Genomic DNA, 57,671 nt, shown 5'->3' with positions numbered 1-57,671 from the left:
TGAAAAAAACTGATAACCTGCAAATGGGAAATCTCCTGGGCACCGTGATCTTGGAAAGAACCGTCGATCTGGTTTTTATGATGATGGTGATTGCCTTGGCCTTTGTGGCCGAAAGCGGGACATTCCTTAATCTTATCGGAGAACTGGTTTCCCTAGAGGCACTCAAAAGCACCTTTCTGGGCGCCTTGCCGATGGTGATTGGCGCAGTGGTGGTCACAATATTAATTATCTATGGCCTGCTGAAAAAATACCGGGACAGTTCCATCATTCAAAAAGGGCAGCATTTCGTCAGGGACATTCTTACTGGGCTGAAAAGCGTGAGAAAAGTGGACAACCAGGTCGGATTCTGGGGCAGCTCTGTACTCATCTGGATCATATATTTCCTGATGATGTATCTTGTGGCAATTGCCATACCAAGCACTGCCAATTTGACTGCCACCTCGGTACTGATGGTCATGGTAATGGGAAGTATTGGCATGATTGCACCCGTACAAGGGGGCATTGGGACCTTCCACGCCCTGGTGGCCTTCATTTTGATGACCTATGGATTGACGGAGGAAGAAGGAAAAATCTTTGCCGTCATCGTACATAGCTCCCAGGTTTTGACCGTTATGGCAGTAGGCTTGGTGAGCATGGGGGTTTTGGTTAAATTAACAAATTCAAAGCAACCACAAACCGCCCCTTAGCGTAGTAATTTAGAGTTTAACAAAAAATATAAAGACACAAGTATGTTGTTAATTGTTATCGTAGTAGGTTTTGCCATTCTTGGCTATGTTGTGAGCAACAGGTTGAAGAGCAAGTTTAAAAAATACAGCCAGACTTCCCTTCAGGCCAACCTATCCGGAAAGGAAATCGCTGAACTTATGCTTGCCGACCACGGCATTTCTGACGTAAGAGTCAACTGTGTAGAGGGCCAGCTTTCTGACCACTACAACCCTGAAAACAGATCGGTAAACCTTAGCCCTGACGTTTATTATGGAAGAAACGCTGCCGCAACAGCGGTATCGGCCCACGAATGTGGCCATGCTGTGCAACATGCCACGGCTTATAGCTGGCTGCAGTTGAGATCCACTTTGGTGCCTATCCAAAACGTGAGTGGGAAAATCTTGAACTTTGTTCTTATTGCCGCCCTATTCGGGGGTATAGCCATCTTTGGCTTGCCTTATGAGGCCGTGGGCGTGGTCGTGGTAGGTGCCTATGGTATCATCACCCTGTTTTCTCTGGTAACATTGCCGGTGGAATTTGATGCCAGCAACCGAGCCCTAGTTTGGGTCAAGCAGCGAAACATCGTGACCACTTCCGAATACGCCATGTCAAAGGACGCCTTGAAATGGGCCGCCATGACCTACGTGGTCGCCGCAATGGCCTCTTTGGCCACCCTGGCCTATTATGCCTACATCTTCTTTGGCAACAGGGACTAAAAAATAATTTTAATTTGCTGAAAAGGGACAAGTCATTGTCCCTTTTCTTTTTTTAGTGTATATTCCGTCCTTGAAAAAATCCAACTAATTTTAGACGATGAATTTTGAATTAACAGAGGAGCAAATTGCTGTAAGAGACGCAGCCAGAGAATTTGCAAAGGCTGAACTTTTACCCGGAGTCATAGATAGGGATACTGAAGCAAAATTTCCTGCAGAGCAGGTAAAGCAAATGGGAGAACTTGGTTTTCTCGGCATGATGGTAGACCCGAAATATAATGGTGGAGGCATGGACACGGTGTCCTATGTGCTTGCCATGGAGGAAATTTCAAAAATTGATGCATCTGCTTCTGTGTGTATGTCTGTCAACAATTCCCTAGTCTGCTGGGGTCTGGAGAAATATGGAACTGAGGAGCAAAAGGAGAAATACTTAAAGCCATTGGCGGCTGGGGAAAAAATCGGAGCCTTCTGTCTTTCCGAACCTGAGGCAGGATCTGACGCCACCAGCCAAAGAACCACCGCGGAAAGATCAGGTGACCATTATATCCTAAACGGAACCAAAAACTGGATTACAAATGGCAACACTGCCAGCATTTACCTTGTAATCGCCCAAACTGACCCCAGCAAAGGGCACAAAGGCATTTCGGCTTTCATTGTAGAGCGCGATTCAGAAGGCTTTGTGGTTGGCAAAAAAGAAGACAAGCTGGGCATCAGAGGATCGGACACCCACTCCCTGATGTTTAATGACACCAAAGTACCTGCTGCCAACAGAATCGGAGAAGAGGGCTTCGGCTTTACCTTTGCCATGGAAACGCTAAATGGCGGGAGATTAGGCATTGCCGCACAGGCATTGGGCATAGCTTCCGGCGCATATGAGTTGGCACTGGCCTATAGCAAGGAAAGAAAGGCATTCGGAAAACCAATTTCCCAACATCAAGCTATTCAGTTTAAACTTGCAGACATGGCTACAGAAATTGAAGCAGCCAGATTACTCTGCCTCAAAGCAGCTTGGATGAAAGATCAAGGCATGGATTACAGCCAGGCCAGTGCCATGGCAAAACTTTACGCTTCGAAGGTGGCCATGGAAGTGACGGTGGAAGCCGTACAGGTGCACGGCGGCTACGGATACGTAAAAGAATACCACGTGGAAAGGTTGATGAGGGATGCCAAAATCACCCAGATTTATGAGGGAACTTCAGAAATTCAAAAAATAGTTATATCTCGATCCCTTTTAAGATAATTAATCTCAATCACAGAATTATGGCATAAATATTACTAAATATGCCATAATTCAATTTTTTTTGTTAATATTTCTAATATTATTACACGGTTTTAGAAAAAAGTCATACTTTTACAAAAAAACACCTAAGAGGCTTCGTCATGGAATATTACAATAAGGTCATCGAATCCGTTGGGGTCAGGTTTATCAAAGGAAATAATTTTAAAGTTGAAAGACCTGTAACCGTAACTGATTTTACAGATACAGAGAACACAGTCGTCCTTTTACACCAAGGCTCAGTGAGATTTGGTGAGGACCAAGAAGCGGTAAATGAAGGGGAAATCCTATTTATACCAGCAAGCAGGACTTCAAAGGTTTCCTTTGGTACCGTTACCAAAAAGAACGAAGTAAACAATGAAGGCTTCAACGAAAACAAAAAGAAGTTTCTTCAAACCATCAGTTTCAAAGAAATCAAAAACGCAGAAGATGACTGCATCACGATGCTTACATTTGAGGCGAAGGTTTTTGATGTTGTAAACTTCTTCCACTCTTTGGGTATTCCTCCTTTCGTGATCCGATTCAATGACCGGGTTGCCTCCATTATCGAAGATATTATCAAGGAATCAGAAGCCACTACCCCTGGTAAGGAAAGGGTTATTAAAATTCACACCGAGTTATTGGTGGTAGAGGTCGTAAGACACATTCTCAAAAACAGATTGTTTGTAGAGGAACTGTCTACCAACAGTACTTACTTCAAGGATCCTCGCCTGATCGACATGTTCAATTATATCAAGAAGAACATCGGCGGAGATCTATCCAACAAGGTATTGGCAAGAGTAGCCAACGTATCGGAAGATTATGTGGGTCAGTATTTCAAAATGCTTACCGGCATCAACCCTCAGGATTACATCGAATACCAAAGAATGGAAGCTGCGGTGGATCTATTGAGAACCACCAAGAAGAGTATCCGCGATATCGGAAAAGATGTGGGCTACAAGGACACCGCTTATTTCTGTAGAAGATTCAAGATGATGTACGGACTTCCAGCAGGTAAAATGAGAAGAAGAGAGTCCCTAATTAACGTTCAAGGATAAATTATAGACATTCGCATATTCCAAAACCTCAATCAACAGATTGGGGTTTTTTTCTACCCCATTGCCAAGCACTACCACATCAGCACCGGCCATCCAAGCTGCCTTGGCGGTTTCCACTGACCTTATCCCCCCTCCTACTATCAGCGGCAATTCCGTAGCTTTCTTCACGCTTTGGATCACTTCAGGGTTGACAGGTGAATTGGCGCCACTTCCCGCCTCAAGGTAGACGTATTGCATACCCAAATATTTACCGGCAAGAGCCGTGGCTACGGCCAGATCAGGCTTGTGGTTAGGCAAGGGGAGGGTTTGGCTTACGTAGTTGACACTCGTGATTTCTCCGTCATTGACCAGCATATAGGCTGTGGGCAACACCTCCAAGTTTGACTGGGCAATCAGCGGGGCAGCGGTCACCTGCTGGCCTATCAGAAACTCTGGGTTTCTGCCGGAAATAAGAGAAAGGAAAAGTATCCCGTCAGCTTTATCCGACACTTGTACGGCATTACCCGGAAAAAGCAATACCGGAATCTCAGCGGTGATGTCTTTAATTCCGCAAATGACCTCCTCCACCAAGTCCCGCATCAGCAGGCTACCCCCTACAAAGAAAAAGTCCACCTGATGATGGACTGCTGTTTGGATTAAGGAATATAATTTAGTCTTATCCCCCACTTTGTCCGGATCAAGCAAAAGGGCCACGCCCTTTTTGCTTTCCTCCCTGAGTCGGGCAAACTTATGATTAATGCTTTTTTGAGTCATTTTTGTGGATCCTTTCGGCAAGATCGGCCATAACTTTGGCTTTCACAAATTCAAATGCCGCCATCATGATTCTCTGACCTACAGGCGCCCAAAATGATGATTTTGGCGCTGGCGCAGGATGATAATAATAACGGTCTTCTGGAGCCGGAGTACGGGAAAGCATGCCTTCCTGCTCAAGTCTCTTGACGGCATCCTCAATCTTTTTGCTCTTGCGTCCCTGAATTGCCCTTACAATGCCAAAGGTAACCAGGCCACTGATCAATACGGTACCGCCTAGTTTGACCCAGGTTTGGGAGTCGGATTTGATCACTTCAAATTGCTTGTGGAGAGTTTGTTCCAACTCTTCCGCTTTTCTTTTTAGGTCGATATCACTCATCTGGATGCGTGGTGGTTTTGGTTTGAAATAAAAAAACAAATTTGTCGACAACTCTCTTAACCGAGAACTGCACTTTTTGGGAATCCTTGATAATAAACAGGATGACAAAAATCAGGATAAATATCCCCCCAACAGTAAGAAAACCCAAGGCTGTATTGGCAAATAGCGCTCCAAAATAGAATGCCAGTGATACGCTCAGAAAGAAAAGTATCAATAGCCCAACAAAACCCATGGCTGCCAACACGGCCACCCTGCTGATCAGGGTCGAAAACTCCTCTTTCAGTTCTTCCTTAACAATCTGAAACCTTACCTCAAAAATATTTTTGATAGTATTGGTGATCTCGGAGAAATTCAGCATTTGCGAAAATTTTATGGTTAAAAATAATAGTCCTTTTCAAATTGGAAATTGAATATACAGCAAAAACCTTGCACAAAAAACCTAAAAAGAGCTTATACTTCTTGGTTTTCCAGATAGTAGCTATATGTCATCACATGGTCCAAGGCTTTTTTAATAGCCGTATTGACCGGAAAATGCTCTGATAACCTTTCGTCAATGTCAGACAGCAGGGAATAATAATAAGAAGCAGACGGTGCAGGCAAACCTGAATTTATGGCCTCACTCAAAGCCTTAAATTCTTCGGGCTGTCCTTCTTTGATGATTTTACAGGTAATCATCTGTTTCATTCCATGCTTATCCCGACGCACTGAGGCCCCAAATAGCCTACAGATCATTCCCCTGTATTGATAATCGCCACAAGACCCAGAATTGGTAAGGAAATTGGTTTGCCTGAACAGCAGGCAAAAGTCCTCCTCACCCATATTCTCCAGCTTCTCCATAGCCTTATCAGCCAATCCTTTGCTATAAAGGTCAAAGGCCAAAGGCAAAAACTCCAGCACTGAAGCCGAAATTTTCGGGTTCATGCAACACTTCCCACAGCCAATCACACAGTTTACTCCACTTTGAGCCATAAATTTACCCGTATCTTCAGATAGCAGGTCAAATACACGGCTGACTTCCAGCGCCTTCTCCCTTAAATTCATATTGCGTCTTAAATTGCCCACGAAAGTAGCATTCGGCAGCTGCAATTCCTATAACTGGCAAACATTTTGAACTGTTTGCATTTATCGGGGTTTACTCGCGCCCGAACTTATGTTTTTTCAACTTATTGAATTAACTTTCGAGGCTTAAAACATTACTTTTAAGTTTAACCCACGATCAACCAAGTTTTTTAAAAAGTAAATCTGATTAAAATGAGTGAAGAAGAAGTAGAAAAAGTCCAGAAGACGGAAGAGGAAAAAATTCGAAAGGCTTTTGAGGAGCGGGATTGGAGCGAAATAAAGAGTGCTGACTCTTGGGCCATTTTCAAAGTAATGGCAGAATTTGTAGAAGGATTCGAAAAACTGGCCAAAATAGGCCCATGTGTTTCCGTATTTGGATCTGCACGTACCCCTAGAGACCACCATTATTATAAAGTAGCGGAGGAGATTTCAGCCAAGCTGGTAAGGCATGGCTACGGTGTGATCACGGGCGGTGGCCCCGGTATCATGGAAGCCGGCAACAAAGGCGCCCATTCGGAAAACGGAAAGTCAGTTGGCCTAAATATCCTGCTGCCATTTGAGCAATTCAACAATATTTACATTGATCAGGACAAGCTGATCACCTTTGACTATTTCTTTGTCAGAAAGGTCATGTTTGTGAAATATGCGCAAGGATTTGTCGTTTTACCAGGAGGATTCGGCACCATGGATGAGCTTTTCGAAGCCCTTACCTTGATACAAACCAAAAAAATCGGCAGATTCCCTATCGTATTGGTAGGCAAGGAATATTGGTCAGGTCTGGTGGATTGGTTAAAGACCACCATGCTGGAGCAGGAAGCCAACATCAATGAGGAAGACCTGGATCTTTTCTCCGTGGTAGACAACGCTACCGATGCCGTAAAGGTTATTGACGAATTCTATAGTAAATATTTATTGTCCCCGAACTTCTAATTTACCGTGAACAAGATTCACTTCTTCATTCTGTACGCACTTATAATCGGCTTGGCCGGTTGGTTTTATTATTCTACCACCACACAAGCACAGCCCGCAAGGGAAGTCGTCATTCGGAATGAAGCCACTGGTCAGGAACAGCGCATGGTTGTTCCTGATTTTACCAGGGTAAAACTTTTTGACACCCCCCAAAACCTGACTTTTGCCGGTGAGCCGGTCCCATTGGACCAACAGGACATTCTGGAAAGGTTGGAAAGGGAGATCTATGTAAACGCTTACTGGAATAGCAACACCATCCTGACCATGAAGCGTGCTGGAAAGTTTTTTCCTATCATAGAACCCATCCTTGAAAAACACCATATTCCCAACGACTTCAAATATGTGGCGCTGGTGGAATCAGGACTGATGAACGTGGTCTCACCTGCCGGAGCAAGGGGTTTCTGGCAATTCATGGAAAGCACAGGCAAAGAGCTGAAACTGGAAATAAGCAACGAAGTGGACGAAAGGTACCATTTGGAAAAATCCACTGAAGCCGCTTGTGAGTATTTGAAGAAAGCCTACGGAAGATTTGGCAATTGGACTAGCGTAGCAGCTAGCTACAACATGGGAATCACAGGTTTAACCAAAAGGAAAAACGAACAGTTGATGCCAAACTATTACAGCCTGTTGCTCAATGAAGAAACCAGCCGGTATGTTTTTAGGATCTTGGCCTTCAAAGAACTCTTTGAAAACCCTGATATATACGGGTATGAAATGGATGAAAACCATTTCTACAAAATGCCAAAGCTCAGAGAAGTTACAGTCGATGATTCCATTAATGATCTAGCCAAATGGGCGGTAGAGCAAAACAGCAGCTATAAAGACCTCAAAACCTACAACCCATGGCTGAGATCCAATAAGCTATCGGTGAAAAAAGGCCGTACATACACCATTAAGTTGCCGGCATAGCTTAAAACATTATCAGGAATTATATCTTTAATGTATATACACATTCCTGGTTATGACCAAAAAGAAAAAGCTAGCCTATATATTTCTTTCTATTACCTTATTTATCCTACTACTAGTATTGGTGATCCCAATCGGGATCAATATGTACCTAAATGCCAATGCGGAAAAGATCGTAGGCAACATGATCACTCGCACTAATGATTTTGGCGGTCATGAAGTGGATTTTGGACATATCAAATTCAATTACAATTTCAGGGGCACCTTTTTGGAACTTGGCGATGTCACTATCAAGCCGGGGGAGAGTATTCCTGAGGACAAAATCAAATTTGACCTCACTGCAGAAAATGCCTATCTGACCGGGTTTTCGTGGACAAGTTTTTTATTGAACAACTCAATCACACTGGACTCCGCCTATTTGGAGAATCTTTCGGTCACCTCCCTGACACCTCCCATGGAAGATCTGGAAATGACAGATGAGGAAGAAGATGATGAGGAGTTTGGTGATAACTATGACAAAATCAGCATTGAGAGAATCCGGTTTAACAGACTATCATATTACAACATTGACAGCGGCAATGACTCGGTTCGGATGAGCATCAAGGACCTAAGTCTGGCTGCCAATTTCTTCCAGCTTACCAAAGAGGACCTCAAAAGCGACAAGGCACTTTTCAGCGTTGATATGCTGGAAGGCTATATGGATGAAGCGGCCTACCATTTCAATGAATACCGGAATGTGGTGTACGCGAGAGATCTTTCTTTCAACTCCCAGGATCGCCATTTGCTCATTGCAGGGGTGGAACTGGACAACAAGCTGGAAAGGTACGAGTACATCAACCAATATGAACATGAAACCGACTGGATGGAACTTGAGCAGGGGGAAATTGATATTCAGGGGATGGAGTTTCATGAGTTTTTTGAAAAAGGAATCATTCATGCCGAGACCATTAAAGCTAAAGACCTGGTAATATCAATCTTTAGGGATAAGCGAAAACCGGAAGACCCTACTAACCGGCCCGAAATGGTTCATGATATAATCCGTGACATCCCCATACCCACTTTTATCCATAAACTTGAGTTGGAAAACGGCGAAATTTCTTATGACGAGCGCCCCGACAATCAGGCCCCTCGCGCTGGTTCGGTATTTTTCAAAGGGGTAAATGCCACCATTAGCAACATCACAAACATGGATGAAATGCTAGCCAAAAACAATGAAATGGACCTGCAAGCCGAAGGTTTGTTAATGGGAGAAGGAGCCATTGATCTGAACGTCACTTTTTTCCTTGAGGATGAAAATGGACGTTTCAATATGAATGGCATGATCGGCCAAATGCCATTGCCTTCAATAAATAAGATGCTGGGCCCTGGCACCAGAATAGCCATTGATGAAGGAACTTTAAACAGCCTCCAGTTTAATATCGTCGCCAATGATTATGAGGGCACCGGAGATGTGGAAATGCGCTACCAAAACCTCAAAATAAAAATCCTAGACAGCGACTATGAAAAAAACCAGAACATCTTCAGAAGGGCTGGGGCATTTCTCGCCAATACTTTTGTGGTACGAAATGACAATCCTGACAGCGGAGGTACCATGGTAAAGGGGGATGTTTACACCAAAAGAGACCAAACCAAGTTTATCTTCAACTATTGGTGGGAATTGCTACTCAGTGGGATGATGTCCACCATGTCGGGAGAAACGGAAGCAGAAATGCGCGAGGCTGAGCGGGAAGATTAGTCCCCAGAAAACTTATCCCCAGGGGAAATGGTTACTTCCAAGAATGATGGAACCATATTAAATCCATATTTTTGTAAAAATCGAGATTAAAGGTCACCTCCTTTCATGATAGAAGACAAAACCACTGCTGAAGAACTGATCGAGATTTACGGTGCCAGAGAGCACAATCTCAAAAATATAGACTTGACCATTCCACGCAACAGGCTGGTGGTGATCACCGGCTTAAGTGGAAGCGGAAAGAGCTCCTTGGCCTTTGACACTATTTATGCCGAAGGCCAACGTAGGTATATGGAGAGCTTTTCCGCCTATGCCCGGTCATTTTTGGGGGGCATGGAACGTCCTGATGTGGACAAAATAAACGGCCTTTCCCCTGTCATTTCCATAGAGCAAAAGACCACCTCCAAGAATCCCCGCTCCACAGTGGGCACTGTCACTGAGATCTATGATTTTATGCGATTGCTTTTTGCCAGATCTGGAGAGGCATTTTCCTACTTGAGTGGGCATAAAATGGTGCGTCAGACCGAGGATCAGATCCTAGAGCAGCTTTTTCAGAATTTTGGAGGAAAAAAACTCTACATACTAGCACCGGTGGTAAAAGGCCGAAAAGGACACTACCGCGAGCTATTCGAACAGGTTCGCAAAATGGGCTTTTCAAAAGTCCGCATTGATGGGGTGGTGATGGACATTGTGCCCAAAATGCAAGTGGACAGATACAAAATCCACGACATTGAAATTGTGGTGGACAGGATTGTGGCCGAGGAAGAGGACCGCTTTAGAATAGCACAATCCCTCAAAACAGCCCTGCAGCATGGTAAAGGCATCATCATGCTCCGCGATGAGGCAGGAGAGATACACCATTTCTCTAAACACCTTATGGACCCCACCACCGGTTTATCCTACGATGAGCCAGCTCCCAACACCTTCTCATTTAACAGCCCTTATGGTGCCTGTCCTACATGTAATGGCCTGGGTGTGATTGAAGAAATTACGCGGGAAAGTGTGATCCCCGATCTGGAACTCAGTATTACCAGAGGTGGAATCGCCCCCTTGGGGGAATACAGGGACATCTGGATTTTCAAGAAAATCAATGCCATTCTCAAAAGATACAAAGCAAGCATTTCCACCCCTTTGAAAAACCTGCCGGAAGATGTGATCGATATCCTTCTATACGGCGACAAAATGGAGGTGGAAGTGGATTCCATCAAACATCCGGGTACGCAGTGGACAACAACTTTTGAAGGGATAGTGAAATTCCTCCAAAAACAGCAGGAGGAAGGTTCTGACAAAATAAGGAGCTGGATCAGTGATTATACCACCACCACAATCTGCCCGGACTGTGAGGGGTATCGACTGAAAAAAGAGGCCTTGCATTTTAAAATAGCAGGCTGTCACATCGGTGAACTGGCCATGCTGAATGTCGCCGCATTAGGAAAATGGTTTGAGGACATCGAAAAAAGGATGACCGAAAAGCAGAAAGTCATCGGTAAAGAGGTGCTCAAGGAGATCAGAAAACGCATCGGCTTCTTGCTGGATATTGGTTTGGATTATTTGACGCTAAACAGGCCACTCAGAACCCTTTCCGGTGGAGAAGCCCAAAGGATCCGGCTGGCTACCCAGATAGGCACTCAGTTGGTTGGCGTCTTGTATATCTTGGATGAGCCCAGCATCGGCTTGCACCAAAGGGATAACGTAAAGCTGATTAAAGCCTTACAGGATCTCCGCGACCTTGGAAACACCGTATTAGTGGTGGAGCATGACAAGGATATGATGCTGGATTCTGACTATGTGCTCGACATTGGCCCTGGGGCAGGGCGCCATGGAGGGCATATAGTGGCACAGGGAAAACCTCAGGAGTTTTTGGCCCAAAACAGCGTTACGGCCCAATACCTCAATGGACAGCGGAGCATAGCCATTCCTGAAAAGAGGAGAAAAGGCAGCGGCAAAAAGCTCAAACTCACCAATGCCCATGGAAACAACCTCCAGAATGTCACTTTGGAGATTCCTTTAGCAAGCATGGTTTGTGTGACCGGGGTTTCGGGTAGCGGAAAGAGTACCCTGATCCATGAGACCCTCTACCCTATCCTCAACCAGCACTTTTACAAAAGCAAAAGGGAGCCACTTTCCTATGAAAAAGTCGATGGGCTAAAGCACTTGGATAAAGTGATTGAAGTGGACCAGTCGCCCATTGGAAGGACACCTAGATCCAATCCTGCCACTTATACTGGTGTTTTTACGGATATAAGGGCGCTATTTACAGATTTGCCGGAGGCCAAAATAAGGGGATATAAGCCGGGAAGGTTTTCCTTTAATGTGAAAGGCGGCCGATGCGAGGACTGTGAAGGAGCAGGGATGAAATTGATTGAAATGGACTTCCTCCCAGATGTGCACATACCATGTGAGACCTGCAAAGGTAAACGGTACAACAGGGAAACCCTGGAAGTAAGATTCAAGGGAAAATCTATCTCCGACGTACTGGATATGACGGTGGAGCAGGCGGTGGAGTTTTTCGAAAACCAGCCCAAAATCCTCCGGAAAATCAAAACCCTCCATGATGTAGGCTTGGACTACATCACCCTAGGCCAGCACGCCACCACATTGTCTGGGGGAGAGGCCCAAAGGGTAAAACTGGCCACTGAACTGTCGAAAAAGGATACTGGAAAGACGTTCTACATTCTGGATGAGCCAACCACTGGCTTGCACTTCCAGGATATTGAGCACCTGTTAGAAGTCTTAAACAGGCTGGTAGAGAAAGGGAATACCGTCCTGATCATCGAGCATAACCTGGATGTGATCAAGGTAGCCGACCATGTCATTGATTTAGGCCCTGAAGGTGGGGATAAGGGTGGAAATATTATCGCCCAGGGCACTCCGGAGAAAGTAGCCGAGAACCCCCAAAGTTATACCGGCAAGTTCTTAAAAATGGAATTGGAGCAAGCACAGAAAACAACCTGAATAAATATTGAATGCCTTATCAGAACATCCTTCCACTGGAATAAATATCGATAGGAGTCTGCAGAACTTATTTATATTTACCCATGAATATGAATAAGACCCGCCTCTATTGGATATTGCAGATTGTGGGTTGGTCAGGTTTTGCCCTGATCAACCTGATGTTTCTTTCCCTTGCCAGAGGTATCACGGGCATTCAGATTGGAGCATATTTTTCATTGGCGGCATTCTATTTTTTGTCTACCCACGCCTTCAGGTACGTGATAAAGACCTATGGCTGGTTTAATCTCCAAATCCCTAAATTAATTGTCCACGCCCTGTTGGGCTTGGTGGTGCTGAGCTTTCTAAACACAGGCGCCCAAGTGATCATTAACCTAGCTTTCGACACCTTGGATGTCAATGAGGATCTACGGCCTGTAGTCATTCTGGTCAACCTGTTCATCAGCTTTCTTTATTATTCCCTGTGGTCCATGATGTATTTCCTGTTCCACTTTTTGGACAATTATAACACCACATTGAAATACCAGGCAAAGATCAACGAAATCAAGCTCAACCATCTCAGAAGCCAACTGAACCCCCACTTTATCTTCAATGCCCTGAACAGCGTGAGGGCACTGGTGGATGAAGATCCCGTGAAAGCCAAATCGGCGATCACCCAGCTATCCAATATCCTCCGTTTTTCGCTCATCATGGATAACAAGAAGGTAATCAGCTTTGGGGATGAATTCAATACCGTCAAGGATTACCTCAATTTGGAAAAAATCAGGTTTGAGGAAAGGCTGAGTGTAAGTTATGAAGTGGAGCAGGAGGCATACAGGTTTAAGATTCCGCCTATGATGCTGCAGACCATTGTGGAAAACGCTATCAAGCACGGCATCAGTAATTTGGTGAAGGGTGGTATCGTTCAGCTCAAATGTTCCGTTGGGTTATCAGGGGACCTCTACATTCAGGTCAAAAACAGCGGGCAGTTGCGCAACCCCCAGAGTAGGCGAAAGGAGGGTGGCCATGGAATCAACAATACTGTTCAACGTTTGAAAATGATCTATGGAAGCAAGGCTTCCTTCAAGATATACAATTCGGGCAGCGATTTTGTAATTACAGAAATAAAAATTCCAAAACAATCCCTTACATTAGAGTAACCATAAAATCCAGATAAAATGCGTGCATTAGTAATAGATGACGAGAGACTAGCCAGAAAAGAACTTATCGGCCTATTGGCTGACAATGAAGATGTAGAAGTGGTGGGCGAGGCCCAAAATGTGGATGATGCGAAAGAAAAAATCGAAAAGCTCCAACCGGATGTGATTTTTTTGGACATACAGATGCCAGAAAAGACAGGCTTTGACCTTTTGGAGGAACTTGACCACGTGCCCCATGTGATTTTCACCACAGCTTACGATGAGTATGCCCTACAGGCTTTTCAGGTCAATGCATTGGATTATCTGTTGAAACCCATCCAGCCAGAAAGGCTGACCGAAGCCATCAAAAAGCTCAAAACCAAGATTTCTGAGGCTGCCAAAGAGGAAGCCAATGCTTCTCCAAGTACTCAGAATGACAAAAAACTCAGCTTGGAAGACCAAGTTTTTGTGAAAGACGGCGACAGATGCTGGTTTGTAAAACTGGAAAACGTTCGACTTTTCGAATCTGACGGCAATTATATCAAAGTTTATTTTGACACCAACAAGCCGATGATCCACAAATCGCTCAATGCGTTGGATGAAAGGCTGGATGAAAAATCCTTCTTCCGTGCAAGCCGAAAGCATATCATCAATTTGAGTTGGGTAGAAAGCATCGAGCCATGGTTCAATGGCGGCCTGGTGGTGACGCTGAAAGGCGGCGACAGAATTGAGGTGAGCCGTAGACAGGCTGCCCGATTTAAGGACATGATGAGCCTTTAAAGTCGCATAAAAATTTTCACAAACTTTCTACAATTTCAACAATAAGATTTCCTTTTGAAGGATAAAATTTTAATTTAGTGCTATATTTAATAATTAACTTATTAAATAAACGGTTTTTTACGAATTAATTTTATAAACATTGGTAATTAAGGTTTGATTGTTGCAGCAAAAATGCTGATCGAAAACAACAAAAATCTTTACATCCCTTTTAACACAATAAACCTATGAAAGAGGAAAGAATCTTAATAGTTGAAGATGATCCAAGTATCGCGGAAAATATCGAAGAGATATTGGAACTTTTAGATTACACCAATATTGACATTGCCAACTCCGCCAATCAGGCCATCAAGGTGATCAAAAAATATCGCCCGGATTTGATTTTCATGGACATCAAACTTAAAGGAGACAAAGACGGAATTGAGCTAGGTGAGATCATCAAACAGATGATCGACGTGCCAATAGTTTATGTAACCTCCTACAGTGATCCGACCATCATAGAAAGAGCGAAAAGAATCCATCCTGCCGGTTTCATTGTGAAGCCATTTAACACCAATGATATCCATGCCATGGTAGAAATTGTTCTTTACAACAAAAGAACAAGACCAGCCGGAAGCGACGGAGCAGCTGCCAAGCCATTTGAAAGCCCATATTTGGTAAACGACGCGGTTTACATCAAGGCTGATAATGCGTTTGAAAGGGTTGATTACAATGACATCTATTACGTAGAGGCCAACGGCAACATGGTGACTATTTTCACCAAAAACAGAAATTATACCATCAGAAAATCCATGAAGGACATGGAGGAAAAACTTCCTTCACACCTGTTCCTAAGGGTTCAGAAATCCTTCATTGTCCAGCTGGGACAGATAGAAAATTTCAGCACCAAGGAAATAAACCTCCGCAACGGTGCCACTGTGCAAGTGGGCAGGCAGTATTACAACAGCTTCCTCGCCAAATTGAACACCATCACAGAAAGTTAACGAAAAAAGGGTAGGCCATCAGCCTACCCTTTTCCAATTGTTAACAACTAAACCAAACACCTTTATTTTTTTATGAGATATACTTCATGGATTCCTGAAGTGGTCAGGTGATAGCTCTTCGAAAAACGGTCCTTGTAAGTTTCCTCCAACACGGATTTGTTTCCATATAGCACTGCCACCACATCACCTTCTTTATTGATAAAAGTCACACTTGGCAATTCTTCCTCCAACTCAAGCTCTAGATCTTCTACGATCAGCTCATCTCTCAGCTCCTTCTTGATGTAGCGAGGTCCCTCTTCAGTGGTCCCCAACTCAGCTACTCTCAGGTCTGCTCCCTGTGCGTTTGCACTCCACACGATCATCAATGCCATTACCACCCCTAGTAGAGCACAGATATTTTTCTGGTTAAAAATTGACTTTTTCATGGTTCTTAGATTTTGAATGTTTTCAATCAACACATTTACCATAAGCCAATAAACCTACCAAAACGAAAAAACGGCCCGTAGGCCGTTTAAAGGATGTTTGCCAAAAATAGCATGTTCAGTAGTGGACACTAAACTGTTTGAAATCAAACAGTTTTTCACCGACTAAAGCAACTCGTTAGCCAGGTTTGCCAACTCCGACCTCTCCCCTTTCTCTAGTTTAACGTGGGCATATAGCGGATGATCCTTGGCCCTGTCTATAAGATAGGACATGCCGTTACTCTGGCTGTCCAGATATGGGGTATCAATCTGGTACACATCACCGGTGAAGATAATCTTGGTATTCTCCCCTGCCCGGCTAATGATCGTTTTGATTTCATGGGGCGTGAGGTTTTGCGCCTCGTCCACTATGAAGAAAATATTCGATATTGACCGCCCTCGGATATACGCCAGGGGCTGAATAACCAGTTTCTCCTGATTGACCAGCTCGGTGATTTTCTGAAACTCTTTTTCGGATTCTTTGTATTGGTTTTGGATAAATTTCAGGTTGTCCCACAGCGGTTCCATATATGGATTCAGTTTGGACTTAATGTCCCCAGGGAGGTAGCCTATATCTTTGTTGCTTAGTGGCACTATTGGCCGGGCAATGTAGATTTGCTTGTATTCCCTGCGTTGCTCCAAAGCCCCTGCAAGAGCGAGCAAGGTCTTACCTGTGCCAGCCACACCCTGGATACTCACAAGCTTCACCTTGGGGTTTAAAATGGCATGCAGGGCAAAAGCCTGTTCCGCATTGCGCGGCTTGATGTTGTAGGCAGTCTTCTTATCTACCCGCTCCATGGTGCCCTCCTCTTTGTTGAAGTAAGCCAATACGGAGTTTTTGTTGCTTTTTAAAATATAATAGGCGTTTCCCTTCGCCATATTCTTACCCAGCACATCTTGGGCAGGCACATTATAGGCTTCGTAAAGCGAGTTGATCACATCCGGGTTTACATCCTCGAGCACGACCTTGTTGGTGTTTTCGATTTCGGTAATATTCTTAATCTTGCCCGTTTCATAATCCTCTGCATAAATCTCGAGAGATTTTGCCTTCAGGCGCAAGTTGATATCCTTAGTCACCAAGATTACCTTTCTGCCCTTTTCGGATTGCTTCAGGCTCAAAGCCGCATTGAGGATTTTGTGGTCGTTCTTTTCTTCCCCAAAAATCTCATTGGCGTTCAACTTATTGTGATTGTTCATCATCACCTTAAAATGCCCCTTGGTTTTACCATTCAACGGTGTCCAGTTGTGCAGCATGTTGTCTTGGGAAATGGTATCCAATAGCCGGATAAACTCCCGGGCTTCGAAGTTTTTACTGTCATTCCCCTTTTTAAACTGGTCCAGCTCCTCCAACACCGTAATAGGAATTACCACATCATGCTCTGCAAAGGTCATAATAGAATTATGCGCATAAAGGATAACCGAGGTGTCAAGAACGAAGATCTTACGGTCTGAATCTGATTTTTTGGCTCTGGGCATACGCGTGGTCTTTAGATTGTTAGTCCTAATAATTTAGAAAAATATTAGCGCGAATACCATTTTATGAGGTGTATAAATGGTTAAATAAATCGACAAACAGGCTAACCATCTGAACCACACCCATATAAAAATCAAAGCCTGCCAAAATTAATTAACAGGCTATCCTTGATTAGGCCTTAGCCTTTAATTCCGCGTCCAAATCCATGAGGAAGGAGTCCAAAGTCCCTTGCCTTACATGGGGCATCACGACGATTTTGTACCATTTAGGCTTAAATTCATAACTATCGGCCACCAGATGGTATTTATTGGCGATTTTCGGGGATATATATTTGGCTTTCATGGTGATGATATTTAGGAAAGGATCCCTGAAATATTCCACTCCCATATATTCCAGTTTTTTGCAGATCCGCTCCGTTCTGTCTAAAAGCGAGGCCATTTTATATTTCCACCCCTCAGAACCATGGATCTTGAGGATCATCCACATCGAAACCGCATTGGCCCCCGAGCGACTGCCGCTGAGGGTATAATCTTTTCCAGGGATGTACTGGGCCTCATTGGTACACACATAATGCATGAAACCTTTACGAATCAGGAACAGACCCGTACCGTAAGGAGTCTGAAGCATTTTGTGCCCATCTGCTGTGATGGAGTTGATGTAGGGGTTTTGAAAGGAAAACCTACTTTGATCATTTGTAAACGGATAAATAAAACCACCATATGCGGCATCTACGTGAATTTTGAAGAGCACATTCTCATTGGTGAAAAAATCCCCCAGTCTATCCACATCATCCACCGAGCCAAACATGGTCGTGGAAAGGTTGGCAATCACTATAAAATATTTGACTCCGTTTTTCCTAGCCTCCGCTATCTTGGTGTTGAGCGATTCATCCGTGATCTGGCGGGTGTTTTCATCCACTTGGAGGATGATGCTCTGCAGGCTAAGCAGGTTGCCGCCCTTTGGCATGCTGTAATGGGAGTCTTCAGAATACACCAAGGCGATTTCATGCAGTTTTGCACCGTAGGCCTCTTGAAAATAATTCCTGTAAATCCACATGGCCTCAATATTGGCCTCCGTCCCGCCGGTGGCTACGTAGCCGTCCTGCTCACCCGGATTGCCGTTGAAAATCTCCTCTGCCACTAGTTTGATCAGGTCACGCTCAATTTTTTGGGTGCCTTGAAAAACCTCCAAAACCGATTCCTCGGAAAGTGTATGGCAACCAATGTGGTTCGGGTTGCGGATCATGGCCGACATGAATGGGGCGTCCTTTAAGAAAGGTGCATCAGGGTAAAACTCGGTGGTATCCAGATAGGTGCCCGGGATTCCCAAAATCGGGTGGTCTCCGCGGTAATCCAGATTTTCATCCAGGGCTTTGAAGATATGTTCTTTTATTTCTTCGTGGGATAATTTTTTCCAAAACATATTAGCAAAATGAAAGGGTTAAGATTGGTTCCAAATTTTCCAGGCAGCTTCTGCCTGGAGTTGCAGCATTTCCAAACCATTCTTGGAGAGCCCTCCGCGGGCCTCCACACTTCTCATTAGGAATGTTTTTTCGGGATTATACACCAAATCGTACACCTTGTGCTTGGCGGTGACCGCATCCAGGGGGATGGGCGGCATCACCTCGGTATTGGGATGGGTACCCAAAGGGGTGGTGTTTATGATTAACCTATATTGTTCCAAAATTTCGGGCTTCCTGTTCAATTCATCATACGAATATCCGAGCAAATCGTTACCCGTATTCCTGCTGACAAATTTATAACTCATCCCCAGTTTTTTCAAGGCAAACTCCACAGCTTTGGAAGCCCCACCGGTACCCAAAATCAGAGCTGCGGGCCTTTCAACCCCAAGCCAGTTTACTAAAGATTGCTGGAAACCTAAATGGTCAGTATTGTGCCCGATAAGCCTACCATTCTTTTTGTGGATCACATTTACCGCTCCGATTGCGGAAGCCTCATCGCTTAACTCCTCCAGAAAGGTCATAACCTTTTCCTTATAAGGGATGGTCACATTTAATCCCTCCAGATTTGGACGGGAATGGATCAGAGGGGCAAATTCGGAAAGGCTTTCCAGCTCGAAAAGCTCATAGGTGGTTTCGGCAATTCCCTCTCGGATGAATTTTTCCTGAAAGTATTTTTTGGAAAAAGAATGTGACAAAGGATAACCTATTAACCCGAATTCCCTCATTTTTTGATCATTTTGGCTGCCTGCTCTAGACCGACAACGATAAAAATCCCAATTAAAAAAGCCACTACGGCTAATCCTACTTCAGGATTGTCACCGGTTTGCTCCAAATATTGCTGCGGCCAAATGTTTTTGGTATCCAAGGGCTTTTCCACCCCAGAACTGCTCATCCTGTAGCTTAATACCAACTTCCAAGGCCAGATTTTGTTAATCGACCCCAGCATAAAGCCGGAAAGAAGCGCCAGAGTCAGGGCGTGGTAGTGCTTAAGCAACCAGCTGACCAACCTGCTGAAGCTCAACAAACCGATCACGCAGCCCACGGCAAACAAGCCCAGCTTTATAACGTCCCGCTGGTTTACCGCCTCCAGTATGGCTTCGTATTGTCCTAGAATCAAAAGGATGAAACTTCCGGAGATTCCAGGCAGTATCATGGCACAAATGGCAATAGAACCTGCTATCAAAGTAAAGATCGCTGAATCCGGGCTGCTAATTGGAGGCAACGAGGTAATAAAATAGGCGATGATTATTCCTAAGATCAATGCGATGATCACCGCAATACTCCACCTATTGATTTCCTTTAGAATCCAGATTGCTGAAATCAAAATCAATCCCGTGAAGAAAGACCAGAGCGGAATGGGGTGATTGTCTATCAAATACGTGAGCAATTTGCTCAGCGTGAATATACTGGTGAAAATACCCAGAAAAAGGGCCAATAAAAACGGGCCATTCACATGACGCCACAGCGCCTTCAGGTCAAAACTGAATAGGAGTTTAGCGGCCGTGGCGTCCACGGATTTTATACTGTCGAGCAGTTCCTCATAAATTCCGGTAATTAGGGCAATCGACCCCCCAGATACGCCTGGTACAATATCGGCCCCACCCATGCCCATACCTTTCAAATAGGTCAGCAGGTATTTTTTAAAATAATTCATGAAAGATGCTAGGATTAAAAAAGCTGTGCAGGAATTGCACAGCTTAGTTTTTTTGATTAATTATTTTTCCAGAAAATGGTCAAAAGTGTCCCCTCTCAAGCCCAACCGGATAGTTTCCAGTGGAATGATCTCATTGGGTGCGATATTTCCCAAATTTACATTGGAACCTATAAGTTTGATAAACCAAACCTGTTGGGCTTTTTGTGGAGCTTCCCAAATGATCTTATCTTCAGGAATCTGGGTCAGGATTTCTTCCACTAGGCCTTGTCTTACTTCCCCGCTGTCGCGGAAAAGCCCGACATTCCCACCTTCACGTGCTTCACCGATTACTTTCCAGGCTCCCGCATCCAACTCCTTCCGCATCTGCTCAATCCATTTGTAAGGAGGAATGATCTTGGCAGCATCCTTGGATCCCACTTCTGAAAGGACCGTTACGTCTTGGGCCAGGGTTTTGATATACTCACATTTTTTTTTGTGATCCAAAACAATTGACCCATCAGAAACCTCTGCGAATGAAAGCTCATATTTTTCCAACACCTTTCGGTAATCGTCAAACTGGTCTCTGATCACAAAAGCTTCAAACAAAGTACCACCAAAATAAACGGGAATATTGGCCTGCTTGTACAGCCTTAGTTTTTCATCAAGTTGCTTGGTCACATATGAGGTAGCCCAACCAAGTTTTACAATATCTACAAAATCGCCTGCTGTCTCGATAAGATCGCTTACCTCACGCAAGCTTAGGCCTTTGTCCATGGCCATAGTAAATCCCGTGGTACGAGGCTTTTCAGTACGCACAGGAATGTTTTTTAGGACATAATTCATTCTACAAAATTTAAGGTAATAGTTTAATAGGCTATTATTCTTTTGCCGACCCGTCCTTATATTGAGCAATAATCTTGTAAATGGAGGTCTGATGCCTAATTTCGGGCATCAACTCATACAGGAGCTCATGTCGTTCAAAATTCAAAGTTAACGCATTTTCCAAAAATGAAAAGGCTTCTTTGTATTTACCCGTCTTAATGAAATAAACTACTAACCTATAATATAACTCGGCTTCCTCAGGCAGCTCCTCAATTCCCTCCTTTAATACATCCACAGCTTCCTCAAACCTGTTTTGATCAAAATAAATGATCGAAAGGTTTACATAGGCCTCCATGATGCCCGGTTCCAAATTAATAGCCTCCTCGTAGGCCTCGGAACTGGCGTGCAGGTTACCTAAATTGTACTCGGCATCTGCAAGACCTACCCAGTAATTCGCATTTTCAACACCAAGATTGATGGCTTTTTTGAAATAATGGATGGCTTCAAAGAACTTGTCCTTTTTGAGCATGCACATGCCCAACCCAAACCAGGCATCGTCGTATTCCGGATCCAGTTTGGCTGATTTTTTAAAATATTTGAATGCCTGGTCTATTTGGTCGAGCTTTTCATAAGCCGCGGCCAAATAACAGCAGTTTTCCGCATTGGCACCCTCACAATTGATGGTGTTTTGATAAGCCTCCAACGCCAGATCAAACTGTTTGGTGTTCATGTAGGCATTGCCCAAGTTGAAATAGGCAGAGGCAAAAGTGTCGTCTATCAAAAGGGCGTAATCATAGGCATGAATGGCCTCTTCAAATCTTCCCAGCCGGTTGTACACCACGCCCAAATTGTACCAGGCGCCCGCACTATAGGGATCCTGATCGATAAACTCTTTATAAAAATCGAGAATTTCGTCAAAGGAACCTTCTTCTTCGGTAATCATGGCCAGTTGGAACAGGGCGTCCTCATGGTTGATCCGAAGCTTTACGGCCTCTTTGTAGGCTTGGATGGCATTTTTCACCTGCCCATCGGCACGGTAAAAGTTCCCCAGGCTATAGTACACCTCAGCTTTATCATCTGCCAAGGGCAGGAAGTTTTCCAGCAATTGGATGGCCTCTTTTGGGCTGCCACTTAGAAGATACCCGTTGCTCAGGGCGAGCACGATCTCCTCATTGTTGGGTGAAATGTTGTTAATTTGTTCGAGTATTTCCATGCCCTCCTCCAATTCGTCATTGAAGATCAGGCTTTGAGCCTTTAACAGCTTGATTTCTATTGAAAACGGAAATTTCTCCAGAGCAAGGTCGCTGGCCTTTAAGGCCTTCTTGTATTTGCTCGCGTCAAAGTAATAGCGGATGATGTCTTCCAGCTGCTCCTCGTCGAAGAACAGATCTAGGTTAGCCTTGAGAGAATCTTCAAATTTCTGCACAAGCGCTTTTTCCTCATCCCTATTGTGATCAAAATCTCCAGTCATCGAAAGTAATTTAGAATATAGTCATTAAGATACCAATAAAATTGATACCCCCTAACAAGCCATGGTTAATTTTTACCTGGGCCTATTAATCCAAATCACAAAACCTCAGCCAAGTTGTTTTCGTTCACTTCGGGCCCACTCCAAGGTCTCCTTTAGGGGCGTATATCGAAAGTTGAGGAGCTTCCCGACTTTTACATTGTTAAAAACTATGGGAAACTGGGCTGCTCTGACCGCTTTTTTGCTGAAGCTGGGGGCATTTTGGGTGAACAGGCCTTTAATTTTGAAGAAGTAATCGGCAAACCTTATCAACCTGCTCGGAACCGGCCACTTGGGGGCTTTCCTATCCAACACCTCAGCGGTGGATTTAAAAAATTCAGCGTAAGAAATGCCTTCCTTGTTAAGAATAAACCTTTCTCCCCAGGCGTTCTTCTGAAACAGCTCTGCGGTAATCTCAGCCGCATCTCTTACATCTATATAGTTCACATTTCCCTTAGGAAAGAATTTCTTTTCCTGTAGCACATATTCATAAATGGCCGTGCTGCTTCTGTTATCATCGACTTTGCCCAAAAGAACGGATGGGTTTACCACTATAACATCAAGCCCCTCCTGGGCGCCTCGCCAGGCCTCAAGCTCTCCCAGGTATTTTGAAATGGCATATGGGGTATTTAGGTCAGAGGTGACCCATTTTTCCCGCTCGTCCATCAGCAACTTCTCGGGATTGCGCCCAATAGCGGCAACTGAACTCACATGAATCAACTTTTTGATCCCTTGGCCCAGCATCACATTGACCACATTGGCAGTACCCTCCACGTTGACTTTCAAAAGCTTCTCCTCGTCACCGTTGCGGAACGACACCATCCCGGCAGAATGGATGACCACATCCATGCCCTCAAATGCCTCTTCCATCGACTGGTAATCGTTGATATCGCCTTCATGCCAATGAATTTGTTCATTGATTTCAGCGAGTAGATCAAGTTTGCTTTCTGCACGCTTTAATCCATGGATTTCACCTAAAGGCAGAAACGTCTTGGCTAGGTAACTTCCAAACAGACCCGTGATGCCTGTAATCAATATTTTCATAGGGAGCTGTTCAGCAGCGGCAGGGCTCTGAGTTTGTGATAATATTTATGCATGGTGAGGTCCTCTAGCGCATCCAGGTACTTGATGTTATGGGCATCGGTTCCCAGCAGCATCACCTGCTTGGCATCTACGAGCCTTTCTGCAAATTTTTTGACGGCTTTTCCGTAATACCCTGTGTAGGATAGCAAATTGGCCTGAAAGAGAATACCACGATCCATTAGGGATTTGAGGAGCTTTTCGTCATTGTGAAGGTAAAGATATCTCTCTGGATGGGCAAAGATGGGGGTGTATCCTTGAAGCTCCAGGGCAAAAAAGCTTTCCAAAAGCATCTGAGGCTTGCTCATAAAGCCGGTTTCCACCAGCACGTATTGGCCACCCATGGTTAGGAGCTTTTCCCCGGCCTCCACTTTTTGCATGAAAATCTCATCCAAATAGTACTCGGCAGCGGCCTCGATCTCCACATCCACATCGTATGCTTTGAGCGCGGCCCGAAGGTCATCCAGACCGGTAAGAATGGTACCTGGAGAGTTTTTGTAAAACTCGGTCATGATATGGGGAGTAGTGATGATCTTCTTGATGCCCAGCTTCACCAGCCGGCCGATCATGGTAATCGATTCATCCATACTCTGGGAACCATCGTCGATTCCTGGGATCAGATGGGAATGCATATCCACCCCCAACCAGCTTAAATCAAGCGCTTCACGTTGTTTTGTTCCCGATCCTAATAATAAGTCTAATAATGACATCAAAGTCCTCCTCCACTATCTTTTACAAATTCCTTTAAACTTGGCAACAAGATATCCTTATCAGAAAGAATAGGGTTTTCCACCTGCCAATCTATTGCCAGATCAGCATCGTCCCAAATGACTCCCCCTTCTGATTCCTTGTTGTAATGATTGCTGCAGCGGTAACTAAAGACGGTGTCTTCCAAAGCAGCAAAGCCGTGGGCAAATCCGGCCGGCAAATAAAGCATATTATGCTGTTGATCATCCAGGACAACCGCATGATGCATGCCAAAAGTAGGTGAGTTTTTTCGCAAATCCACACATACTTCCCAAACTTTGCCTACGATCACCCGGGCCAACTTGGCCTGGGCGAAAGGCTCTTTCTGGAAATGCAGCCCCCTGATGGTGCCTTTCTTGGAAAAAGACTGGTTTTCCTGCACCCAGATTTCCGCGATTCCATTTTTCCGGAGCAGATCCTCGCGGAAAACCTCCAAAAAATACCCCCGCTCATCCGAAAAAGCCCTAGGGTAGATTTCATAAACTCCTTGTATGAAGACTTGTTTTATTTCCATGCTGAACAAAAATGCGAAAAAGAGCCTTAACTTTATGTACACAAAGCTAACATTCTACCGAAGATTTGCAACCAAGGGGAATGTAAGTGGTATTTTTATTGTTATCCTTACCATGTGGGCACAAGCCCAATTTAATAGACTGTAAATATAGTAAATGAGTAAATATTCTCGAAAATTAAAAAAACTCTATGATACCGCCCCCGTAGAGGAAACGGCGGTATTGGTAGGATTGATCCATCAAAACCAAAGCGAGCAGCAGGCCCAAGAATATCTGGACGAGCTGGCCTTCCTGACCGAAACGCTCGGTGCCCGTGCCGTTTATAGGTTTACCCAAAGAATGGAAAGGCCGGATGTACGCACTTTTGTGGGCTCCGGTAAGCTTGAGGAAATCCAGGCCTACGTCAAGCATTTTGAGGTGGACATGGTGATCTTTGATGACGATCTTTCGGCCTCCCAGATGAGAAACTTGGAAAATGAGCTGAAAGTGAAGGTTTACGACCGTTCACTTTTGATCTTGGATATCTTTCTGAAAAGAGCGCAAACGGCCCAGGCAAAGACCCAAGTGGAACTGGCCCGGTATCAATACCTTTTGCCAAGACTGACCCGGATGTGGACCCACTTGGAAAGGCAGCGAGGCGGTACGGCCACTAGGGGTGGTGCCGGTGAAAAGGAAATCGAAACAGATAAAAGGGATATCCGAAACCAGATCACCCTGCTCAAAGACAAGCTAAAGAAAATCGAAAAGCAGGGGGAAACCCAGCGTAAAGGACGGAAAGGTATAGTTAGGGTCGCCTTGGTAGGATATACCAACGTGGGTAAAAGCACCCTGATGCGCCTGATGACCAAGGCTGATGTATTGGCTGAGGATAAACTTTTCGCTACGGTGGATGCGACAGTAAGAAAGGTGGTTTTGGAAAACATTCCATTTTTGCTTTCCGATACGGTAGGTTTTATCAGAAAACTCCCCACCCACCTAATCGAATCCTTCAAATCCACATTGGATGAGATCCGGGAGGCCGACATTCTGGTGCATGTGGTGGACATTTCCCATCCCAACTTTGAGGATCATATCAATGTGGTAAACCAAACCTTGACTGAGATAGGCGTTTCCAACAAGCCTACCATTTTGGTGTTCAATAAAATCGACTTGGTGCCCAAAATGCCTTCCGAGGAAGAACTTCTTCATATGACGGAGCACGAAATCGAGGAAGCCAATTTCTTGGACTTCGATAAGCTTGAGGAGAGTTACACTAAGAAAATGGGGATCCCGCCGGTATTTATGGCCGCTGAAGACGGTACAAATATTGAAAAACTGAGATATAGCTTGGTGGATGAAGTTAAAAAGCATCACATAAAAATCTACCCTAACTACCTCGAAGACGAGACTATTGACCTTTCACAATTCAGGGACATGGAATAGAATTAACAAAACGGGAAGCCAATCGGTTTCCCATTTTTATTTAATATAATCCGCAGATTTCTTCGGTCTTCCGTTCCGCCAATCAAGAGAAATTGGCAAATGGCATTATCGCGAATAATTAAATTTTATATCATTTCATCCGGATTCGCCAGTCCTTCGGGTAATAATTGTTGACACGGTTCCCGATATTTTTTATCCAGCCCAGCGGGAGTGTTTCAAATGTAACCAGATGCCAGCCTTCTTCCGAAGTAGGCAGCTCAAAATCCTCCTTGCGCAGATAGCTGAGGGCTTGCTCCCTAGTCAGCTCCAATTTTGAAAAACCTTTCTTCTCAATTAGGCTAAGGGCAAATTCATGGGTAGGCAGAAACTGTTCGCCGCTGACTTTTCCCAACTCCACTCCGAAGTATTTCACATTCAGGCTTTTTGTCAATTGCTCAAAATGTGGGGCATACCAACTGTCCATTAGAAAAAGGCTTCCTTTGAGTTCGTAAAACTCAAATTCATTCTCCAATCCCAATAACTCCTTGACTTTCTCCTTTTGTCCGCTGCGCGAAAGAAAAGGGTGTTTGAAATCTTTCTGCTTTTTGACTGGCAAAACATAGGCATCATCCGGCCGCCTGAGGACGGTGATAAAAAAGCCTTCCCCCTGCACTTTGTGGGGATAGAATCTATATCCAAAATATGTCTGACCCTCAACCTCCACTTCAGTTTCCACTATCCCCCATTCTGGCTGAATAGAAATCCTTACCGGCTCAAAGGCAAATTCTTCGGTGAGGTATCGGAGGTTTTCCTCGTTTTCCTTTTCGTTGAAAGTACAGGTGCTGTAAAGAAGATAACCGCCTGCTGCCACCAGCGCACCTGTGGCATTAAGAATGCGTTCCTGCCTGGCTGCGCAGATTTCCACATGCTCAGGAGACCATTCGTTTCTTGCCTGCGCATCCTTGCGAAACATTCCCTCCCCAGAGCAGGGGGCGTCAATCACCAAAAGATCGAAAAAGCCCTCCAAGTCTTCAAAGTGGGAAGGGTCATTATTGGTAACCACCGTATTGCCCAGGCCCCACTTGATCACGTTTTCTTTGAGAATGTTAGCCCGGGACTTGATGACCTCATTGGCTACCAACAGGCCGTCGTTGCCCAAATAGCTGCTAAGCAAGGTCGATTTGCCCCCGGGTGCGGCACAGAGATCCAGGTAAATGCCTTTGGGGGCGTTTACGCTTTCCAAAATATGGGAAATGAACATGGAGGAAGACTCCTGAACATAATATGCCCCTGCGTGGAATAGCGGGTCAAGGGTAAATGAGGGCCTACTTTTGAGAAAGTATCCATGAGTGGCCCACGGAATTGGCAGACCGGGGGGATTATCCGCATTCCATTTGTAGGGGTTGGTCCTGATGGAGGTTTGGGGATCACCTTCCAAGGCCTGGAAAAACTCCTGGCTTTCCTCAGCCCCGAGTTGCTCTTGAATGGTACGCTTAAATGCTGAGGGAAGCTTATTGGAGGCTTCTGACATTATGGATTAGGCTGATTTTAACTTTAGTTCGCCTTTTCTCTTGACGATCTTTAGGGCAAAATATTCGTTGATGAAGCTCTTGCAGCGGTTTTCAGAGAATTCAGCCCTGCTTTCCGTATCGAATAGCAATGTCATCCTCAACATGGTCTTCACATAGGATTCATGCTGGCCAAGTTCTTTCATCCACATGACAAATTGAGCAGCCCAGTCGTCCTGATATTTCTCCAAATGGGAACGGCCATCGAACAACAATTCAAGCTGGTTGTCTCCAAACTTGTAGCGGTAAATACCGGCAAGCTGGTTGTAAATCACCTGAATGCGGTCTTTTGGAAATTCCGCCGTTTCCATAATCTGGCGGTAAGTATTGTCCATCAATCCTAATGGATTAAAAAGTCGGGTATAGGAAGCCTTCAGCTCCTTTACCATCACATCAAGCAGCTGGGGCTCCAAACTCGTTTGGGCCTGACGCAGAATGTAATTTTTATCTAAGGGGAATAATTTCTGGATCATTTTACGGACAAATTCGATGCAAATTAAACCTTTTATTACAAAAATGAAAAAGAACCTCCATCAATCCGGCTTTTGAAAGAATAATTAGCCTCCACTCCGGTTGAAAGAAAAGAGCATTGAAACTTTCGCTCCAATGCTCTTTTATCCAAAATAGTGCTAGAATTATCGGGCTGACTGCGGGCTGATGGTCTGCCCGAAGAAAATCGAGTTCATAAACAGTTTGTTGGTTCCAAACCAGAATGCTCTGAAGTTTGGATTATCAACAAATCCGACCACACGGCCCCTTCCCACGGAGGCTACCCTTACCCCACCAGTGTTCTTCATTTTTTCCAAGTTGGCAGGAAAAACATATCCAGAAGCTAAAGGCTCATCCGTGTAGACAACCGGGTTTGCATATGGGTTGTCAGAAAGCTCCATGAATTGGTTACTGCTTCTGAAGGTGTACATTTCAGGCTTGTAGTAACCATAGTTTACCGGGTGGGTAGTGTCCAATTTTACATTGAAAATAGCTCCACCTGTAACTTGAGCTCCCGTGGTGTTTCTCATATCTGCATAACTGAGTTGCTCCGCCGGCTTCTCTTCTTTTTCATCCTTGAAGGAAAATTTTGCCACATCCTGCTGGTTTAACCAAGTCAAAGCATTCCCTCTGGCGATCACGGTATTGCCAGCCGAAGCCCAGTCCTTAAGTTTTTCCGCGCCGTTTTTTCCCAAGCTACTGTAGTTTCCGTTGGCCATTACAATTACATTGTAGCGGTTAAGGTCAGTACGGTTAAAGTTTTTCATCGGCAGCAGCGTGATCGGCATTTCAAAACGCTGGTCGAGTAAGTGCCAGATCTCACCGGCCTCGTTGCTGTACACTCCGCCATCAACCAACAGTGCAATGGAAGGTTTTTCTAACACATCAATGCTTGGGGAACCTAAGTTAGCTCCTTGGGTATACCCAGAACCAATGGCGTAAAAATCCACGCCAGTTTCCTCGGCTATTTTCTGAATCGTCTGGTGCATATTGGGATCAGCTTCTGCCCCATGGCCTTGGCTGACCAAGATAGTCCCCCTTCTGAAGGATTTCCCCTCTTCAACATTAAACTCAGTATGACTCACGCGAAGCATGTAGCCTTTCTCCATTAATTTATAAGCTGCTTTTGGCGCATAATATTCACTCCACTCAAAAGCATAAGCATATGCCCCAGAATCTCCAATCACCTCACCTTTAGGCATCTCAAAATCCGCTTTAGTCACTTCCTCCACTTCAGCGAGATTCATAATCCTGCTGTTCAATTTCATGTAATCCAGGTTGAAGGCCATGGGCAGGGTCCAGGCGGAAACATCGTAGAACAAGCTGTCCTCAAATTCAGTCCTCTCCTCAAACATCCCCTTGATCAGCTTGTACTGAGGCTGGTTCAACGGTACCACAAAAGCTTTTTCGGCTTGAAATTCTTTTCCGTTTACAGTAATATCCTGCTTTAGTTTATAAAGATCAATTTCATGATGCAAAATCATGTCGGCAAGGTGGTGGGACCGGGACTTATCATCCAAATCGCCAAAAATGATGGCTTTGTTCGGGTCATTGCCAAATTCACTCGCTGCATCTTTGTAGAAGTCCCTCATATAGGTATTCATCTCCTGGCGCATTTCCTTGGCCGCCTCAAAAGAGGAAAGCGAGGTGGTAAACTGGTTGCGGATAGTGAACGGGAAGGATAGAGGTCCAAAAACGCTCTCCTGCAGGTGGCCTCTAGAGGAAGCCTGCTCAAATAAAATCCCTACTGCCCCTTGTACATCTGGGTAAGTAGAACCCTTGCCGTAATAAAAATCGTCAAAACTTTCCTGGGTATAATAAAGCGAGCCGATTTTATCCAAATGTTTGGCATGATACTGGGCGATTTTTTCGGTCAGTTCAAAATTCCTTTTTGGTGTAAGCGGGTGGTTTCTACTAGGTATTCCCGGCTGAAAGAAATAAGTGCTGTTGGTGCCCATCTCGTGGAAATCCAATACGATATTTGGCTTCCAATCCTGGATTTTTTCGATTCTCCCTCTGGATTCAGGGTGCTGAACCGGCATCCAGTCACGGTTAAGGTCAAACCAATAATGATTCGTTCTCCCTCTCGGCCAAGCTTCATCAAACTCCCTGGAATTGGGGTCGCCGTTCATGTTGTAACTTTTGTGGGAATTGACCCAAGAAGCAAACCTGTTAATACCATCCGGGTTAATAGCCGGGTCAAGCAGGATGATCATATCCTTGAGGTCTTCCTCAATTTCCTGAGCCGCGGCAAAGTGATACAAAGCCAATAAGGAGGCGTTGACCCCACTTGGCTCATTTCCGTGGACAGAATAGCCCATCCACATCACAATCGGCATGTTATCTATATCCACATTGCCCGATTGCCTAGAGTCACGAAGACGCTTTCGGTCGGCTTTGATATCGGGGATGCGGGAAAAGTTATCCGGATGGGTAATCGTCAGGACCAACAGCGGGCGCTGCTCATACGATCTAGCGTATTCTTCGAGTTGAACTCTTTCTGAAGCATCAGCGACAGCTTTCATGTACATCACCACTTGGTCGTGGCTCACATGCCAGTCTCCCACCTGAAAGCCCAAAACATCCTTGGGCGTGGGGATCTCTTCTTTGTAAGTGAAATTTCCTTGTAAATAATAATCCAAATCCACCTGTGCATTTGCTTGAACAAACACTAGGCAGAACAATAGACTGAAAATTTTTCTCATTATAAAATTTTTAGGTTTTTTTATTCCCGTAATTTTCCTAATATTATAATCCTTTCGATTTAATAAATAGGAACGGGACTTCAAGCTGCTAAATTATAATCCTTGAAAGAAGAATTTTATTTTGGATGGCTATAATACTTGATTACTAACTTTTAACTGCTTTGAAATGGAAACATTTTTTCACTCCTTGTCTGCAGTAGTGGTTCTTGGAATTCTGTATGTGCTATTTTGGATAATCACCATCGTGCATGCTGCCCGGGCAAATTATAGAGATGAGATATCGCGAGTGGTTTGGATTGTCATCATCGTGATCTTTCAGGTGGTGGGACCTATTTTGTATTGGGTGTTGAGCAAAGAAAACAAAATATCTGAAAACTAATGTTTAGAATCGGACCGGATGGTTTTCCGTTTTTATGGGGCATACTTGGGGTGTTGTATCTTGTATTCTGGATAATGACACTTGTGGACGCGGTACGCTCAAATTTCCGCGACCCTACCATGAAAATTATCTGGATTCTGATAATTCTCCTGGCACAGGTCTTCGGGCCAATTCTATATTGGCTGCTTTCCCCAAAGCAGAAAGTTTAGCAAACTTATTCCTTATATTGATAAAATAGCTGGCCCAAGGCATCACCGATATCATTGTACCTGAATTTGTAGCCGGCCGATTGTATCTTGAGGCTTGACACTTTGTTACCGCCCAGCACCATTTGTGCCATCTCCCCCAGCACCACTCTCAGCACCGCTTTGGGCACACCTACATTTACAAATGGCTTGCCTTTGGCTTTGGCAGCTTTTTCTGTCAACTCCCGGTTGGTTACAGGCTTTGGCCCAACGGCGTTGTAAACCCCATGGACGGAATCATTGAATAAAGCATGGCGGAACATCCGGGCAAGATCGCTCAAGTGGATCCAGCTCATAAACTGTTCTCCCGTTCCAAGCGGGGCAGCCACGGGTGGCCTCAAGATTTCGGAAAGCGCCCCACCTTCACTGGCCAAAACGATTCCAATTCTCAACATCACGGTGCGTATGTGTAGGGATTCAAAATGCTTCACCTCCTTTTCCCACTTTTTAACCACTTCTGCCAAAAAATCATCTCCAGGCTTGTCTTCCTCATTTAACAAGGTGTCACCCGTGTCCATCCCATAATACCCCACAGCACTTGCCGATACGATTACCTTTGGTTTTTCTTCCTCGGTGCGGGCAGCTTCAAACAGCAAACGGGTGGACTCAACCCGGCTGTCGAGGATTTCCCGTTTCCGTTTTTCAGTCCAGCGCTTATCGGCTACCCCGGCCCCGGCGAGGTGTATAATGGCGTCAGCCCAGCGCATGGCGTAGGGGTCTATTTCCTGTTTCTCCACATCCCAGATGAAGGTTTTTCGGCCTTCCTTCGGACTGCGGCTCAGCCAGGCGACTTCATAATCTTCCCTTTCCAGTTGTTCGGTGATTTTTTTGCCGACAAGACCGGAACCTCCGGTAATCAAAATCTTTTTCATATAGCCAAGTTTAGGTGATAGTTAAACATAGGAAAAAATGCAAGGATTAGCAAAAGCTTAATACTGGTATTTAATCCTTGCTTGTTTTTTACTATTTTACCTAGATTTATTAATCTAAATTGAATTTAAATCTTATAAGTGAAAATTTTTATTCCGTTAATGCACAATGGCAAAGCTTTTGATATATTTCCCAATGAAGTTTTGAACCGGAGGATCAATCTGGAAAATGAATAAAAAAAGTTTTTTTTGACATCTGTGTAAAACTTCTTACAGGCACAAATGTTGAAGCATTTAACCAAATAGTTCACTTAAATAACTAACACTATGTACACAAAAAGAAAATTATTCACCTTTGGAGTTGCCGCTTCCCTATTTGCTATGGTGGCTTGTGATGCTGACAACAGGCACGATCAAGTAGAAAACTTCCGTGACGACTACAGAGACTGGGAGCAAGATTATCAGGAAAAAGATAGGGACATCGAAGAAAAGAGAAGAGAAATCGATGCTTGGTACAACGATAACAGAGACAGAGCTAACGATGCTGGGATCGGAACTGACACCAACCGTGACGATGACAGAGAAGTAGTGACTGATGCCAACACTTATCAGCAGCTAATGTCCAGAAGAGATGAGATGAACCAGAAGCATCAAGCCATGAAAGAGGAGCACAAAGCTCTAATGGACAAGCATAAGTCTTTCATGAACAGAAATGACTTGACTACCATGAGCGATGACGAGTGGGATAACCAGAAAGACCTAATCAGAAGCGATCAGGACAGAATGGAAAATGATCAAGACAGAATGAAGGATGAGATTGGTACTTTGAAAGACGAAGTAGATAACGTAACCGACACTAGAGATAGAGATGATGCCGGTACGAGAGATACAAGAACCAACACTCAAACTCAACAACAACCACGTAACTAATTAGCCTAAAAGTCTAATACAAGAAGCTGTGTATATGATAATACACAGCTTTTTTTCACTTCAAGATTTCAATTTTTCACTTAAACTATATAAACGTATGTTTACAAAATCACAATTGTTTGCCACTAGTTTAGCTGCATCCGTATTTGCTTTGGCCTCCTGTGAGGGAGACAACAGGACTGATGAAATCAACGATAAAAGAGAAAGCCATGCAGAATGGATCGAGGATTACCAGGAGCGGGACAGGGAAATTACTGAAAAAAGAGCTGAAATAGATCAGTGGTACACCGGCCGTGAAACCCAAGCCCAAGGCACAGCTACACAAGGTCAGCAAGGAACTGCCGCTCGTCAAGGCACAACTCAACAGAATCAGCAAGACCAGGTGGTCTCCGACCCTAACACCATGGAGCAGCTGATGTCCAGAAGAAACGAGATGTATCAGAAGCATGATGCCATGAAAACGGAGCATAAGGCGATTATTGATAAGCATAATTCCTTTTTCAACCGTGAAGATCTGACCACCATGAGTGATGATGAGTGGAACAACCAGAGAGATCTATTGGAAAGTGACCACGATCGCATCGAGGAGGATCAGAAGCACATGAAGGATGAGCTTGATGAGTTGAAAAGCGAATTGGATAACCTAACAGAAAACCGGGACGCTCCAGCTAACCAGCAAAATCAACAGCAAAGACCTAGAAACTAAGATCATGCAGTCCGCAACCATTCAGGAGCTGCGGACTGTCTTCTTTTTATCAAAAAACAGGTAAATTTGCGATCCGAATTTCAGCGCTTGGCCCAAGTAGCTAATCGCGAGATGATTTCTACATTTAACTAGCTTTGATGAAATATTTAATTTTTACTCTTTTATTAATCACCCTCCACTCACCCCTTATAGCCCAAGAAAGGGATACCATACCTGAAGACAGAGGGGCAGTAGAAAGACTGAAATACAAACAGGCGCCTGGCCTGGCTCTGGCCGCCTCCAAAATATACTTCTCAGACAAAAGATATAGTATTTCCGGTTTTGGCGAGGCTTCTTTCGTCAATTACCAGGGTCCAAAGGACACCCAAGCTGGAGACCTTGAGTTATATTACACCAACTTGTATAGGTTCGCCACTTTTTTTGGATATAGGCTGCGAGACAATTTAATCTGGAATTCAGAAATTCAAATTGAATACCTCCATGATGGCACCAACGAATCCCACACGGAATTTGTTTTTGAGGCATTTGTAGATTACCTGTGGCAGGATTATCTCAATGTGAGATTTGGTTTTTTGCCCCTGCCCATTGGCTATGTCAACAATAATGATGAGCCTGTGATGTTTTACTCGGTCAACCGTTCAGAAGTGGAACGGCTGATCAACCCTACCACATGGATTGAATTGGGTGCCATGTTTTATGGCTCCTTGGGTGCAGACTGGAGTTATGCGTTGGGGGTATCCCAAGGCTTAAATGCCTCCCAGTATCTGAGTGGCACATGGATCCGTCAGGGCAGGGAAATCACCTTCAACATTCCCCGACGCTTATCTTTTACTCCCCAAATCACCTACACAGGCATCCCTGATTTGGAAATGAGCGCCTCCGGTTTTATTGGCAATTCGGGTAAAGACCATACTGTAATGGCAAATGGAGTCGAAAGAAATATCGATGCTCCGGTTAGAATATTGACTGGATTTGTTAAATACGACTGGGGCAATTGGAGATTTGTATCGGTGGGTTCTACTGGCAGTCTTGGCCAGACTGAGGAGATATTTGAGCTTACACGTCAAAGCGAGGGCATCCCACAAGTAATGGGGACCAGCACGTATGGATACCTTTTTGAACTAGGATACAACATCCTCCCCCATTTTGGTAAAAGAAAATTACCAAGTGAAGGATTTTTGCACAACACCGGGGAATTCAAGCTTCCCATATTTGTCAGGTTTGAAAGACTGAATACCCACAGACGCTTTAACCAGGATTTGGCCAGGGGGATTAACCCGATTTTCCCAACTAATTTAACTCCTAACCCGGGAGAACAAATCGGGTTTACTCCCAGTAATTTGAGAATATGGACAGTAGGGGCAAATTTCAACCCAAAGGAAAACATTGTTTTAAAAGGTAATTACCAGTTTAGAAACAACATCACCGACAATCCTGAAGCATTGCAGGAAGGAAACAGGATAGAGTTTGGGTTTGGATTTATTTTCTAGATTTCTCCAATTCCAGTCTCAGATTTTCTTTAATCAATTTCTCTCACATTCAAGGGGATACGAGATTTGTTTATTGATTTTTAAATATTATTAAACATTTTTCCTTCAAAAAACATTATCAATGAGCTGATGAAATCGTCAGCTCATTCTGTTTTATAGCATGTTTAGAAATACACTTCTGCTTTTCTCCATCCTCTGGATGATGCCACTTTTTATTTTTGCCCAAGGTGGCGAAATAAAGGGTAGAGTTTATAATCCTGCCAACAACCAACCGGTACCATTTGCCAATGTTATCGTACTGGGCACCGATCAGGGCACCGTCACGGATGAGGAGGGGCGGTACTTGATCCAAAATATTGAACCGGGGCTTTATAATGTAAGGGCTTCTTTTGTGGGCTTCCGCTCCAAAACCATCTTTGAGGTCCAGGTTACGCGGGCTAGGGCACTTCAACTGGATTTTGAGCTGACCGAAGATGCCTCGGATTTAGATGAAGTGGTTGTAAGCTCGGAATTCACACGATCAGACGACACTCCGATTTCAGCTCGGCGACTCAACACCAATGAAATAGAACGCTATCCGGGCGGGAACAGGGACATTAGCCGGGTGATCCAGGCCTTGCCAGGTGTGGCCAGTACGGCTAGCTTCAGAAATGACATCATTATTAGGGGCGGGGCACCCAATGAAAACAAGTTCTTTGTAGACGAAATTGAAGTCCCGGTCATCAACCATTTTGCCACACAGGGATCAAGCGGTGGGCCTGTGGGCATACTAAATGTAAACCTGATTAAGAATGTGGATGTGATCAGCGGCGGCTTCCCGGCTGACCGGATGAACGCGTTGAGTTCCTTTTTTGAATTTGAGCTGAAAGAAGGCCGAAGGGACAAGATGTTTACCCAACTTACCGTAGGAGCAAGTGAGTTGACACTGTCCAACGAGGGACCCTTGACAGAAAAAACCACTTACAACGTTTCCATCAGAAGGTCTTATTTGCAGGGACTTTTCCGCTTGCTAGGCTTGCCGTTTTTGCCCACCTTCAATGATTTTTTGGTCAAAACCAAAACCAAGTTTGACGACAAAACCGAGCTTACTTTGATAGGTTTGGGTGCCATTGACAATTTCAGGCTGAATTTTGATGTGCCCTCGGATGAAACAGATGAAGAAAGGGAAAACAGGTTGTACCTATTAGACAACCTCCCCATTCAGAGTCAGTGGAATTACGCCACCGGGGCAAAGCTGCGCAGGTATAGGGATAACGGCTATTGGACTTTTATCCTGAGCCGAAATATGCTTAACAACCGGGCTTTCAAGTATGCGAATAACGACGAAAGCCGCCCTGAAAACCTATTGACGGATTATCTTTCCCAGGAAAGCGAAAATAAGTTTAGGGTGGAAAACAGCATTTTTGGCAAAGGCAGCACTTTGAAATATGGACTTAATTATGAATTCAGCCGCTATTTCATCCGAAACTTTGACCGAGCAAGCCTTTCCCAGCAGCAGCAGGTTATAAATATCAATGCCACTTCGTTTTTCAACAGCTATGGAGCATTTATCCAAGGCTCGAAAAATTACCTGAACGATCGTCTTCTGATTAGCGGGGGGGTGAGAATGGACGGAAGTGATTTTGGTGCAACGGCCCAAAATCCGTTAAACCAGATCAGCCCGAGAGCTTCCATCTCTTATCAGCTAAAGCCAAATTTCTTCTGGACGGCCAATGCGGGGATATACTACCAAAAACCACCTTACACGATTTTGGGCTTTCGAAACAACGAAGGCGAGCTGGTAAATCAGCAGAATGACGTTAGGTTCATCAGAGCCACCCATGCCATCACAGGATTGGAGTGGCAAGTCCCCGACAAAAACAGGAGATTTACCGCAGAGGCCTTTTATAAATTTTACCAAAACTACCCCACCTCAATCAGAAACGGCATCGCTTTAGCCAACCTGGGAGCAGACTTTGGGGTGATCGGAAATGAGCCGGTCAATTCTGATGCGGAAGGAAGAGCTTACGGCTTGGAGCTTTTGGCCCAGCAAAGGCTATTCAACGGTTTTTATGGAATTGCAGCCCTCACCTTGGTGAGAAGCGAGTTTACAAACCCCAACACAGAAGGCTTCCTGCCATCTGCTTGGGACAACCGCTACATTGTGTCCCTGACAGGGGGAAAGCGCCTGAAAAATGATTGGGAATTAGGAGCCCGCTGGAGATTCTTGGGAGGCACCCCATTCACGCCTTTTGACCTTGAGGCGTCTGCATTGCGATCAAACTGGGACGTAAGAGGCGTAGGCTTGCTGAATTTCAACCAGATCAATGCTTTCAGATTGAGCAGTTTTCACCAACTTGATCTAAGAATCGACAAGAAATATTTCTTTGACAAATGGAACCTCAACTGGTACGTGGACATTCAAAACGCTTACAACTTCCGCGCTGAACAACCTGATATCCTTGTTCCTGAAAGGGATGCCACTGGGGCCTTGGTGATCAACCCTGAAAACCCGGATCAGTATGTACTGAGGTCGGTAGCCAACCCAGCTGGCACCATATTGCCTACGATAGGGATAATTGTGGAGTTCTAAAGGGCAAACAATAACCTAAGCAAGAAAAAGGCAATTAGGAAAAGTTGACGCATAAATTAACTATTTAAGGCAAGACGTCTCTTTCCGTTTAAATGAGACAGCCTTAGGTCAGCTTTTTAATCACCTCCCCGTATTCTGGGTAGGATTGGATCAATTCGTCATAAGTATAGAGCTTAAAATCCTCAAAATCAAACCCAGGGACCACTACACAGGAAACCAAGGCATACCCCTCCTCCACGGTTGAACCGAAAATAGTGCCAGCGGGCACCATCTGATAAGGTTTAAAACCTTCATCATCCACAGGTCCAAGGTGCAACTGGGAATATTCCCCATCATGCATCAGGTGTACCGTCAGTGGGTTTCCCTCGTGAAAAAACCACATCTCATCGCTTTTGATTTTATGAAACTTGGACACATTTTCGGCTGTAAGGAGGAAAAATATAGAGGTGGCCAGATTTCTTTTGCCATTGGCGCTTTCCATCTCCTCCCCACTCCGGTAAGTTTCCGCATAAAATCCCCCTTCAGGATGGGGCTGGAGGTTTAGGCTCTTGATCAATTCTATTATTCTTTCATTCATAACCCTAAAAATAACAAAACCCATTTAAAAACGAAGAAGCCGCCTCCACAGGAGAGCGGCCTCTACATCGTTAATAAACCTTAATCAATTATTTGGTGTCATGGCTTTGTTGAAGAGCAACTCATTGGCTGACATAGGCCAAATGTAATTTGAGCTGCCTCTGGCAACAGCGCCGACATTTTCTTTTGCAGGGATATCCTGGCCTGTTCTGAGTAAATCAAAGGATCTTAGACCTTCTCCGATAAATTCAATTCTTCTTTCCGATAGGATGGCATCGATCAAAGCCTGACCACTGATACCGGTGTAGGCACCATTCTCGTTGGAGCGGGTGCGGACTGCATTTAGCAGGGCAAGCGCTCTAGACTGATCGCCTCCATCTCTTACTAACGCCTCTGCCAAGTTCAACAGAACTTCGGAGTAGCGGATGATCGGGGCGAAATCCAAATGTTGTGGACCACGTGGAAATTTATTCAAGTAAGTGAATCCATTAGCATTAGCAAACATCCAAGCCGAACGAGCATCATTGGCTGCGTTGAATGCCGGGTTGGTGAAGATGCCACCGGTCATGTTCAAGGAATAATCCCCAATACCCCTTGGTCCAGGATTGTAGTAGCTTCCCAATCCATTTTGGGTGCCTGGCAAGGCCAATTCGGTAAATGGAGCGGATAGGATGCTTTCCGTGGTAGTATATGGCGGGCTAAACACATCCAGGATCTCTTCCTGTAGGGCATGGCCCACACCGCTTGCCGCAGTAAATGGCGCAGTAGCCGACACAATTTTATTGGCCTCAAGGATCACGTTTCCATATTGCCCCATAGCCATATACACCCTTGTTTTCAAAGCAATAGCCGTGTTGCGGTGTGCTCTGGTGGTGTTGTTGTATGGGGAACCATTATTCAATGCAAGGTTTGTTTCAGCAAAGTTCAGGTCCGCCAAAATCTGGGCATAAACTTCCGCCACTGTAGATCTAGGCATATCATTGTTTGCATTATCCAGCTCCGGCGTCAATCTCAATGGCAAACCTGGACTTGCACCATTATTTGCTGTGAATGGCTGCGCATATAGCTGAAGCAAGGCGAAATAGGACAAACCTCTTATAAACCTGGCTTGGGCAATGTAGTTTTGGGCAGTTTCAGCTTCTAAAACTGTGGATTTAGATACCCCATCTATAAAGATGTTGGCTCTATTGATGGTTAGATAGGCTATCGACCACAGGTTTTCCACTTCATTGGTGGTAGAAACCACGGTATGCTGCCAAGTAGCAAGACCTGTTACACCGTTAGTCGTACGGTTGGAAAATTCCTCGGCCCTGATATCATTGTAAACCTGATACCTGCCACCGTAAAACTGACCGTTGATCATGGTGGAATATAGACCGTTTAGGGTCTGCTGAATCCTCTCCGGAGTGTCAAAAACTACTGCTTCGGAGAAAGTTGTGGGAGGAATTGGGCTCAGCAGGTCCTCGTTGCATGAGGATGCGAACAGAAGGCCGCCTACAAATAAAACTTGAATTATATTTTTCATCTTCAATTGCTGATTAAATTCCAATGTTCACACCGAATGTATAGACTCTAGCCTGGCCCAGGGAGTTTCTGTCCACACCTGCCGCAGAAGGTGTGTTACCGTTGGTACTGATCTCTGGATCTGAACCGCTATACTTGGTCAAAAGGAATGCGTTTTGAACCTGACCATAGAATCTTGCATTGCTGATTCTCATTCTCTGCGTGACATGAGAGGGAAGCGTGTAGCCCAAGCTGAGGTTTCTTACTCTCAAGAAGTCTCCTTTTTCCACGTTCTCGGAGATTGGGAAAGCCGATCCGTTTGAAATGTTATCCGTGTACACCACCCTTGGGATAGAACCACTTGTGTTTTCCGGGGTCCATCTATCCAAGACGTCTCTGTGGTTGTTCCAGAATCTCATATCTCTCAACCCAGCCTTTGTACCGTTGTAGATGTAGTTACCGCCAGAATACTGGATGAACACACCAAGATCAAAATTTTTGAATCGGAAGGTGTTGTCAAGTCCACCAAACCAAGTCGGGATGGTTGGGCCCATGATGATACCATCAGCGTTCTGGGTTGGTTGGGTCGTTGGCTGACCGTCCAAGGTAGTCCATCTCGTGCCCAAGTGATCATATTGCACCAAGATTTCCTCGCCGGCCGCACCACGCTTCACGAAAATTCTTCTACCATTCTCAGGGTTCACTCCTCTGGTTTCTACCACGTACAAGCTACCTACAGATTCACCTACCTTGGTGATGTTGACCGTTTCCAGGCCAGCAGTTGCAGAAAGAATTTGTGAACCTTCAGCTTCGAGTGACAATACTTCGTTTCTCAAAGTCGAGAAGTTGAAGCTTACATCCCATTTGAAGTTAGGTCGGCTAATAGCCTTGTAGGTGATGGCCATTTCGATACCTTTATTCACCATGGATCCGATGTTGGTATCAATAGAACCGCTACCTGTCATCACGCCACCTGGGACACCCTTCGAAGGAGCCTGAGGCACTGGCAGGATCAAACCGTCCACCAAATTGTGGTACCAAGTGATCTCACCCTCGATTCTGTCACCAAGTGCTCCGAAGTTGATACCGTGGTCAGTCTTTTTAGATGTTTCCCAAGCTAGCGCAGGGTTGGAGGGCTGGGCATAAAGGATGGTAGGGTCAGAGCCGTAAAGGCCAGTACCATATAGACCCAGGGAAGCAAAGTTTCCAACGCCATTGTTACCCACTAAACCGTAGCTGCTTCTAAGTCTGAAATAATTGACAGTTCTGGAAATGGAGCTGTTTTTCCAAAAATCTTCCTCTGAAAGAATGTAGCCCACAGATCCACCGTAGAAGTTACCAAACTTATTGCCTGCAGCAAAAGCGGAATAACCATCTCTACGTGCATTCAAAGACAACAGGAATTTGTTGTAGAAATTGAAGTTTGCTCTACTGAAGAAGGAAACCAAATAGTTTTCAGTCTGAATGTTGCCAGTTGGGACTATTGTGGTGAAATTACCCTGATAAGACTCAAAGAAGCTATCGGCGATTACCGTTCTTTGGGCACCCCATCTTTCATCTTGGGTATATTGCTGCTCATTACCTACAAGGAAATTGAAGTCAATGTTTTCGCCAAAGCTGGTTCCATAATTCAAAGTGTTCTGAAGGTTCCAGCGGTTAAGGGTTCTGAAAGTATTTGCCGCTAAACCCCCACTACCAAAACCGTCACCGTGCAATGCGGTATAGAAAGTCTGATCTTCCACAGTCAACCTGTCGATACCATAAGTAGATCTGAAGTTAAGGCCCTGAAGGATTTCAACATCTCCATACACACTACCCATCAAGTGGTTGTTTACAGAACTCATTCTATTCAAATCCAAAATTGGAGCAGGGTTTACAAATCCTGATTGTACCAGGTTATTGCCCTGCCCAAGTTGGTTGTTTGGTGTAATGTTATAGCTGCCATCAGGAAGGAAAACAGGTACGTTTGGCGCTGAAATTAAAGGGATACGTCCAAGACCGGAAGTGTTGAAGCCTTGTCCCGGAAGTGAACCTGTGTTTGGCGCTCGGTTTACCGTATTGGTATAGTTCATCGTAGCACCTACTTTGAATCTGTCAAAAACCTTGTGGTCAATGTTCAATCTACCAGTCAGTCTTTCAAAGTCGTTGCCTTTGATCATACCCTCTTGTGAGGTATAGCCAGTAGAGAAGTAATAATTAGTTCTTGCGTTACCACCTGTGATGCCCAAGTTATGGGATTGGCCAAGGCCTTTTCGCATCACTTCGTTGTACCAGTTGGTATCCACCACGTTTCCGTTGGCATCCAAATATGGGAAGAAGGCATCATCTTGGCCGGCATTTCTGCGTGCTTCGTTTTTGATGGTCATGTATTCTTCGGCATTCAGCAGGTCGAAAAGTCGAACCGGCTCCGTTATCCCAACCCATGAATCGTAAGTGATTCGGGAAGCACCTTCTTGACCTCTCTTGGTGGTCACCAAGATAACACCATTGGAAGCTCTAGAACCATAAATAGCTGTTGCTGAGGCATCCTTTAGGATTTCCACAGACTGGATATCCGCTGGGTTGATGTTGGCAAGGGGGTTGTTAGCTGCTGAGTTCCCGGAAAGATCACCGGTATAAGTCGGTACTCCATCCACCACGATAAGCGGATAAGAGCTCAAGCTAAGCGAGTTTACACCCCTTACCCGAATTACAGGTCGGTTGTTTAACACACCGTTTGGCGTTACGATGTTCACACCGGCTACTTTACCCTGAAGGGCCTGGTCAAAGCTTTGCACAGGAACGTTTAGTAATTGCTCGCCAGAAACAGAGGCGATTGCACCGGTTACGGTCTTTTTGGATTGAGCACCGTAACCTACCACTACCACTTCACCTAGGGTAGCTACATCTGGATCAAGAGCAACTTCTATGAAGTCTCTATTTCCGATGTTGACAATTTTAGTCGCAAAGCCCACGAAACTGATGGTCAGCTCGGTGGCGCCTTGAGGGACATTGACGGAAAAAGATCCATCTAGATCCGTGACGGTACCGGAGGAGGTACCTCTTACCAGAACGTTTACGCCAGGAATGCCTCCCCGATCTTCGGAGCTGCTCACCTTTCCGTTCACTATTCTGCTTTGGGCGTTGGCAGTCATTCCGACTGCCAGAACCAAATACATGAGAAGTAAAACTTTCTTCATTTAGGCTGTTTGTGTTTGAGATTAGTTTATTACAAAACAATATTGATTAAAATACCAATCACAAGCAATAGGTGCCTTTTAACACGTCCAAATACCACTTAAAATATGGATTAAACTAAAATCAGAAGTTTTAACCTTTAATAGATTTAAGATTTTTCAGGCAATTGTATAGAAATAGGATTTAACCAATAAAAAATTATTCAGCCTAAAATTTCGAAATATGAGCCATGGTAAAATTTTAAACATTCATAACATCACAAAAACAAAATATAATTCCAAATCCACCTAAAATCATTTAATCTTCAATCAAATATTTGGAAAATATTTTCAACCCAAAATATTACCATAGGAAAAATACAAAAAAAAGCCTTTTGTTTTTATCCAAAAGGCTTTTTACAAACTTATATGAGAATTTTAGAAAATATGTCCAAATCCAAAGAAGAACTGCCCTCCATCACGGCTATTGGCATAATCCAGTCTAAGTACCGTGGATTGGTTCCATGCGATACGGCCACCAATTCCCGGGGCGCCTCTCCACCTTCTGAAGTTGATATCAGATAAGCTATCCCACACAGAGCCCATGTCATAAAAGGGCGTCAATCCTAAGGCAAAATGCTGATTTAAGGCATTGAAATCATATAACCGGGCCCGCATTTCCAAATTGACCAGACCGACTGTTGGTGCCAAAAATCTCGCCTCACGGTAACCTCTAAGCGACCTTTCCCCACCTAGCACCAAGATGCCTCCTGCCTCAGCCTGACTGGAAAGATCCCACATTTCAATAAAGTTGATGTTGGACCCAAAGATGTGTCCCAAAGCCCCCAATCCTGCAAAGGTAATCCTGCTTCGACCATCTCTCCACCGGCCAAGGGTTTTGATATATTGGCCTTGAACCATAAACTTGTTGAAGCTGAAATCGGAGCCCAACCAAGGTGCGGACATTTCGTGGCTGTATTCCAAGAATACCCCATCAGATGGATCCGGCTCAAGGTCCCGCGTATCGTAAATCAAAGCACTTGCAAGCATACTGGTGAAGGCATAAGCCTCCTGAAATCCGGCCATGTTAAACCTGTCCCAAGTTCCGTCCATTTGCTGTCTGTTCAGCAATGTCTGATTATTGATAGCCGTAACCTCCTCGCCACCGGGTAAAAAGGCTTCCTCAGCTTCTCTTCCCGTATAATCGGTAAATGAGGTGAATAGCGCCTCATAGCCAAACATAAACCTGAATCGGCCCCCCAGCCCTACTCTTTCAAAAAGCAAATTATAGAGCTGCTCCCTTTGGATAAATTGGTTGTAGTGGGTATCAGTAGTCAATCTGCCGTCTGCACCGGGTACAGCCAAGGCCAGATTGCTCTCATACTCGTTCACCCGGTTAAATTGCCGGGTGGCCCCATACTGTCCCCCTGATTTATCAGAAAAAGTCAGGTTATCCAGGGAGTTTCGCCCCACACCCCAATATTGGGCATTGGGATCCTCCCACACGACCGCATCGGCCCGCAACCTCCACTGGGTACCGAAAATGTAAGGCACATCCAACTGTACCGCACCCCTCACCCGGCCGTTTTCAAAGACAAAGAATTCTGTATTGACTCTGTAGCGGTATGGCGTGATATAAAAAAAGGGGTCAAATTTGTCCCTATTTTGGTATAGGAAAACATTTCCCCCGACCCCAAAGCCCCGAATGGGGTCAAATTCAAATCTTGGAAGGCCGGTTACAAAGAAGCCTTCTTTTTTATTGAGCACATCCTCTGGCGAAAGATACTTTTCCTCTGCCACCGTAAATGGCATTTGTATCGTATCACGGATGGTGAGTCGGTCGGCATTCAGATGGCGCAAGTAGCGCTCTCTGGCTGGAGCGACCTCATCTTGGGCAAAAATCAAATTGCTAGTAGATAGCAGCAAAAGCAGTAAAAGCAACTTTTTCATAAGCTTAAAATTTTGCAGGTAAACCTGATTAATAGTTGGTTTGACATCTTCTAAAAGATTGTCCTGCAAAATTACTTTGTTATGGCTCTGGGTGCTTTTAGAGGGTATTTAGAAAAATATTAGAATACCATTAGAATTATAAATTGGGCAGCCTCACAATAAAGGTAGACCCAATGTCTGGCTTGGAATCCACATTTATATTGCCATTATGGATTTCTACTATCCGCTTGCAGAGGGAGAGGCCCACACCGGTACCCTCGGCCATTTCAGCATTGTCACCTCGGAAAAAAGGCTCAAAAATACGGACCACATCCTCTTGGGGGATGCCGGGCCCCTTATCATGAAAGGAAATGACCACGTTTTTCCCGTCATTGCCCACTTGGACCTTGCAGCTTTGGTCAGTGGAAAACTTACATGCATTCTCCATTAAATTTTTGAAAGTCACCAAAAGCAAATAGGAATTGCCATAAACCTCCATTTCCAAGTCCTCAGTCTCATCAAATATCAATTGAATATGATAATCCTGGAAGGATCGCTTCAATTCAATGTGGCTTTCCATCAGCAATTCATCCACTCTCAAGGCCGACATGGTGATTTCGGACGTCTCATAGCTTGCCTTGGCCAAATCCAGCAAATCCTGGGTGAGATCACGCATGCGCCTGGCATCGTCCAGACTGTTTTTGACTGCCTGCAGCAATTCTTCTTTGCCCTTCCTCTTCAACGTGGCAATCTCCAATTCGGCCATCAGGGCCGCAAGGGGCGTCCTTAATTCATGGGCAATATTGGAAACAAAATTCTTCTGGGCATTAAAGGATTTTTCCAGCCTATCCAGCATGTGGTTGAAGCTTTCCGAAATCTCTGTAATCTCATCGCTTTCCTTTCTGGATAGGCGAAGATCCAAATTGGAGGCAGTAATTTTTCCAATATCCTGATTGAGATCAATAAGAGGCTTAAGGGCTTTCCTGGCAAAAAAATGACTGGTAAAATAGATCACCAAAAGCATGATGGCCAGAATCACGAAAAGACTGTATTTGAGGTTTTCCAGCTTTTGAAAACCATACGCGTCATAAGCAGCGGCTGTGATCAAATAGGTCTGGCCTTCATACTCATACCGTATCCCGGCCACCTGCCAGTCATCTTGCTTGAAGAAGATTTCACCCTCCCTCTTGATTCTCTCAAGCATTTTAGGTGTTTCCTTGACAATATCAATTTCAACCGCATCATGGTAAAGCAATTCAAAATCAGTATTGTAAATGGCTACCTCCTCTTGAAAAAGGACATTGTAGCTGCTCTGATAAATGGTCTGTAAAGTCGCCGCCTCCACTTTGGCCTCCAACAGCAAATCAGCCTTTGTAACGGCCTGCAATTGAATCTTTTTGTAGAATTCCTCCTCACGGTTGTGCAGGTAGGTGAGGTAGATCGCATAGGTGAACCCACCCAGCAAAACTGCCGAAAACAAAGTAAAGAGAAAAGACAGCCTGCTTTTTATCTTCATAACTCCTTAGTCAAGATAAAGCCCATGCCAGGGCGGGTATGGATAAGCTTGGGCTCGAATGTCTTGTCGATTTTCTTCCGGAGGTAATTGATGTAAACGTCAATAAAATTTGTGCCCGTGTCAAAGTCCATACCCCAAACCTCCCTTGCAATCTCCTCCCTGCTCAATACCTTTTCGGCATTCCGGACTAGATATTCCAAAAGTTTATACTCTTTTGGGGTAAGCTTCACCTCTTGCTCTGCACGGTAAACTTTTTTGACTTGGGTGTCAATTCTGATATCCTCAAATTCAAGAATCACATTATCCCCATTCAGATCACCGCTGTAGTCGGCACGCTTGAGTAAGGATTTTATACGCGCAAAAAGTTCTCGGATATCAAAAGGCTTCACCAAATAATCGTCAGCTCCGGCATCAAAACCTTCAAGTTTATCATCCGTGGTTCCTAAAGCCGTAAGCATGATGATAGGGGTTGAGGCTTTGGTCCTGCGGATGGATTTGCAAAGCTCCAATCCGTTCATCCCGGGCAAAATCAGGTCTACGATCAGGATGTCAAAGGCTTTGTTTTCAAACAGCCGCATGCCCATGGTGCCATCGTATGCCACCTCCACCTCCATGCCCTTTTCTTCCAGTCCTTTCTTTAACACCGAGGCCAACCGCTTGTCATCTTCGACCAGTAATAGTTTGATTTTGCCCATAAGGTTAAAATTAAACGAATCATTCCATACATACTATTAGAAAACCTTTAGAATGCGGGGATTTAACTCAGAAAAGTAACCGCAGAACTGTACACATGTCGCAAAACGGTTCGAGAAGGAGAGAAATAGACTCGATTAAATTAACCGCCGAGGACGCAAAGGCGCGCAAAGAAATAGGCGGATTTCACTTTTAATTTTTAGTAAAATTTGATTTAAAAGACAGAATCCCTTTGCGCCACTTCCCCTTCTTTGCGGTTAATATTTTTTCTCTGTTACCTCTTTGCCTCTGTGGTTTATTAAATCCCTACACTTTTTTCTCTGAGCCCTCAGTGTCTCCGTGGTTGGTTTTTACTGCATTTTTTCAAAAAATAAATCCAAACCCAAACTCAAACCTGTTTCCTTCATCTTCCCCGGTAGAAAGGGGCTGCCTGTTCCAGCGGAATTGGTAATTGGTCTTCAGGACCACATTTCTTCTTGGATTAAAATTGGCCCCAACGGTCAATACCCTCAAATCAGAATGGAAGCGCTCAAAATCAATAAGATCGGGATGCACGCTGGCGTGGGTGTTTAAATGTTCATATCTAAAAAACAAGGGCAGCATCACCTCCTGTGGCTTGTAGTAGAAAGTTGACTTACCTTTAAGCATATCCCTGTTTCTGAAAAAAGGCATCAAGTCATACCCCACCTCAAGATAATAACCGAAAACCTCCTTACCCAAAACCTGACCTCCAAAAGGATCCATTTGCTCAGCTGCTGTAAGCCGATAAATCCCATCAGTGTTGTTCATCCGGCCATAGGTACCCAACAACATGAAAGTAAAATTTTCCCACTCATTTCTCACAAAGGAAGAGAGCAAATAAGTTGGGGCATTGATCCTCTCGGGCATGCCGACCATAGGGGTCAATTCTTCATTGTTACCCGCATCGGTATAGAGTCCCGATACGTTGATCAGCGTATTTTGAAAACCGCTGTAAGAAATCTGGCTATTGAGCAGCATGGTATTGAAATTGAACCTCAGCTCGTCATCCCGGCCGCGGCGGATCCAGGTCCCGCCGTTGTAGCTTCTGGCATTCAGACCCTGATAAGCCGAGAGTGACCAAGACCAGTCTTCTCCAATAGCACCATAAGTCATAATCCCCAAATCGATCCACTGGCTCGGGATGATGATCCTTTCCACGTCGGGCCGGTTTACGGAGAAAAACTGGATGGGCTCGTCATGGTTGTTCACATAGCCGATCTGCACCTGGTGCGTACCCACCCTCACGTTGAATCTGGGGTCAAGCAAAAAATCTGCGAATACTTCGACAAAAAGTTCTGTATCCGATTCTATATCTTGATCCCGGAAATATTCAAAAAACAGCTCCCCATAGAGGACCAGCCAAGGTTTAGGCTTATAGGCAAGATAACTCACAAACCTGTACAGACTGGTCATGTAAAGTTCTATATCCTCGCTTCCCCGGTCTTTGGGGCCATCATAGTTGATGAAAGCGGCCTCCCCAAAACCTGAGAAGGCAAATTTTCTGTCAGTAAAATAAATCTTCGAGGCGGCTATGGGCAGGCCCGTCTGGGTCTGGTAAGTCAGGGAATCTATCACCCGCCAATCCTTCCGTCGCAGGGTATCCTCATGGGCAGGATGGGTTTGGGCTTCTGAAACTGTAGAAACCAACATTACAGTAAAAAATATCCAGTAGAGCTTTCTATTCATGGTGATTGCTTTATCTGTTGAAATTCCAAAAAACAGGGCTTTTTCCCTGTTGCAAAAATCTTTACCGGTTTAGCACAAACCTGTTAAACTTCAGCAAATCCTGTTTCATTAACGTAATCTGCGCCCCTAATTGATCCAAGAGGTCTGCTCGGGATTGGAGCATTTCCGCATTATATTCACCGCCTAGACCAAATAGCACTTCAAATTCATCTTCAGGCAAATCATTGTATTCCTGCCAACGGTAGAGAAGCTTATCCCGGAAGGCCTCGCCATCCTGGGTGGGGGTAGTTTGAAAATAATGCCAAACAGAAGCGGGAAATACCCCTTGGCTATTATCTTCTTCTTCAATCATTTTTAGCACATTTACGGGATGCTCGATTTTCACCCTCTTTTCCAAGCTAAGAATTTTTAATCCCAAATAAACTTCCACCAAGCCCCCGGTAATTCCTGCCACCTCAAGCCAAGTATCGCTACCGGATGCCAGGAGTATAGTGCCCATAATGATGGAGGAAGATGCCCCAGTGATAATAGATGCTACGGTAAGATTCCGCTCACGTCTTCTCTCCTTTTTCTCCAAAAACTGACCCAACTGCTCTGCCTTTTCCTCCTCACAATCCAGACCTCCCGCAATGGCTGAAACTTCCAGGCTGGTCACATTCACCTTGTTGAGAAGCCGCTGGACTGTGCGGTCAAATTCCTGATCCTTTTCCTTTCCTTCGAAGGAAAGCAGCGTTTGCAGATCCTCCTTCCCATTAATGACCAAAGCCATCCTAAAAATGCCTTCATCCAAGCCCTCTGCCCAGTCCGGCATTTCAGCGTCTTTGTCATTTAATTCGTAATCGGTTTTATTGTCGTCAATTAATATTTCAAGGCACTCTTCCTGAAAAGGAACATCCGATTCAATCAACCTTGGCCCTGATACACATCCGGAAAGCAAAAGCTGAAGAATTAATACACCTGAAATGAGTCTAAACATATAGACTAAATTCAATTCCTATAGAAATGTTATAATAGCAATGATACCAACTACCACTAAGTAGGCAGAGAAATAGATAAGCTTCCCTCTCTTTACAATGTTGATCATCCACACACAGGAAATCCAGCCCGATATGAAGGCTGCCAGAAAACCGGTGATGATTGCCGCTCCGGAGATGTTACCGGTGATGGTAGGGTCTTGAAGGTATTTCAAAAACTTCAAAAGGGAGGCCCCTACAAGCGGCATCAGGATCATTAAAAACGAAAACCTGGTCGCCTTATATTTATCCACACCTACCAGCAAAGCTGTCGCAATGGTAGTACCCGATCTCGAGATCCCCGGAAGCAAAGCAATCGCCTGGGCGCAACCGATCAGCATGGCCTTGCCATAGGTAACATCAGTGCCCTTGCCTTTGCTAAAGTGCGTCATAGCCAAAAGAAGCGCAGTAAGCAGAAACATGAAGCCGATAAAAAACACTCTTCCCGCAAAAACTTCCTCAATGTAATCTTCCAAGGTAAACCCTATAATTGCCAATGGTATGGCAGAAAGCACCAATTTGGACACGTAGGTTTTGCTCTCAGACCATTCGGTTGTAAACACCCCTTTGAACAGGTCTGCAATATCCTTTCGAAATACAATGATGGTACTCAAGGTAGTGGCCGCATGGACGATAAGTTGAAAAATCAGGTTATCCTCCGGCTCCACATTCAGAATGTAAGTTCCAATCTCAATATGACCACTGCTACTGATAGGTAAAAATTCGGTAAACCCCTGGATCAGACCCAGGATCAAAGCTTCTATTATTCCCATTGATGATGTATAAATTGAATTTGTAAAAATAGGGCGGCAAGATAAAAAACTCTGCCTTCAAAGCCATTCCTCTTTTCAAAAAACCTGCCAAATCACGCAAAAACCTGCCAGGTTTAAATTTACCTCACGAAAACCTGGGGAGGTTTAATTTATCTCAGAACCCATGCAAAAACCTCATCATATGCATAATGTCCTGCTTCATGATGTTGACCTGCGCGGTGATGTTTTCCAAAAGGTCTGAACGGGTATGGAGCTGTTCGGCATTGTAAGTCCCCTTTTCACCCATAAAAAGATCAAATTCCTTGTCCGCATACTTAGTGTAGGCCTCCCACCTCTCCATCATCTGGGTCCGGAGGGACTTCTCCATCACCTCGCTGGTTTCATTGAGGTAAAACCACACCGCAGGCGAAAAAATCCCGTCAGAATTGTCCTTTTCGATCACCATCTCTATGATATTCACCGGATGTTCCACTTCCATTTTGCGGGTAAGCAATAAAATTTTCACCGCCAAGTAAACCTCCACCAAGGCTCCTGCAAGGATCACCCCTTCCACGGCCGGGCTCTGCCAATCGCCCAAGTTGGTCACCCCACGGGCGGTGGCCATGCCGGCACCTATGGTAATGGCAGCCACGGTGAGTTTTCTTTCCTGGGAACCGACCTTGCGATCCAAATAATTGGCCAGCTGCGTACTGTTTTCCTCTTCGCATATCAAGCCGCTGGCAATCGCCGACACTTCCATTTCGGCCAAGTCCACCACTCGGATGAGCTGGTCGCGTAGCCTTTTGATATCCTCCTCCGGCTCATCATCCATTTTCATCTGCACCAGCCGCTGCAGGTCCTCCTCCATTTCCAGTGCCAGACTCAAAAAATGCTGCCTCCGGTCAATCTCGTCCTCATATTCCTCTGGTAGGCTTTTGAATTCAATATCTGTAGGGGTAAAATGCTTGTCCACCAAGGTGGCAAAGCATTCGGCCTGTATGGGCAGCTCGGTGGAGACCACCTTCTTCTGACCCAGACATCCGGTGAGAAACAGGGCAAGGATTATATAGTAAAAGTTACTTTTCAGCATAATTTAGGCACAAAATTCAGCTTATTAACTTAAAAAGGGGGCGTTTGTTATGAAAAGTCGGGGTACTAAGTACTATGTACTAGGTACTAAGTTACCAGTCCCTTAACCATGAGCGAAGCGAATGAAACGAAATCTATACTTAGTACATAGTACCTAGTACCTAGTACAATTCGTCACTTCCTCTTCGCCCTAAAGGTCCCATTCGGCTGCACGAAGACCGCTTCCTGAATCTTTTCATCCTCATTGCGTTCAAATCGGATCGTGAATCCTTCTACTATTTTTAGGGTAAAAGCATCCTCATCTATGGCCAATAAATCATACTCCGGTTGCCCAGGGACGAAGAGGTAGAGGGTGGAATCATCATTTTCCTTGAGATAGAAACGGATCCTTTGCCCCCCGAGCTCGTATTCTCCTTCATATTCCTTCAGCTTTTCTGTATCCACTTCCACCTCTTTGGGCTTTCTTCTAAATTCCAATGCATCAACAGTGGGCTCCAACTTTACAGTCAAGGCAGAAATATCTCCGCTGTCACCAATCCTGAAATTCAGCCTTAAAGGCGACATTTCCAGTGTATCTGGTAGGCCATTTTCCACAGGGTAAGGCATAAAAACATTATAATGTACATGCTTCAGCCACATGGCTTGTGTGGGTGCATTGGCAAAAAGAGAATCATTTTTCAACTCCACCGTAAACTTACCATAACCTGGGTTGGTATAATCCCCCTCAAACTCCCGCAGATTATGGGTTGGCCGTGTGCCTTTCTTCTGGCTTGAACTCATGGAAACTTGGGCTGAGTCCTGCTCAGCCTTTGCTTTGTCTGCTCTTTCCTTTATTAGTTTGTTCCAGTCCGTTGCTTCCACTCCCAGCATCTTGTCTGAAATGATGTTTCTAACGATATTCGGTACTGAGGAGCCGTTTTGATTGACCAATACCGCTATCCCCACACTGTCAGTGGGAAAAAAAGCCACGTTGGCAGAAAAGCCATCAATGTTTCCTCCATGCTCCACTCGGTAATGACCCTTGTAGGAACTCACCATCCAGCCATAGCCATAAGAACTTAAATGCAGATCAGGGCTCTCGGCCGTGGGAGGCGCGGAGCTCATCACCATATGTGGGCTGATGGCCTCTTGTATATAGCCGGGAGAAAGAATCTGCTCCCCGTTATACTTACCTCCAGCAATCCACATCTGCAGCCATTTGGCCATATCTTCCACGTTACTGTTGATACTTCCCGCCGGACCCATAGCGGCAATATCATAATAATCCATTTTGGTGATAATGGAATCGCTTTTAAGCTTGTACCCAAAAGCCGCTTCATTACCATTTTTCAGTCCATCTATTTTGGCCATAGAGCTGGACATGCCCAGGGGCTCAAAAAACTGCTCGGCAATATTATCCTCCCAGCTTTTACCATATAGCTTTTCAGAAATCACCCCCTGAAGCAAATACATGAAATTGTTGTAGTACCAGGTTTCCCGCACCTTGGCAAATGGCTCATGATGGGCAATTCGCTGAACCAAGCTGTCACGGGAATCAGTAGAAAAAAGATACCAGCTGATATCATGGCGTGGAAGGCCCGTCCGGTGCGTCATCAGGTCACGAATAGTCACCATATTGTTGAGCTCATTGTTCTTGAACTGCAATTCGGGAATATGCTTGATTGGGCTGTCCTCAAGTTTGAGTTTGCCCTCATCACGGAGTTTGCCAAGCAAGGCCGCCGTGAAGGCCTTGGTGCTGGACCCGATCGCATACAGCGTCTGGGGAGTGGCCGGCAATTCGTTTTCGTAATCCCTATAGCCAAATCCCTTGCTATATACCACCTGGTCCTTTTCGACCACCACTACCGAAAAGCCCGGCGCATTCCAGGTGTCCAACACTTTTTCCAACTCCGCCTCAATCCCTTCCAGCCTTGAATCCTGTTGCTGGGCAAAGCCTGAAATACCCAGCCCTGCCACTAACGCTAAAACAATCCCTAATTTTTTCATAAAACCAAAAACTTATGTTATCCACGCTGAATTTAGGTAAAAATTTTAAATCTCCGGTTCTCTTAACCTCTCTGGTTAATTATTAATTTTACCCCTTGAATCCCAATCCCATGCCTTCCCAATTCAAATACACATTAATAGCACTAGGGACAGTAATATTGGCCTCATTTAAAGGGGTTCAAAACCCCACTGTAATTTCCCCTGAGGGGTATGAATTGGTGTGGAATGAGGAATTTGAGTACAAGGGGATCCTCAATCCGGAATATTGGACATTTGAGGAAGGATTTATCAGAAACATGGAGATGCAATATTATCAGTCGGGAAACGCCAAAGTCCGAAATGGCAAACTGGTAATTAGAGCTAAGCGGGAGCGGGTCAAAAATCCCGCATTTGATCCGGAAAGCGAGAATTGGCGGAAAAACAGGCCTATGGCGGATTACACCTCCGCCAGCATCACCACCAAGGGAAAGAAAGAATTTACATATGGAATCTTTGAGTTCAGGGCCAGGTTCGATCCCCAGGAAGGCCTTTGGCCGGCCATCTGGACCCTAGGTACAGAAAGACCTTGGCCCGAAAACGGGGAAATAGATATCCTCGAGTTTTTCCGCATCGAAGACGTTCCCACCATGGTTACCAATGTGGTCTGGCTGGATGAAAACGGCGAGCAGCACCTTCATGACAGTAAAACCCCTCTTCATCATTTCCTGACCCAGGATCCCGATTGGGCTAAAAAATTTCACATCTGGAAACTGGAATGGACGGAGGAACACATCAAAATCTATATTGATGATGAATTATTCAACGAAGTAACCCTGACTGACACCTACCAGCCCGACGGATTCAACCCCTTCCAAGCCCCCCACTATATTCTGATTAACCTCGCCATCGGCGCCGGCGGAGGAGACCCGAGCAACACCCGCTTCCCGAGGAAATTCGAAGTGGATTACGTAAGGGTGTTTCAGAAAGTGAGATGAGGCGGTTTAGGAGGTTATTTCTGAATTGGCGCTGCGCGCATTCAGAGGTTTAGGGGTTTAGCGCAAAGACGCAACCTTCATCTCTAAACTCCTAACCAATCCCGCACCACATAGCTACGCTATATGCGGTGCGGGATGACTAAACTTCTAAACTGCGTATATAATTAAGTCTCCACTAAAACCACTCCCCCACCCATACCATACCCCCAAACCGCCTCCTCTTCGCCTCCCCTTCGGGTCCTCGTCGGGTCCTCGATGGGTTCCGGCATAGGGGAGACAGGGGTGAACTATGTGGTGAAAATAGCATACTAAAAATAAATATCGCAAAAAGCTTGCATTTAAAACTTATATTAATTACTTTTATCAGCTTTTTAATTTAATTACCTCTATCAAAGGTATTAGTTACCACCCGATAGCTCTTAGATCCAGCAGAATGGGTCCTACTTTTTATGTTCCTTAAGCAGTTTATCCTTAGGGTATCATCTCGTTCAGATGATGGATTTCAGTTTCTTTATTGGCGTACCTACTCAGCGGTGATTAATGCTGGGTTCTCTACTGAAAGCCTTGGGTTTGTTGGCTGCAGTAGATATTGGTGTTGACACTTATATTTTCAACTAACATTCATAAAACAATGGGAAGATTAAATTCAAACAACGGAATGAGTGGCAGGATCGGAAAGATCGTGTACTATCAGGTAGATGGGCAAACGATGGCCAGGGCCCATGTGGTCCCCGACCAATCAAACCCATCCCCACTTCAATTGGCATCCAGACGACGGTTTGCCGAAGCCACCGCTTTTACTAAATACATCAAACCGGTATTGGAGCTTGGCTTTGCCAATCACCAGAAAGGAAAGCGCCATGCACTAAACGCTGCTTTCAGCAATATAAGGATGAGAGGATTTATCGGGGAGTCCACTACCCTTGACCCTTCTTTGGTAGCAATAAGCGATGGAACATTGACAGGCATGAGGGGCGGCAAGGTTTACTGGAAAAACAACGAGACCGCAGTGGTGGAATGGGAAGACAACACTGGGTTTGGCACCGCTTCCGCCAGGGACAAAGTGGCTGTGCTACTGTACGACACAGTAAAAAGAAGGGCATTCTACATCTTGGAAGGCAATCCCAGATCGGCAAAGCGGCAGGAAATAAAAGTGGAGGATTTTGAATACCATGAGGGCAACCTCCACGTCTATGCCTTTTTCACCAACAAGGCTGGCCGGACCCCACTTATCTCTGAGTCTACCTATCTGGATCTCATTTAATTTAACCCGGGGCGGCTGCGGTCGCCCCCCTCACTTGACCACAGAAACCAAATGGCAAAACAAAGCAATATACTAGAGTTAACTGGCTCTATCGGCAACATTTCCTTTTACAAAACCAAGGAAGGCTATAGAGCCAGGCAAAAAGGAGGCGTGACCAAAAAACGAATCCTGACGGACCCCCATTATGAGCGGACGCGGGAAAACAACGCCGAATTTGGAAGGGCTACCTCAGCCGCCAAGCACATCCGCCATGCCCTGGCCTTTTCGCTTGCCAAAGCAGGGGACAACACTTTTCACAACCGCCTAAAATCACTCATGGTAAAGGTAGTGCAAAGTGACCCCATTAGTGACAGAGGGGAACGGACCGTCCAGATCGGCGATCTGGATATCCTTCAGGGGTTGCGGCTAAATAAAAAGCGATCACTTGACGGGAGTTTGGGCCAGTATGTCAGAATTGAAAAGGAGAGCGGACAATTGAAATTTACCTTGAAAAACTGTAATCCGGAATTGTTTCAAGCCCCTTCCAGCACTACCCATTTCCGTTTATTTGCCCAAGGCCTTCGTATGAATTTTGAGCCTTTTGAGTTTGTCAAAAGCTTATATGAAACTCCTCTCTTACCCATCGAAACCAACGGCATCGACCTTTCCTTTGATTTGAAAATTGAGGGTGATTTGCCCGGCAAAGAACTGTTTGCGGTGGGTCTGGAATTTTTCCAAAAGCTAGGCGACACGCCGTACCCAGTGGCCAAGAAGGATTTTAATGTCGGGGAAGTGGTTTAGAGGAGGCAGTTTATAAGTTTACTTCCCGGCGCTATCGCGCAGCTGGGGTTAGCGTAAAGCGATGCAACCTTCAACCCTAACCTCCTAACCAATCCCGCACCGCATATAGCGCAGCTATGCGGTGCGGGATGACTAAACCATTAAACTTCGAAATTAACAAACTACCTATCAGACATTTACCCTGCTATTTTGTATTTTTAAGAAATGAAAACCGAAGAGGACATATCCAAAGCAGAAGAGCCTTTAGCCGCATATCCAGGCAAGTATTCCTATGCCGACTACCTGAGTTGGGACATGGAAGAAATGGTGGAAATAATTAAAGGCAA

General features: G+C 44.9%; 50 protein-coding genes (1 of these 50 running past the window's edge). 21 read left to right on the top strand and 29 right to left on the bottom strand.

Annotated elements, in window-relative coordinates; genetic code table 11:
* From KI659_RS15220 to KI659_RS15205, 4 genes are all read left to right on the top strand, one after another.
* Positions 1-686, top strand: the 3' portion of a protein-coding gene (locus tag KI659_RS15220) for a lysylphosphatidylglycerol synthase transmembrane domain-containing protein (protein WP_213946229.1). 319 nt of this gene lie to the left of the window's left edge; the window shows 686 of its 1,005 coding nt (coding positions 320-1,005); its start codon lies beyond the left edge, outside the window; it ends in the stop codon at positions 684-686.
* A gap of 42 nt (positions 687-728) precedes the next feature.
* Positions 729-1,421, top strand: coding sequence for a zinc metallopeptidase (locus KI659_RS15215; RefSeq protein ID WP_213946228.1), 693 nt, complete (start codon positions 729-731; stop codon positions 1,419-1,421).
* Between the two features lie 97 nt (positions 1,422-1,518).
* Positions 1,519-2,658, top strand: coding sequence for an acyl-CoA dehydrogenase (locus KI659_RS15210; protein ID WP_213946227.1), 1,140 nt, complete (start codon positions 1,519-1,521; stop codon positions 2,656-2,658).
* A 140-nt stretch (positions 2,659-2,798) separates the two neighbouring features.
* Positions 2,799-3,731, top strand: coding sequence for a helix-turn-helix domain-containing protein (locus tag KI659_RS15205; RefSeq protein WP_213946226.1), 933 nt, complete (start codon positions 2,799-2,801; stop codon positions 3,729-3,731).
* Here the strand turns inward: KI659_RS15205 and KI659_RS15200 are convergent.
* The 4 genes from KI659_RS15200 to KI659_RS15185 all read right to left on the bottom strand — a co-directional run bounded on the left by KI659_RS15200 (position 3,711) and on the right by KI659_RS15185 (position 5,901).
* Positions 3,711-4,484: a geranylgeranylglyceryl/heptaprenylglyceryl phosphate synthase gene (locus tag KI659_RS15200; RefSeq protein ID WP_213946225.1), complete on the bottom strand. Its 774-nt coding sequence runs from the start codon at positions 4,482-4,484 to the stop codon at positions 3,711-3,713. The two genes, KI659_RS15205 and KI659_RS15200, sit on opposite strands and share 21 nt — an antisense overlap.
* Positions 4,465-4,860 (bottom strand): hypothetical protein, encoded by a 396-nt coding sequence (locus KI659_RS15195; RefSeq protein WP_213946224.1) that lies wholly within the window; start codon positions 4,858-4,860, stop codon positions 4,465-4,467. Before KI659_RS15195 ends, KI659_RS15200 begins: the two co-directional genes overlap by 20 nt.
* Positions 4,853-5,218 (bottom strand): phage holin family protein, encoded by a 366-nt coding sequence (locus tag KI659_RS15190; RefSeq protein ID WP_213946223.1) that lies wholly within the window; start codon positions 5,216-5,218, stop codon positions 4,853-4,855. Before KI659_RS15190 ends, KI659_RS15195 begins: the two co-directional genes overlap by 8 nt.
* Before the next feature lie 92 nt (positions 5,219-5,310).
* Entirely contained in the window at positions 5,311-5,901 is a 591-nt protein-coding gene (locus KI659_RS15185) for a YkgJ family cysteine cluster protein (RefSeq protein WP_213946222.1), read from the bottom strand.
* Between the two features lie 210 nt (positions 5,902-6,111).
* On the opposite strand from KI659_RS15185, the gene KI659_RS15180 reads away from it, so the two are divergent.
* The 7 genes from KI659_RS15180 to KI659_RS15150 all read left to right on the top strand — a co-directional run bounded on the left by KI659_RS15180 (position 6,112) and on the right by KI659_RS15150 (position 15,356).
* Complete coding sequence (locus KI659_RS15180; RefSeq protein ID WP_213946221.1) at positions 6,112-6,849, top strand: LOG family protein; 738 nt, start codon at positions 6,112-6,114, stop codon at positions 6,847-6,849.
* Positions 6,850-6,855: 6 nt separating this feature from the next.
* The gene (locus tag KI659_RS15175; protein WP_213946220.1) at positions 6,856-7,797 is read left to right on the top strand and encodes a lytic transglycosylase domain-containing protein; all 942 of its coding nucleotides are present in this window, start codon (positions 6,856-6,858) and stop codon (positions 7,795-7,797) included.
* Positions 7,798-7,849: 52 nt separating this feature from the next.
* The gene (locus KI659_RS15170; protein WP_213946219.1) at positions 7,850-9,529 is read left to right on the top strand and encodes a DUF748 domain-containing protein; all 1,680 of its coding nucleotides are present in this window, start codon (positions 7,850-7,852) and stop codon (positions 9,527-9,529) included.
* A gap of 105 nt (positions 9,530-9,634) precedes the next feature.
* On the top strand, positions 9,635-12,481 hold the full coding sequence (uvrA, locus tag KI659_RS15165) for an excinuclease ABC subunit UvrA (protein WP_213946218.1): 2,847 nt from the start codon (positions 9,635-9,637) through the stop codon (positions 12,479-12,481).
* Positions 12,482-12,570: 89 nt separating this feature from the next.
* Positions 12,571-13,617 carry a sensor histidine kinase gene (locus KI659_RS15160; protein WP_213946253.1) on the top strand — a complete coding sequence of 349 codons (1,047 nt, stop codon included), beginning with the start codon at positions 12,571-12,573 and terminating at the stop codon, positions 13,615-13,617.
* 18 nt (positions 13,618-13,635) lie between these two features.
* The gene (locus tag KI659_RS15155; protein WP_213946217.1) at positions 13,636-14,376 is read left to right on the top strand and encodes a LytR/AlgR family response regulator transcription factor; all 741 of its coding nucleotides are present in this window, start codon (positions 13,636-13,638) and stop codon (positions 14,374-14,376) included.
* 224 nt (positions 14,377-14,600) lie between these two features.
* A complete protein-coding gene (locus KI659_RS15150) occupies positions 14,601-15,356 on the top strand; it encodes a LytR/AlgR family response regulator transcription factor (protein ID WP_213946216.1) in 756 nt (251 codons plus the stop codon).
* Positions 15,357-15,418: 62 nt separating this feature from the next.
* On the opposite strand, the gene KI659_RS15145 is transcribed toward KI659_RS15150, so the two are convergent.
* From KI659_RS15145 to rfbC, 10 genes are all read right to left on the bottom strand, one after another.
* Positions 15,419-15,781: a hypothetical protein gene (locus KI659_RS15145; protein WP_213946215.1), complete on the bottom strand. Its 363-nt coding sequence runs from the start codon at positions 15,779-15,781 to the stop codon at positions 15,419-15,421.
* Between the two features lie 162 nt (positions 15,782-15,943).
* Positions 15,944-17,293 (bottom strand): PhoH family protein, encoded by a 1,350-nt coding sequence (locus tag KI659_RS15140; RefSeq protein WP_213946214.1) that lies wholly within the window; start codon positions 17,291-17,293, stop codon positions 15,944-15,946.
* A gap of 169 nt (positions 17,294-17,462) precedes the next feature.
* A complete protein-coding gene (locus KI659_RS15135) occupies positions 17,463-18,713 on the bottom strand; it encodes a pyridoxal-dependent decarboxylase (RefSeq protein ID WP_213946213.1) in 1,251 nt (416 codons plus the stop codon).
* An 18-nt stretch (positions 18,714-18,731) separates the two neighbouring features.
* Positions 18,732-19,478 (bottom strand): shikimate dehydrogenase family protein, encoded by a 747-nt coding sequence (locus KI659_RS15130; protein ID WP_213946212.1) that lies wholly within the window; start codon positions 19,476-19,478, stop codon positions 18,732-18,734.
* Positions 19,475-20,407: a DUF368 domain-containing protein gene (locus tag KI659_RS15125; RefSeq protein WP_213946211.1), complete on the bottom strand. Its 933-nt coding sequence runs from the start codon at positions 20,405-20,407 to the stop codon at positions 19,475-19,477. Before KI659_RS15125 ends, KI659_RS15130 begins: the two co-directional genes overlap by 4 nt.
* A gap of 60 nt (positions 20,408-20,467) precedes the next feature.
* Positions 20,468-21,229, bottom strand: coding sequence for a phosphosulfolactate synthase (locus tag KI659_RS15120; protein WP_213946210.1), 762 nt, complete (start codon positions 21,227-21,229; stop codon positions 20,468-20,470).
* A gap of 34 nt (positions 21,230-21,263) precedes the next feature.
* The gene (locus KI659_RS15115; RefSeq protein ID WP_213946209.1) at positions 21,264-22,679 is read right to left on the bottom strand and encodes a tetratricopeptide repeat protein; all 1,416 of its coding nucleotides are present in this window, start codon (positions 22,677-22,679) and stop codon (positions 21,264-21,266) included.
* Positions 22,680-22,784: 105 nt separating this feature from the next.
* Positions 22,785-23,759, bottom strand: coding sequence for an NAD-dependent epimerase/dehydratase family protein (locus tag KI659_RS15110; protein WP_213946208.1), 975 nt, complete (start codon positions 23,757-23,759; stop codon positions 22,785-22,787).
* Entirely contained in the window at positions 23,756-24,505 is a 750-nt protein-coding gene (locus KI659_RS15105) for a tyrosine-protein phosphatase (RefSeq protein ID WP_213946207.1), read from the bottom strand. Before KI659_RS15105 ends, KI659_RS15110 begins: the two co-directional genes overlap by 4 nt.
* Positions 24,505-25,056 (bottom strand): dTDP-4-dehydrorhamnose 3,5-epimerase, encoded by a 552-nt coding sequence (gene rfbC / locus KI659_RS15100; protein WP_213946206.1) that lies wholly within the window; start codon positions 25,054-25,056, stop codon positions 24,505-24,507. The genes KI659_RS15105 and rfbC overlap by 1 nt, the downstream gene beginning before the upstream one ends.
* 154 nt (positions 25,057-25,210) lie before the next feature.
* Here rfbC and hflX point away from each other — a divergent pair, with 154 nt between their 5' ends.
* On the top strand, positions 25,211-26,476 hold the full coding sequence (gene hflX, locus KI659_RS15095) for a GTPase HflX (RefSeq protein ID WP_213946205.1): 1,266 nt from the start codon (positions 25,211-25,213) through the stop codon (positions 26,474-26,476).
* A 130-nt stretch (positions 26,477-26,606) separates the two neighbouring features.
* Here the strand turns inward: hflX and KI659_RS15090 are convergent, their stop codons facing one another.
* The 3 genes from KI659_RS15090 to KI659_RS15080 form a co-directional block, all read right to left on the bottom strand.
* Complete coding sequence (locus KI659_RS15090; protein ID WP_213946204.1) at positions 26,607-27,986, bottom strand: methyltransferase RsmF C-terminal domain-like protein; 1,380 nt, start codon at positions 27,984-27,986, stop codon at positions 26,607-26,609.
* 6 nt (positions 27,987-27,992) lie between these two features.
* Positions 27,993-28,496, bottom strand: coding sequence for a hypothetical protein (locus KI659_RS15085; protein ID WP_213946203.1), 504 nt, complete (start codon positions 28,494-28,496; stop codon positions 27,993-27,995).
* Positions 28,497-28,658: 162 nt separating this feature from the next.
* Positions 28,659-31,217, bottom strand: a complete 2,559-nt coding sequence (locus KI659_RS15080) for a M14 family metallopeptidase (RefSeq protein WP_213946202.1) — start codon at positions 31,215-31,217, stop codon at positions 28,659-28,661.
* 166 nt (positions 31,218-31,383) lie between these two features.
* Between KI659_RS15080 and KI659_RS15075 the strand changes: the two genes are divergently transcribed.
* Both KI659_RS15075 and KI659_RS18775 read left to right on the top strand, forming a co-directional pair.
* Positions 31,384-31,596, top strand: a complete 213-nt coding sequence (locus tag KI659_RS15075) for a PLDc N-terminal domain-containing protein (RefSeq protein ID WP_213946201.1) — start codon at positions 31,384-31,386, stop codon at positions 31,594-31,596.
* Positions 31,596-31,805 carry a PLDc N-terminal domain-containing protein gene (locus KI659_RS18775; RefSeq protein ID WP_213946200.1) on the top strand — a complete coding sequence of 70 codons (210 nt, stop codon included), beginning with the start codon at positions 31,596-31,598 and terminating at the stop codon, positions 31,803-31,805. The genes KI659_RS15075 and KI659_RS18775 overlap by 1 nt, the downstream gene beginning before the upstream one ends.
* Positions 31,806-31,810: 5 nt before the next feature.
* Here KI659_RS18775 and KI659_RS15065 read toward each other — a convergent pair whose 3' ends face one another.
* A complete protein-coding gene (locus tag KI659_RS15065) occupies positions 31,811-32,713 on the bottom strand; it encodes a TIGR01777 family oxidoreductase (RefSeq protein WP_213946199.1) in 903 nt (300 codons plus the stop codon).
* Positions 32,714-33,037: 324 nt separating this feature from the next.
* Here KI659_RS15065 and KI659_RS15060 point away from each other — a divergent pair, with 324 nt between their 5' ends.
* The 4 genes from KI659_RS15060 to KI659_RS15045 all read left to right on the top strand — a co-directional run bounded on the left by KI659_RS15060 (position 33,038) and on the right by KI659_RS15045 (position 38,408).
* Positions 33,038-33,640, top strand: coding sequence for a hypothetical protein (locus KI659_RS15060; RefSeq protein WP_213946198.1), 603 nt, complete (start codon positions 33,038-33,040; stop codon positions 33,638-33,640).
* A 97-nt stretch (positions 33,641-33,737) separates the two neighbouring features.
* Complete coding sequence (locus KI659_RS15055; RefSeq protein WP_213946197.1) at positions 33,738-34,346, top strand: hypothetical protein; 609 nt, start codon at positions 33,738-33,740, stop codon at positions 34,344-34,346.
* A gap of 137 nt (positions 34,347-34,483) precedes the next feature.
* The gene (locus KI659_RS15050) at positions 34,484-35,836 is read left to right on the top strand and encodes a hypothetical protein (RefSeq protein ID WP_213946196.1); all 1,353 of its coding nucleotides are present in this window, start codon (positions 34,484-34,486) and stop codon (positions 35,834-35,836) included.
* A 160-nt stretch (positions 35,837-35,996) separates the two neighbouring features.
* Entirely contained in the window at positions 35,997-38,408 is a 2,412-nt protein-coding gene (locus KI659_RS15045; protein ID WP_213946195.1) for a TonB-dependent receptor, read from the top strand.
* 103 nt (positions 38,409-38,511) lie between these two features.
* On the opposite strand, the gene KI659_RS15040 is transcribed toward KI659_RS15045, so the two are convergent.
* From KI659_RS15040 to KI659_RS14990, 11 genes are all read right to left on the bottom strand, one after another.
* Positions 38,512-38,985 (bottom strand): cupin domain-containing protein, encoded by a 474-nt coding sequence (locus KI659_RS15040; protein ID WP_213946194.1) that lies wholly within the window; start codon positions 38,983-38,985, stop codon positions 38,512-38,514.
* Between the two features lie 84 nt (positions 38,986-39,069).
* Positions 39,070-40,509, bottom strand: coding sequence for a RagB/SusD family nutrient uptake outer membrane protein (locus tag KI659_RS15035; RefSeq protein ID WP_213946193.1), 1,440 nt, complete (start codon positions 40,507-40,509; stop codon positions 39,070-39,072).
* 13 nt (positions 40,510-40,522) lie between these two features.
* The gene (locus tag KI659_RS15030) at positions 40,523-43,666 is read right to left on the bottom strand and encodes a SusC/RagA family TonB-linked outer membrane protein (RefSeq protein WP_213946192.1); all 3,144 of its coding nucleotides are present in this window, start codon (positions 43,664-43,666) and stop codon (positions 40,523-40,525) included.
* A 414-nt stretch (positions 43,667-44,080) separates the two neighbouring features.
* Complete coding sequence (gene omp85, locus KI659_RS15025) at positions 44,081-45,592, bottom strand: Omp85 family outer membrane protein (protein WP_213946191.1); 1,512 nt, start codon at positions 45,590-45,592, stop codon at positions 44,081-44,083.
* Positions 45,593-45,728: 136 nt separating this feature from the next.
* On the bottom strand, positions 45,729-47,087 hold the full coding sequence (locus KI659_RS15020) for a sensor histidine kinase (protein ID WP_213946190.1): 1,359 nt from the start codon (positions 47,085-47,087) through the stop codon (positions 45,729-45,731).
* A complete protein-coding gene (locus KI659_RS15015; RefSeq protein WP_213946189.1) occupies positions 47,084-47,782 on the bottom strand; it encodes a response regulator transcription factor in 699 nt (232 codons plus the stop codon). Before KI659_RS15015 ends, KI659_RS15020 begins: the two co-directional genes overlap by 4 nt.
* A gap of 361 nt (positions 47,783-48,143) precedes the next feature.
* On the bottom strand, positions 48,144-49,487 hold the full coding sequence (locus KI659_RS15010; RefSeq protein ID WP_213946188.1) for a hypothetical protein: 1,344 nt from the start codon (positions 49,485-49,487) through the stop codon (positions 48,144-48,146).
* Positions 49,488-49,548: 61 nt separating this feature from the next.
* Positions 49,549-50,463 carry a hypothetical protein gene (locus KI659_RS15005; protein ID WP_213946187.1) on the bottom strand — a complete coding sequence of 305 codons (915 nt, stop codon included), beginning with the start codon at positions 50,461-50,463 and terminating at the stop codon, positions 49,549-49,551.
* Between the two features lie 18 nt (positions 50,464-50,481).
* Positions 50,482-51,273, bottom strand: coding sequence for an undecaprenyl-diphosphate phosphatase (locus KI659_RS15000; RefSeq protein WP_213946186.1), 792 nt, complete (start codon positions 51,271-51,273; stop codon positions 50,482-50,484).
* Between the two features lie 154 nt (positions 51,274-51,427).
* The gene (locus KI659_RS14995) at positions 51,428-52,342 is read right to left on the bottom strand and encodes a hypothetical protein (protein ID WP_213946185.1); all 915 of its coding nucleotides are present in this window, start codon (positions 52,340-52,342) and stop codon (positions 51,428-51,430) included.
* Positions 52,343-52,515: 173 nt separating this feature from the next.
* Positions 52,516-54,327 carry a serine hydrolase gene (locus KI659_RS14990; protein WP_213946184.1) on the bottom strand — a complete coding sequence of 604 codons (1,812 nt, stop codon included), beginning with the start codon at positions 54,325-54,327 and terminating at the stop codon, positions 52,516-52,518.
* Between the two features lie 110 nt (positions 54,328-54,437).
* On the opposite strand from KI659_RS14990, the gene KI659_RS14985 reads away from it, so the two are divergent.
* The 3 genes from KI659_RS14985 to KI659_RS14975 all read left to right on the top strand — a co-directional run bounded on the left by KI659_RS14985 (position 54,438) and on the right by KI659_RS14975 (position 57,345).
* Positions 54,438-55,301, top strand: coding sequence for a glycoside hydrolase family 16 protein (locus KI659_RS14985; RefSeq protein WP_213946183.1), 864 nt, complete (start codon positions 54,438-54,440; stop codon positions 55,299-55,301).
* A gap of 631 nt (positions 55,302-55,932) precedes the next feature.
* Positions 55,933-56,565, top strand: coding sequence for a DUF6266 family protein (locus tag KI659_RS14980; protein ID WP_213946182.1), 633 nt, complete (start codon positions 55,933-55,935; stop codon positions 56,563-56,565).
* Between the two features lie 51 nt (positions 56,566-56,616).
* Positions 56,617-57,345, top strand: coding sequence for a hypothetical protein (locus tag KI659_RS14975; RefSeq protein WP_213946181.1), 729 nt, complete (start codon positions 56,617-56,619; stop codon positions 57,343-57,345).
* The last annotated feature ends 326 nt before the right edge of the window (positions 57,346-57,671 follow it).

Source organism: Litoribacter ruber (assembly GCF_018449405.1).
GTDB lineage: Bacteria > Bacteroidota > Bacteroidia > Cytophagales > Cyclobacteriaceae > Litoribacter > Litoribacter ruber.
The sequence above is the reverse complement of the archived record's forward strand: the minus strand, read 5'-3'. Positions and strand labels throughout refer to the sequence as shown.

What these genes read in the sequence shown, in the direction of transcription:
- KI659_RS15180 (WP_213946221.1), top strand. Translation starts at nt 6,112, where the DNA reads ATGAGTGAAGAAGAAGTAGAAAAAGTCCAGAAGACGGAAGAGGAAAAA.
- KI659_RS15130 (WP_213946212.1), bottom strand. Translation starts at nt 19,478, where the DNA reads ATGAGGGAATTCGGGTTAATAGGTTATCCTTTGTCACATTCTTTTTCC.
- KI659_RS15020 (WP_213946190.1), bottom strand. Translation starts at nt 47,087, where the DNA reads ATGAAGATAAAAAGCAGGCTGTCTTTTCTCTTTACTTTGTTTTCGGCA.
- KI659_RS15210 (WP_213946227.1), top strand. Translation starts at nt 1,519, where the DNA reads ATGAATTTTGAATTAACAGAGGAGCAAATTGCTGTAAGAGACGCAGCC.
- KI659_RS15215 (WP_213946228.1), top strand. Translation starts at nt 729, where the DNA reads ATGTTGTTAATTGTTATCGTAGTAGGTTTTGCCATTCTTGGCTATGTT.
- KI659_RS15140 (WP_213946214.1), bottom strand. Translation starts at nt 17,293, where the DNA reads ATGCCCAGAGCCAAAAAATCAGATTCAGACCGTAAGATCTTCGTTCTT.
- KI659_RS15155 (WP_213946217.1), top strand. Translation starts at nt 13,636, where the DNA reads ATGCGTGCATTAGTAATAGATGACGAGAGACTAGCCAGAAAAGAACTT.
- KI659_RS15060 (WP_213946198.1), top strand. Translation starts at nt 33,038, where the DNA reads ATGTACACAAAAAGAAAATTATTCACCTTTGGAGTTGCCGCTTCCCTA.
- KI659_RS15115 (WP_213946209.1), bottom strand. Translation starts at nt 22,679, where the DNA reads ATGACTGGAGATTTTGATCACAATAGGGATGAGGAAAAAGCGCTTGTG.
- omp85 (WP_213946191.1), bottom strand. Translation starts at nt 45,592, where the DNA reads ATGAAAAAGTTGCTTTTACTGCTTTTGCTGCTATCTACTAGCAATTTG.
- rfbC (WP_213946206.1), bottom strand. Translation starts at nt 25,056, where the DNA reads ATGGAAATAAAACAAGTCTTCATACAAGGAGTTTATGAAATCTACCCT.
- KI659_RS15160 (WP_213946253.1), top strand. Translation starts at nt 12,571, where the DNA reads ATGAATAAGACCCGCCTCTATTGGATATTGCAGATTGTGGGTTGGTCA.
- KI659_RS15080 (WP_213946202.1), bottom strand. Translation starts at nt 31,217, where the DNA reads ATGAGAAAAATTTTCAGTCTATTGTTCTGCCTAGTGTTTGTTCAAGCA.
- KI659_RS15145 (WP_213946215.1), bottom strand. Translation starts at nt 15,781, where the DNA reads ATGAAAAAGTCAATTTTTAACCAGAAAAATATCTGTGCTCTACTAGGG.
- KI659_RS15030 (WP_213946192.1), bottom strand. Translation starts at nt 43,666, where the DNA reads ATGAAGAAAGTTTTACTTCTCATGTATTTGGTTCTGGCAGTCGGAATG.
- KI659_RS15055 (WP_213946197.1), top strand. Translation starts at nt 33,738, where the DNA reads ATGTTTACAAAATCACAATTGTTTGCCACTAGTTTAGCTGCATCCGTA.
- KI659_RS14980 (WP_213946182.1), top strand. Translation starts at nt 55,933, where the DNA reads ATGGGAAGATTAAATTCAAACAACGGAATGAGTGGCAGGATCGGAAAG.
- KI659_RS15085 (WP_213946203.1), bottom strand. Translation starts at nt 28,496, where the DNA reads ATGATCCAGAAATTATTCCCCTTAGATAAAAATTACATTCTGCGTCAG.
- KI659_RS15195 (WP_213946224.1), bottom strand. Translation starts at nt 4,860, where the DNA reads ATGAGTGATATCGACCTAAAAAGAAAAGCGGAAGAGTTGGAACAAACT.
- KI659_RS15110 (WP_213946208.1), bottom strand. Translation starts at nt 23,759, where the DNA reads ATGAAAATATTGATTACAGGCATCACGGGTCTGTTTGGAAGTTACCTA.
- KI659_RS15170 (WP_213946219.1), top strand. Translation starts at nt 7,850, where the DNA reads ATGACCAAAAAGAAAAAGCTAGCCTATATATTTCTTTCTATTACCTTA.
- KI659_RS15000 (WP_213946186.1), bottom strand. Translation starts at nt 51,273, where the DNA reads ATGGGAATAATAGAAGCTTTGATCCTGGGTCTGATCCAGGGGTTTACC.
- KI659_RS15150 (WP_213946216.1), top strand. Translation starts at nt 14,601, where the DNA reads ATGAAAGAGGAAAGAATCTTAATAGTTGAAGATGATCCAAGTATCGCG.
- KI659_RS15135 (WP_213946213.1), bottom strand. Translation starts at nt 18,713, where the DNA reads ATGTTTTGGAAAAAATTATCCCACGAAGAAATAAAAGAACATATCTTC.
- KI659_RS15065 (WP_213946199.1), bottom strand. Translation starts at nt 32,713, where the DNA reads ATGAAAAAGATTTTGATTACCGGAGGTTCCGGTCTTGTCGGCAAAAAA.
- KI659_RS15190 (WP_213946223.1), bottom strand. Translation starts at nt 5,218, where the DNA reads ATGCTGAATTTCTCCGAGATCACCAATACTATCAAAAATATTTTTGAG.
- KI659_RS14990 (WP_213946184.1), bottom strand. Translation starts at nt 54,327, where the DNA reads ATGAAAAAATTAGGGATTGTTTTAGCGTTAGTGGCAGGGCTGGGTATT.
- KI659_RS14995 (WP_213946185.1), bottom strand. Translation starts at nt 52,342, where the DNA reads ATGCTGAAAAGTAACTTTTACTATATAATCCTTGCCCTGTTTCTCACC.
- KI659_RS15205 (WP_213946226.1), top strand. Translation starts at nt 2,799, where the DNA reads ATGGAATATTACAATAAGGTCATCGAATCCGTTGGGGTCAGGTTTATC.
- KI659_RS14975 (WP_213946181.1), top strand. Translation starts at nt 56,617, where the DNA reads ATGGCAAAACAAAGCAATATACTAGAGTTAACTGGCTCTATCGGCAAC.
- KI659_RS15035 (WP_213946193.1), bottom strand. Translation starts at nt 40,509, where the DNA reads ATGAAAAATATAATTCAAGTTTTATTTGTAGGCGGCCTTCTGTTCGCA.
- KI659_RS15185 (WP_213946222.1), bottom strand. Translation starts at nt 5,901, where the DNA reads ATGAATTTAAGGGAGAAGGCGCTGGAAGTCAGCCGTGTATTTGACCTG.
- KI659_RS15075 (WP_213946201.1), top strand. Translation starts at nt 31,384, where the DNA reads ATGGAAACATTTTTTCACTCCTTGTCTGCAGTAGTGGTTCTTGGAATT.
- KI659_RS15090 (WP_213946204.1), bottom strand. Translation starts at nt 27,986, where the DNA reads ATGTCAGAAGCCTCCAATAAGCTTCCCTCAGCATTTAAGCGTACCATT.
- KI659_RS15050 (WP_213946196.1), top strand. Translation starts at nt 34,484, where the DNA reads ATGAAATATTTAATTTTTACTCTTTTATTAATCACCCTCCACTCACCC.
- KI659_RS15125 (WP_213946211.1), bottom strand. Translation starts at nt 20,407, where the DNA reads ATGAATTATTTTAAAAAATACCTGCTGACCTATTTGAAAGGTATGGGC.
- KI659_RS15200 (WP_213946225.1), bottom strand. Translation starts at nt 4,484, where the DNA reads ATGACTCAAAAAAGCATTAATCATAAGTTTGCCCGACTCAGGGAGGAA.
- KI659_RS15015 (WP_213946189.1), bottom strand. Translation starts at nt 47,782, where the DNA reads ATGGGCAAAATCAAACTATTACTGGTCGAAGATGACAAGCGGTTGGCC.
- hflX (WP_213946205.1), top strand. Translation starts at nt 25,211, where the DNA reads ATGAGTAAATATTCTCGAAAATTAAAAAAACTCTATGATACCGCCCCC.
- KI659_RS15120 (WP_213946210.1), bottom strand. Translation starts at nt 21,229, where the DNA reads ATGAATTATGTCCTAAAAAACATTCCTGTGCGTACTGAAAAGCCTCGT.
- KI659_RS15105 (WP_213946207.1), bottom strand. Translation starts at nt 24,505, where the DNA reads ATGTCATTATTAGACTTATTATTAGGATCGGGAACAAAACAACGTGAA.
- KI659_RS15045 (WP_213946195.1), top strand. Translation starts at nt 35,997, where the DNA reads ATGTTTAGAAATACACTTCTGCTTTTCTCCATCCTCTGGATGATGCCA.
- KI659_RS18775 (WP_213946200.1), top strand. Translation starts at nt 31,596, where the DNA reads ATGTTTAGAATCGGACCGGATGGTTTTCCGTTTTTATGGGGCATACTT.
- uvrA (WP_213946218.1), top strand. Translation starts at nt 9,635, where the DNA reads ATGATAGAAGACAAAACCACTGCTGAAGAACTGATCGAGATTTACGGT.
- KI659_RS15005 (WP_213946187.1), bottom strand. Translation starts at nt 50,463, where the DNA reads ATGTTTAGACTCATTTCAGGTGTATTAATTCTTCAGCTTTTGCTTTCC.
- KI659_RS15040 (WP_213946194.1), bottom strand. Translation starts at nt 38,985, where the DNA reads ATGAATGAAAGAATAATAGAATTGATCAAGAGCCTAAACCTCCAGCCC.
- KI659_RS14985 (WP_213946183.1), top strand. Translation starts at nt 54,438, where the DNA reads ATGCCTTCCCAATTCAAATACACATTAATAGCACTAGGGACAGTAATA.
- KI659_RS15010 (WP_213946188.1), bottom strand. Translation starts at nt 49,487, where the DNA reads ATGAATAGAAAGCTCTACTGGATATTTTTTACTGTAATGTTGGTTTCT.